Source organism: Nocardioides albidus (assembly GCF_006335005.1).
GTDB lineage: Bacteria > Actinomycetota > Actinomycetes > Propionibacteriales > Nocardioidaceae > Nocardioides > Nocardioides albidus.
Window position 1 is genome coordinate 383,946 of record NZ_VDMP01000026.1, and the last position, 54,343, is coordinate 438,288.

At 70.0% G+C, this 54,343-nt stretch carries 57 protein-coding genes and 1 tRNA gene; 33 read left to right on the forward strand and 25 right to left on the reverse strand.

Annotation, left to right across the window (positions count from 1 at the left end):
* Window positions 1-79: 79 nt before the first annotated feature.
* Entirely contained in the window at window positions 80-3,334 is a 3,255-nt protein-coding gene (locus tag FHP29_RS17670; RefSeq protein ID WP_240044573.1) for an ATP-dependent helicase, read from the forward strand.
* Between the two features lie 26 nt (window positions 3,335-3,360).
* The gene (locus FHP29_RS17675) at window positions 3,361-6,600 is read left to right on the forward strand and encodes an ATP-dependent DNA helicase (RefSeq protein WP_139624171.1); all 3,240 of its coding nucleotides are present in this window, start codon (window positions 3,361-3,363) and stop codon (window positions 6,598-6,600) included.
* 1 nt (window position 6,601) lies between these two features.
* Here FHP29_RS17675 and FHP29_RS17680 read toward each other — a convergent pair whose 3' ends face one another.
* Entirely contained in the window at window positions 6,602-7,105 is a 504-nt protein-coding gene (locus tag FHP29_RS17680) for an OsmC family protein (protein WP_139624172.1), read from the reverse strand.
* A gap of 31 nt (window positions 7,106-7,136) precedes the next feature.
* Here FHP29_RS17680 and nudC point away from each other — a divergent pair, with 31 nt between their 5' ends.
* Window positions 7,137-8,060: an NAD(+) diphosphatase gene (nudC, locus tag FHP29_RS17685; RefSeq protein ID WP_240044574.1), complete on the forward strand. Its 924-nt coding sequence runs from the start codon at window positions 7,137-7,139 to the stop codon at window positions 8,058-8,060.
* Between the two features lie 3 nt (window positions 8,061-8,063).
* Here nudC and FHP29_RS17690 read toward each other — a convergent pair whose 3' ends face one another.
* Entirely contained in the window at window positions 8,064-8,309 is a 246-nt protein-coding gene (locus FHP29_RS17690; RefSeq protein ID WP_139624173.1) for a mycoredoxin, read from the reverse strand.
* A 181-nt stretch (window positions 8,310-8,490) separates the two neighbouring features.
* Between FHP29_RS17690 and FHP29_RS17695 the strand changes: the two genes are divergently transcribed.
* The 5 genes from FHP29_RS17695 to FHP29_RS21850 all read left to right on the forward strand — a co-directional run bounded on the left by FHP29_RS17695 (window position 8,491) and on the right by FHP29_RS21850 (window position 11,972).
* Window positions 8,491-10,566 carry an ATP-dependent DNA helicase UvrD2 gene (locus FHP29_RS17695; RefSeq protein WP_139624174.1) on the forward strand — a complete coding sequence of 692 codons (2,076 nt, stop codon included), beginning with the start codon at window positions 8,491-8,493 and terminating at the stop codon, window positions 10,564-10,566.
* Between the two features lie 158 nt (window positions 10,567-10,724).
* The gene (locus FHP29_RS17700) at window positions 10,725-11,012 is read left to right on the forward strand and encodes a hypothetical protein (RefSeq protein WP_139624175.1); all 288 of its coding nucleotides are present in this window, start codon (window positions 10,725-10,727) and stop codon (window positions 11,010-11,012) included.
* Between the two features lie 151 nt (window positions 11,013-11,163).
* On the forward strand, window positions 11,164-11,430 hold the full coding sequence (locus tag FHP29_RS17705) for a WhiB family transcriptional regulator (RefSeq protein WP_139624176.1): 267 nt from the start codon (window positions 11,164-11,166) through the stop codon (window positions 11,428-11,430).
* A 63-nt stretch (window positions 11,431-11,493) separates the two neighbouring features.
* Complete coding sequence (locus tag FHP29_RS22075) at window positions 11,494-11,661, forward strand: hypothetical protein (RefSeq protein WP_192904040.1); 168 nt, start codon at window positions 11,494-11,496, stop codon at window positions 11,659-11,661.
* 140 nt (window positions 11,662-11,801) lie between these two features.
* Complete coding sequence (locus FHP29_RS21850; RefSeq protein ID WP_158296623.1) at window positions 11,802-11,972, forward strand: hypothetical protein; 171 nt, start codon at window positions 11,802-11,804, stop codon at window positions 11,970-11,972.
* A gap of 16 nt (window positions 11,973-11,988) precedes the next feature.
* On the opposite strand, the gene FHP29_RS17710 is transcribed toward FHP29_RS21850, so the two are convergent.
* Both FHP29_RS17710 and FHP29_RS21855 read right to left on the reverse strand, forming a co-directional pair.
* Entirely contained in the window at window positions 11,989-12,858 is an 870-nt protein-coding gene (locus FHP29_RS17710) for a hypothetical protein (RefSeq protein WP_139624177.1), read from the reverse strand.
* A 146-nt stretch (window positions 12,859-13,004) separates the two neighbouring features.
* A complete protein-coding gene (locus FHP29_RS21855; protein WP_238408271.1) occupies window positions 13,005-13,163 on the reverse strand; it encodes a DUF5679 domain-containing protein in 159 nt (52 codons plus the stop codon).
* Window positions 13,164-13,301: 138 nt separating this feature from the next.
* Between FHP29_RS21855 and FHP29_RS17715 the strand changes: the two genes are divergently transcribed.
* The 3 genes from FHP29_RS17715 (at window position 13,302) to FHP29_RS17725 (ending at window position 16,113) form a co-directional block, all read left to right on the forward strand.
* A complete protein-coding gene (locus FHP29_RS17715) occupies window positions 13,302-14,123 on the forward strand; it encodes an enoyl-CoA hydratase/isomerase family protein (protein WP_139624178.1) in 822 nt (273 codons plus the stop codon).
* 355 nt (window positions 14,124-14,478) lie between these two features.
* On the forward strand, window positions 14,479-15,549 hold the full coding sequence (locus FHP29_RS17720) for a PHP domain-containing protein (RefSeq protein ID WP_240044575.1): 1,071 nt from the start codon (window positions 14,479-14,481) through the stop codon (window positions 15,547-15,549).
* A gap of 9 nt (window positions 15,550-15,558) precedes the next feature.
* Window positions 15,559-16,113 carry a M48 metallopeptidase family protein gene (locus FHP29_RS17725; RefSeq protein ID WP_139624180.1) on the forward strand — a complete coding sequence of 185 codons (555 nt, stop codon included), beginning with the start codon at window positions 15,559-15,561 and terminating at the stop codon, window positions 16,111-16,113.
* Between the two features lie 3 nt (window positions 16,114-16,116).
* Here the strand turns inward: FHP29_RS17725 and FHP29_RS17730 are convergent, their stop codons facing one another.
* The gene (locus FHP29_RS17730; RefSeq protein WP_240044576.1) at window positions 16,117-16,659 is read right to left on the reverse strand and encodes an NUDIX hydrolase; all 543 of its coding nucleotides are present in this window, start codon (window positions 16,657-16,659) and stop codon (window positions 16,117-16,119) included.
* Complete coding sequence (locus FHP29_RS17735; RefSeq protein ID WP_139624181.1) at window positions 16,656-17,984, reverse strand: zinc-dependent metalloprotease; 1,329 nt, start codon at window positions 17,982-17,984, stop codon at window positions 16,656-16,658. The genes FHP29_RS17730 and FHP29_RS17735 overlap by 4 nt, the downstream gene beginning before the upstream one ends.
* An 84-nt stretch (window positions 17,985-18,068) precedes the next feature.
* Between FHP29_RS17735 and FHP29_RS17740 the strand changes: the two genes are divergently transcribed.
* From FHP29_RS17740 to FHP29_RS17790, 11 genes are all read left to right on the forward strand, one after another.
* Window positions 18,069-18,509, forward strand: coding sequence for a molybdenum cofactor biosynthesis protein MoaE (locus FHP29_RS17740; protein WP_139624182.1), 441 nt, complete (start codon window positions 18,069-18,071; stop codon window positions 18,507-18,509).
* Between the two features lie 45 nt (window positions 18,510-18,554).
* Window positions 18,555-18,872 carry a hypothetical protein gene (locus FHP29_RS17745; RefSeq protein ID WP_192904041.1) on the forward strand — a complete coding sequence of 106 codons (318 nt, stop codon included), beginning with the start codon at window positions 18,555-18,557 and terminating at the stop codon, window positions 18,870-18,872.
* A gap of 27 nt (window positions 18,873-18,899) precedes the next feature.
* Window positions 18,900-19,937, forward strand: coding sequence for a YlbL family protein (locus tag FHP29_RS17750; RefSeq protein ID WP_139624183.1), 1,038 nt, complete (start codon window positions 18,900-18,902; stop codon window positions 19,935-19,937).
* Window positions 19,938-19,955: 18 nt separating this feature from the next.
* Window positions 19,956-20,528, forward strand: coding sequence for a PPA1309 family protein (locus tag FHP29_RS17755; RefSeq protein WP_139624184.1), 573 nt, complete (start codon window positions 19,956-19,958; stop codon window positions 20,526-20,528).
* Window positions 20,521-23,457 carry a UPF0182 family membrane protein gene (locus FHP29_RS17760; RefSeq protein ID WP_240044577.1) on the forward strand — a complete coding sequence of 979 codons (2,937 nt, stop codon included), beginning with the start codon at window positions 20,521-20,523 and terminating at the stop codon, window positions 23,455-23,457. Before FHP29_RS17755 ends, FHP29_RS17760 begins: the two co-directional genes overlap by 8 nt.
* A gap of 24 nt (window positions 23,458-23,481) precedes the next feature.
* Window positions 23,482-24,099, forward strand: coding sequence for a trimeric intracellular cation channel family protein (locus FHP29_RS17765; RefSeq protein WP_139624185.1), 618 nt, complete (start codon window positions 23,482-23,484; stop codon window positions 24,097-24,099).
* 58 nt (window positions 24,100-24,157) lie between these two features.
* Window positions 24,158-24,234: transfer RNA gene (locus FHP29_RS17770), tRNA-Met, on the forward strand.
* Window positions 24,235-24,414: 180 nt separating this feature from the next.
* Window positions 24,415-24,642, forward strand: a complete 228-nt coding sequence (locus FHP29_RS17775) for a helix-turn-helix transcriptional regulator (protein ID WP_139624186.1) — start codon at window positions 24,415-24,417, stop codon at window positions 24,640-24,642.
* 6 nt (window positions 24,643-24,648) lie between these two features.
* The gene (locus FHP29_RS17780) at window positions 24,649-25,845 is read left to right on the forward strand and encodes a tyrosine-type recombinase/integrase (RefSeq protein WP_139624187.1); all 1,197 of its coding nucleotides are present in this window, start codon (window positions 24,649-24,651) and stop codon (window positions 25,843-25,845) included.
* Entirely contained in the window at window positions 25,842-26,288 is a 447-nt protein-coding gene (locus tag FHP29_RS17785; protein WP_192904042.1) for a type II toxin-antitoxin system RelE/ParE family toxin, read from the forward strand. Before FHP29_RS17780 ends, FHP29_RS17785 begins: the two co-directional genes overlap by 4 nt.
* Window positions 26,272-26,577, forward strand: coding sequence for a helix-turn-helix domain-containing protein (locus FHP29_RS17790; protein ID WP_139624188.1), 306 nt, complete (start codon window positions 26,272-26,274; stop codon window positions 26,575-26,577). The genes FHP29_RS17785 and FHP29_RS17790 overlap by 17 nt, the downstream gene beginning before the upstream one ends.
* 95 nt (window positions 26,578-26,672) lie before the next feature.
* Here FHP29_RS17790 and FHP29_RS17795 read toward each other — a convergent pair whose 3' ends face one another.
* From FHP29_RS17795 to FHP29_RS17830, 8 genes are all read right to left on the reverse strand, one after another.
* Window positions 26,673-27,974 (reverse strand): hypothetical protein, encoded by a 1,302-nt coding sequence (locus FHP29_RS17795; protein ID WP_139624189.1) that lies wholly within the window; start codon window positions 27,972-27,974, stop codon window positions 26,673-26,675.
* The gene (locus FHP29_RS17800) at window positions 27,974-28,273 is read right to left on the reverse strand and encodes a hypothetical protein (protein WP_139624190.1); all 300 of its coding nucleotides are present in this window, start codon (window positions 28,271-28,273) and stop codon (window positions 27,974-27,976) included. The genes FHP29_RS17795 and FHP29_RS17800 overlap by 1 nt, the downstream gene beginning before the upstream one ends.
* A gap of 119 nt (window positions 28,274-28,392) precedes the next feature.
* Window positions 28,393-28,929, reverse strand: coding sequence for a hypothetical protein (locus FHP29_RS17805; RefSeq protein ID WP_139624191.1), 537 nt, complete (start codon window positions 28,927-28,929; stop codon window positions 28,393-28,395).
* A 13-nt stretch (window positions 28,930-28,942) separates the two neighbouring features.
* Window positions 28,943-29,356: a single-stranded DNA-binding protein gene (locus FHP29_RS17810; protein WP_139624192.1), complete on the reverse strand. Its 414-nt coding sequence runs from the start codon at window positions 29,354-29,356 to the stop codon at window positions 28,943-28,945.
* Window positions 29,357-29,473: 117 nt separating this feature from the next.
* Window positions 29,474-31,450 (reverse strand): ATP-binding protein, encoded by a 1,977-nt coding sequence (locus FHP29_RS17815; protein WP_139624193.1) that lies wholly within the window; start codon window positions 31,448-31,450, stop codon window positions 29,474-29,476.
* Window positions 31,451-31,565: 115 nt separating this feature from the next.
* Entirely contained in the window at window positions 31,566-33,281 is a 1,716-nt protein-coding gene (locus FHP29_RS17820; RefSeq protein ID WP_139624194.1) for a type IV secretory system conjugative DNA transfer family protein, read from the reverse strand.
* Complete coding sequence (locus FHP29_RS17825) at window positions 33,278-33,742, reverse strand: hypothetical protein (RefSeq protein ID WP_139624195.1); 465 nt, start codon at window positions 33,740-33,742, stop codon at window positions 33,278-33,280. The genes FHP29_RS17820 and FHP29_RS17825 overlap by 4 nt, the downstream gene beginning before the upstream one ends.
* A complete protein-coding gene (locus tag FHP29_RS17830) occupies window positions 33,739-34,818 on the reverse strand; it encodes an ArdC-like ssDNA-binding domain-containing protein (RefSeq protein ID WP_139624196.1) in 1,080 nt (359 codons plus the stop codon). Before FHP29_RS17830 ends, FHP29_RS17825 begins: the two co-directional genes overlap by 4 nt.
* Before the next feature lie 239 nt (window positions 34,819-35,057).
* Here FHP29_RS17830 and FHP29_RS17835 point away from each other — a divergent pair, with 239 nt between their 5' ends.
* Genes FHP29_RS17835 through FHP29_RS17845 form a run of 3 tightly spaced genes read left to right on the forward strand, consistent with a single transcriptional unit; the run spans window position 35,058 to window position 38,303 of the window.
* Window positions 35,058-36,080 (forward strand): tyrosine-type recombinase/integrase, encoded by a 1,023-nt coding sequence (locus FHP29_RS17835; RefSeq protein ID WP_240044578.1) that lies wholly within the window; start codon window positions 35,058-35,060, stop codon window positions 36,078-36,080.
* A gap of 31 nt (window positions 36,081-36,111) precedes the next feature.
* Window positions 36,112-36,471, forward strand: coding sequence for a helix-turn-helix domain-containing protein (locus FHP29_RS17840; protein ID WP_139624198.1), 360 nt, complete (start codon window positions 36,112-36,114; stop codon window positions 36,469-36,471).
* A gap of 38 nt (window positions 36,472-36,509) precedes the next feature.
* Window positions 36,510-38,303 carry a hypothetical protein gene (locus FHP29_RS17845; RefSeq protein WP_139624199.1) on the forward strand — a complete coding sequence of 598 codons (1,794 nt, stop codon included), beginning with the start codon at window positions 36,510-36,512 and terminating at the stop codon, window positions 38,301-38,303.
* A gap of 427 nt (window positions 38,304-38,730) precedes the next feature.
* On the opposite strand, the gene FHP29_RS17850 is transcribed toward FHP29_RS17845, so the two are convergent.
* From FHP29_RS17850 to FHP29_RS17870, 5 genes are read right to left on the reverse strand one after another with little or no spacing between them, the layout of a single operon-like run.
* Complete coding sequence (locus FHP29_RS17850; RefSeq protein WP_109691854.1) at window positions 38,731-39,267, reverse strand: carboxymuconolactone decarboxylase family protein; 537 nt, start codon at window positions 39,265-39,267, stop codon at window positions 38,731-38,733.
* Window positions 39,264-41,594, reverse strand: a complete 2,331-nt coding sequence (locus FHP29_RS17855; RefSeq protein ID WP_139624200.1) for a heavy metal translocating P-type ATPase — start codon at window positions 41,592-41,594, stop codon at window positions 39,264-39,266. Before FHP29_RS17855 ends, FHP29_RS17850 begins: the two co-directional genes overlap by 4 nt.
* A 26-nt stretch (window positions 41,595-41,620) precedes the next feature.
* Window positions 41,621-42,622 carry a hypothetical protein gene (locus FHP29_RS17860; protein WP_139624201.1) on the reverse strand — a complete coding sequence of 334 codons (1,002 nt, stop codon included), beginning with the start codon at window positions 42,620-42,622 and terminating at the stop codon, window positions 41,621-41,623.
* Entirely contained in the window at window positions 42,619-42,825 is a 207-nt protein-coding gene (locus FHP29_RS17865) for a heavy-metal-associated domain-containing protein (protein ID WP_139624202.1), read from the reverse strand. Before FHP29_RS17865 ends, FHP29_RS17860 begins: the two co-directional genes overlap by 4 nt.
* A gap of 42 nt (window positions 42,826-42,867) precedes the next feature.
* Complete coding sequence (locus tag FHP29_RS17870) at window positions 42,868-43,179, reverse strand: metal-sensitive transcriptional regulator (RefSeq protein WP_192904043.1); 312 nt, start codon at window positions 43,177-43,179, stop codon at window positions 42,868-42,870.
* A gap of 162 nt (window positions 43,180-43,341) precedes the next feature.
* Between FHP29_RS17870 and FHP29_RS17875 the strand changes: the two genes are divergently transcribed.
* From FHP29_RS17875 to FHP29_RS21860, 4 genes are all read left to right on the forward strand, one after another.
* Window positions 43,342-44,787 (forward strand): MFS transporter, encoded by a 1,446-nt coding sequence (locus FHP29_RS17875; RefSeq protein ID WP_139624203.1) that lies wholly within the window; start codon window positions 43,342-43,344, stop codon window positions 44,785-44,787.
* A gap of 86 nt (window positions 44,788-44,873) precedes the next feature.
* Window positions 44,874-45,077, forward strand: a complete 204-nt coding sequence (locus FHP29_RS17880) for a heavy-metal-associated domain-containing protein (protein ID WP_139624204.1) — start codon at window positions 44,874-44,876, stop codon at window positions 45,075-45,077.
* A 152-nt stretch (window positions 45,078-45,229) separates the two neighbouring features.
* Window positions 45,230-45,829: a DUF4396 domain-containing protein gene (locus FHP29_RS17885; RefSeq protein ID WP_240044579.1), complete on the forward strand. Its 600-nt coding sequence runs from the start codon at window positions 45,230-45,232 to the stop codon at window positions 45,827-45,829.
* 14 nt (window positions 45,830-45,843) lie between these two features.
* Window positions 45,844-45,984, forward strand: coding sequence for a hypothetical protein (locus FHP29_RS21860; RefSeq protein WP_158296625.1), 141 nt, complete (start codon window positions 45,844-45,846; stop codon window positions 45,982-45,984).
* A gap of 219 nt (window positions 45,985-46,203) precedes the next feature.
* Here FHP29_RS21860 and FHP29_RS17890 read toward each other — a convergent pair whose 3' ends face one another.
* Window positions 46,204-46,440, reverse strand: coding sequence for an SbtR family transcriptional regulator (locus FHP29_RS17890; RefSeq protein ID WP_139624205.1), 237 nt, complete (start codon window positions 46,438-46,440; stop codon window positions 46,204-46,206).
* Window positions 46,441-46,544: 104 nt separating this feature from the next.
* On the opposite strand from FHP29_RS17890, the gene FHP29_RS17895 reads away from it, so the two are divergent.
* The 4 genes from FHP29_RS17895 to FHP29_RS17910 all read left to right on the forward strand — a co-directional run bounded on the left by FHP29_RS17895 (window position 46,545) and on the right by FHP29_RS17910 (window position 49,567).
* Entirely contained in the window at window positions 46,545-47,087 is a 543-nt protein-coding gene (locus tag FHP29_RS17895; RefSeq protein ID WP_240044580.1) for a DUF6153 family protein, read from the forward strand.
* An 83-nt stretch (window positions 47,088-47,170) separates the two neighbouring features.
* The gene (locus FHP29_RS17900; protein WP_139624207.1) at window positions 47,171-47,773 is read left to right on the forward strand and encodes a DUF305 domain-containing protein; all 603 of its coding nucleotides are present in this window, start codon (window positions 47,171-47,173) and stop codon (window positions 47,771-47,773) included.
* A 79-nt stretch (window positions 47,774-47,852) separates the two neighbouring features.
* Entirely contained in the window at window positions 47,853-48,689 is an 837-nt protein-coding gene (locus FHP29_RS17905; protein WP_338036851.1) for a F510_1955 family glycosylhydrolase, read from the forward strand.
* A 125-nt stretch (window positions 48,690-48,814) separates the two neighbouring features.
* Complete coding sequence (locus tag FHP29_RS17910) at window positions 48,815-49,567, forward strand: DUF3152 domain-containing protein (RefSeq protein ID WP_158296627.1); 753 nt, start codon at window positions 48,815-48,817, stop codon at window positions 49,565-49,567.
* 250 nt (window positions 49,568-49,817) lie between these two features.
* Here FHP29_RS17910 and FHP29_RS17915 read toward each other — a convergent pair whose 3' ends face one another.
* From FHP29_RS17915 to FHP29_RS22285, 5 genes are all read right to left on the reverse strand, one after another.
* The gene (locus FHP29_RS17915; RefSeq protein WP_338036852.1) at window positions 49,818-51,416 is read right to left on the reverse strand and encodes an ATP-binding protein; all 1,599 of its coding nucleotides are present in this window, start codon (window positions 51,414-51,416) and stop codon (window positions 49,818-49,820) included.
* On the reverse strand, window positions 51,305-51,712 hold the full coding sequence (locus FHP29_RS17920) for a hypothetical protein (protein WP_139624211.1): 408 nt from the start codon (window positions 51,710-51,712) through the stop codon (window positions 51,305-51,307). Before FHP29_RS17920 ends, FHP29_RS17915 begins: the two co-directional genes overlap by 112 nt.
* Window positions 51,713-51,804: 92 nt before the next feature.
* The gene (locus FHP29_RS17925; RefSeq protein ID WP_139624212.1) at window positions 51,805-52,857 is read right to left on the reverse strand and encodes a DUF2510 domain-containing protein; all 1,053 of its coding nucleotides are present in this window, start codon (window positions 52,855-52,857) and stop codon (window positions 51,805-51,807) included.
* Window positions 52,858-52,870: 13 nt separating this feature from the next.
* On the reverse strand, window positions 52,871-53,086 hold the full coding sequence (locus tag FHP29_RS17930; RefSeq protein ID WP_139624213.1) for a TM2 domain-containing protein: 216 nt from the start codon (window positions 53,084-53,086) through the stop codon (window positions 52,871-52,873).
* A gap of 200 nt (window positions 53,087-53,286) precedes the next feature.
* Complete coding sequence (locus FHP29_RS22285) at window positions 53,287-54,192, reverse strand: DUF2510 domain-containing protein (RefSeq protein WP_139624340.1); 906 nt, start codon at window positions 54,190-54,192, stop codon at window positions 53,287-53,289.
* Window positions 54,193-54,343: the final 151 nt, after the last annotated feature.

Here is a 54,343-nt window from a genome sequence, read left to right on the forward strand (position 1 = left end):
TTTGCTCGCCGGGCCCTGCTCTTCGGCGGTGTCCGCACCGGGGCGGGATTGTGTCGGGACGGGGTGGTTGAGTGGCGCTGTGGACTCCTCGACCGCCCCGATCACCTATCGCCTCGCGCCGGCGCCGCCGGTCGCGGCGGTGCCGGAGCTCGACGAGCACCAGCGCCGGGTCGTCGACCACGTCGGGGGGCCGCTGCTCGTCCTGGCCGGGCCCGGGACGGGCAAGACCACCACGCTGGTCGAGGCCATCGTCGACCGGATCGAGCGGCGGGGGGCACGCCCCGACCAGATCCTCGCGCTGACGTTCTCGCGCAAGGCGGCCGACCAGCTGCGGGACCGGGTCACGGCCCGGCTGGGCGGCACGACCGCCACCCAGCTCAGCTCGACCTTCCACTCCTTCGCCTACGGCCTCGTCCGGCGCTACGCGCCGACCGGGCTCTACGACGCGCCCCTGCGCCTGCTCTCCGCGCCCGAGCAGGACGTCGTGCTGCGCGAGCTGCTCGCCGACCACCCGGAGTCGGTCCGCTGGCCGGAGCGCTTCCGGCAGGCCATGGCCACCCGCGGGTTCGCCCGCGAGGTCCACGCGGTGCTGGGCCGGGCCCGGGAGAAGGGGCTCGACGGCGAGGCGCTGCGTCGCCTCGGTGAGAGCGAGGGCATCGAGGAGTTCGTCGCGGCCGGGCTCTTCCTCGAGCAGTATCTCGACTCCCTCGACTCCCTGGGCGCCACCGACTACGCCGACCTGATCCGCCGGGCGCGCATCGAGGCCGAGGACCACCGCGCCGAGCTGCGCGAGGAGTTCCGCTACGTCTTCGTCGACGAATACCAGGACACCGACCCGGGTCAGGTCGCGCTCCTGCGGGCGATCGCGGGCGACGGCCGCGACCTCGTGGCGGTCGGCGACCCGCACCAGTCGATCTACGGCTTCCGGGGCGCCGAGGTGCGCGGGATCCTCGAGTTCCCGACCGAGTTCCCTCGCGTGGACGGGGCACCCGCCGACGTCGTGGCCCTGCGCACCGTCCGCCGCTTCGGGCCGGGGATCCTGGCTCCCGCCCAGCGGGTCGCCGGCCGGATCGGACTGCGCGGGACCATTCCCGCCGAGGCCCGCGAGCTGTTCCTCGCGCCGCGCGCCGAAGGCGCGACGTACGGCCCCGGTCGCGTCCAGGTGCGCACCTTCGACACCGAGCGCGCCGAGGCCGAGCACCTCGCCGACCTGTTGCGCCGGGCCCACCTCGAGGACGGCGTGCCGTGGGACGAGATGGCCGTGCTGGTGCGGTCGGGGCGGGCCAGCATCGCCCCACTGCGCCGGGCGCTCGGCGCTGCCGGAGTGCCCGTCGAGGTCGCGCGCGACGAGGTGCCGCTCGTGCGCGACCCGGCGGTCCTGCCGCTGCTCGACGCCCTGCGCGCCGTCGTCAACCTCGACAACGACGACCCCGAGCAGGTGGAGTACGTCGATGCCGCCCGGGCGGAGTCGCTCCTGACCGGTCCGCTCGGCGGTCTCGACGCCGGCGACGTGCGCCGCCTGGCGCGCCTGCTGCGCCAGCGCGAGAAGGATCTGTGCCAGCAGACCGGCGGCACGCCGCGCAGCTCGCGGGAGCTGGTCCGGCTCGCCGTGGTCGACTCGTCCTATCTCGACCCGATCGCCGCCCCCGAGGCGGAGCGGGCGCTCGCCCTCGCCCGGCTCCTGGCCCGCGCCCGCGCCGAGCTCGACGCCGGCGCCAGCGCCGAGGAGCTGCTCTGGACGCTCTGGTCCGGCACCTCGTGGCCCCAGCGACTGCGCCGCTCGGTCGAGACCGGCGGCGGAGCAGCGCGCCGCGCCCACCGCGACCTCGACTCGATCTGCGCGCTCTTCGACGTCGCCGTCCGCGCGGGCGAGCGACGCGAGCACCTCGCCGTCGCGCCCTTCCTCGAGGGCCTCGTCCAGCAGGAGATCCCCGCCGACACGCTCGCCGACCGCGGAGCGCGGGGAGCCGCCGTACGCCTGCTGACGGCCCACCGCAGCAAGGGCCTGGAGTGGCGGCTCGTCGTGGTCGCCCACGTCCAGGCCGAGGGCTGGCCCGATCTGCGCCGCCGCTCCACGCTCCTGCAGGCCGACCGGATCGGCCCGTCCGCAGCCGGCGGACTCGTGGGGTCGGTCGTGCCGCCGCTGACGACCCGTGAGCTGCTGATGGAGGAGCGCCGCCTCTTCTACGTCGCGTGCACCCGCGCGCGCGAGCGGCTGGTCGTGACCGCGGTCCGCTCCGGGGAGGACGAGGGCGAGCAGCCGTCCCGCTTCCTCGACGAGCTGGGGTCCGGCGTCGAGCACGTCGTGGGACGACCGCCGCGCCCGCTGTCCCTGGACGGACTCGTGGCCGAGCTGCGACGCACCCTCGCCGACCCGGCGTCCGACCCCGCGCTGCGCGACGCCGCCGCTCGCCGTCTGGCCCGGCTCTCCCACGAGCGGGTGGGCCGGCGCCCCGCCGTCCCGGCCGCCGATCCCGCGACCTGGTGGGGCACGCGGGCCGTGAGCCGGTCGGCGGAGCCGATCCGCGCCGAGGAGCGGCCGGTGCCGGTGTCGGCGAGCATGCTCGACTCACTGGCGACCTGCCCGACCCAGTGGTTCCTCCCCCGGGAGGCGGGCGGAGCCGGTCGCGCCCACCAGTCCGCCAACCTCGGCGAGCTGGTGCACGCGCTCGCCGAGCGGGTGGCCGCCGGCGACGCGCCCCCGGACCCGGACGCCCTGATGGCCCACGTCGACGAGGTGTGGGACCGGCTCGACTTCCGGACGCCGTGGTCGAAGCAGCGCGAGCACGACCGGGTGCGCGCGGCGCTCGAGAGGTTCGTGGACTGGCACGAGTCCAACCCCCGGACCCTCCTGGGCCTCGAGGAGCGGTTCTCCACGGTCGTGGACGTCGACGGGGAACAGGTCCAGGTCACCGGCTATGCCGACCGGGTCGAGCTCGACACCGACGGACGGGTGGTCGTCGTCGACCTCAAGACCGGCCGCACCAAGCCGAGCGACACCTCGGTCAAGACCCATGTCCAGCTCGCGCTCTACCAGTACGCCGTCGACCACGGCGCCCTCGACACCGACTCCGAGGAGCCGGCGCGGCGGGCGGGCGGAGCCGAGCTGGTCCAGCTCGGCCTCCTCGACGGCGGCGCGGACGCCACCGTCCAGCGGCAGCCGGTGCACGCCGAGGACGGGCCCGAGCGCGAGGAGCTGCGCGCTCGCCTGTCCCACGCGGCGCTGCTCATCCGGGAGGAGCACTTCCCGGCCGTCGCGGGCCAGCAGTGCCGGACCTGCACGTTCGTGTCCCTGTGTCCCGCGAAGAGCGCAGGAGCGGTGGTGGCCCAGTGACTGCTCCCACGACAGCCTCCATCCCGATGGTCATCGAGACGCCCGCCGATCTCCAGCGGGCGATGCGGGCGAAGTTCCCGCCGAGCGAGGAGCAGTGGGCCGCCATCAGCGCCCCCCTGCGGCCCGCGGTCGTGATCGCGGGCGCCGGCTCAGGCAAGACGACGCTGATGGCCGCCCGTGTGGTCTACCTCGTGCTGACCGGCCAGGTCCGACCCGAGGAGGTCCTCGGCCTCACCTTCACCACGAAGGCAGCGGCCGAGCTGCGCCAGCGCATCCGTACCGCCCTCAGCGACGCCGGGGCGCTCGACCTGTCGGCGCCCCCGACCCCCGCGGACGGCGACGACGCCGAGGAGATCCTCGAGCCGACGGTCGCCACCTACAACGCCTATGCGTCGAGCCTGCTGACCGACCACGGCCTGCGGATCGGCCACGAGCCCGACACCCGCGTGATCACCGACGCCGCCCGCTACCAGCTCGGCGCCCGCGTCGTCGACCGCTTCACCGGCACCATCGAGCACCTCACCGACCATCCCGAGACCGCGATCCAGAACCTGCTCGCCCTCGACTCGGCGATGAGCGAGCACCTCGTCACCCCCGACCGGGTGCGTGAGCACGACGAGACCGCGCGCCGCGGGTTCGTCCGGGCGCGCGAGGAGGAGCTGGCCGGAAAGGCCCGCAAGACCTATCTCGACGTGATCGACAGGGCGCTGTCGGCGATCGACCGCCGGGCCGAGCTGCTCGAGCTCGTCGCGTCGTACCGTCGGCTGAAGGGTGACCTCGGCCTGATGGACTTCTCCGACCAGATCGAGCTGGGCGCGCGCCTGGCGGCCGAGCGGCCCGAGGTGGGTGCCGTGGAGCGGGGGCGGTTCAAGGTCGTCCTCCTCGACGAGTACCAGGACACCTCGGTGGCGCAGGCCATCATGCTCTCGCGGCTGTTCTCCGGTCCCGAGCCCGGTGCCGGGCTGGGCCACGCGGTCACGGCGGTGGGCGATCCCAACCAGGCCATCTACGGCTGGCGCGGCGCCTCGGTGGCCAACATCCTCAACTTCGCCGCGACCTTCCCAGCGCCCGACGGCACGCCAGCGACCTACGCCCTGACCGTCAACCGGCGCTCCGACCGGCGCATCCTCGACGTCGCCAGCCACCTCGCCGAGCCGTTGTACGACGCGCTCGAGGCGCGCGGCTCCGGCGTGGCGCGGCTGCGGGCCCCGGAGGGTGCGGTCGACGGCGTCGTGGAGGCGCACACCTTCGAGACCCAGCGTCACGAGCTCGCCTGGCTGGCCGAGGCGGTGCGAGGCGCCCATGGCGGCGAGCCCGGTGGCTGGGCCTCGATCGGTGTGCTGACGCGTGACAACGCGCATGCCGAGCTGGTCTTCGACGCGTTGACGGCCGCCGGGATCCCCGTCGAGATCGTGGGCCTGTCCGGCCTCCTGCGACTGCCGGAGATCGCCGAGATCGTCGCCGTGCTGCGACTACTGCACGACGTGACCGACAACGCCGCGCTGTTGACCCTGCTCGCCGGCCCGCGATGGGCGATCGGCCCGCGGGACCTGCGTCTTCTCGGCCAGCGCGCCGGCGAGCTGGCCGGGCGGCGCGGGCGCTCCGGTGAGCAGGTCTCGGTCTCCGACCAGCTCGTCGCGATCGCCGACGGCATCGATCCCGCGGAGCTGCCGTGCCTCGACGACGCGCTCGCCGACCCGGGGGAGGGCCCCTACGCACCGGAGGCCCTGGCCAGGTTCGCCCTGCTGCGCGACGAGCTGCGGCAGCTGCGCTCCGCGGTGGGAGAGCCCCTGCTCGACCTCGTCCGTCGGATCATCGACGTGACCGGCGCCGACGTCGAGCTCGCCTCGGCCGTCAGTCCGGCGGCCGCGGCCCGCCGGGACAACCTCGATCTGTTCGTCAAGGCCGTCGCCGACTTCCAGGCGGTCGACGGCGATGTCACCCTGCCCGCGCTGCTCGCGTACCTCACGGCGGAGGACGACCAGGGCAACGGACTCGACATCGCCACGCCCACCGAGGCCGACTCGGTGAAGCTGTTGACGGTGCACCGCTCCAAGGGCCTCGAGTGGGACACCGTGTTCTGTGTGGGCGTGTGCGAGTCCCGGTTCCCCTCCGCGCAGGGACGGACGCTGTGGGTCTCCTCCCCGGCGGTGCTGCCCGCTCCGTTGCGGGGGGACGCCGCCGATCTTCCCCAGCTCGAGGGCTTCGACAAGGCGGCGCTCGACGACTACCGGCAGCGGGCCAAGGCGCACGAGGCCGACGAGGAGCTCCGGCTCGGGTACGTCGCGTTCACCCGCGCCGCCCACCGGCTCGCCGTGACCTCCTACCAATGGGGTCCGCGCAAGACGCCCTACGGCCCGTCGTCCTATCAGGAGACCGTCCGCGAGGCGCTCAGTGCGTGGGGCCTGGCCCCCGAGCCCTGGCTGGTCCGCCCCGAGAAGGGGGCAGCCAACCCCTACGACGCGGAGGATCCGTCCCGACCGTGGCCGGTCGACGCGATGGGGGAGGAGGCGCGGCTCCGGCTGGTCGCGGCGGCCCGGGTCGCCGAGGCCGACCCCGGGGCTCCTGATCCCGACCTCGACATCGTGACCGCCGCGCGCGTCGCCGAGTGGGACGCCGAGATCGAGCAGCTGCTCACCGAGGCGCGTCTCGCCGCGGGGGCGGGCAACCAGATCGAGGTGCCGCTTCCGTCGTCGCTCTCGGCCACCGCGCTCGGCCGGTTGCGCGACGACCCCCAGGCCTTCGCTCGCGACCTCGCCCGCCCCATGCCGCGCCCGCCCGCTCCGGCGGCCAGGTTCGGCACCCGCTTCCACGCGTGGGTCGAAGCCCGATTCGGCCAGCAGGGGCTCTTCGACCCCGACGAGCTCTCCGGACGCGCCGACGCCGGTATCGACGACGAGGCCGACCTCAAGGAGCTCGTCGCGCGCTTCGAGGAGGGACCGTTCGGCACCCGCCCGCCGCACGCGGTCGAGGCGCCGTTCGCGCTCGTCCTCGGCGCCGGGACGGGACGCCGGCAGGTCGTGCGCGGCCGGATCGACGCCGTCTACGCCGAGCCCGACGGATCCTTCCTGGTCGTCGACTGGAAGACCAGCGCGCGCCAGGACGCCGACCCGCTCCAGCTCGCCGTCTATCGCCTGGCGTGGGCCGAGCTTCAGGGCATCGCCCCGGAGCGCGTGCGGGCGGGCTTCTTCTACGTGCGGTCCGGTGAGCTCGTGGTGCACGACGAGCTGCCCGGACGCGAGGAGGTGGAGCAGCTGCTGCAGTGAGTCAGGAGCGTGCGACCCTGATCTCGGGCGGCTGCGCGAGGCTGCGCCCGACCACGCAGTAGCGCTCGGTCGCGGCGGCGAGGCGCTCGAGGGCAGCGTCGTCGGCGTCGGTGTCGAGGAGGATCGTGACGACGACGTCCTGGACGCCGACCGGTGCTGCCCGGTCGAGGCCGAGGGTGCCGCGGGCGTCCCACCAGCCGTCGGCCCGCAGCCGCGCGGAGCGGATCTCGACGCCCATGGCGGTGGCGACCGCGCGCAGGGTCACGCCGGCGCACCCGAGCACCGCCTGGAGCAGCAGGTCGGCCGAGCACGCGTCGGTGCCGTCGCCGCCGGTGGCGGGGTGCAGTCCTGCGCGGACCGGTCCGGCGAAGCCGTCGATCGTGGCGGTGACCTCCGGATCGCGGTAGTCGCCGGTCGCGACCGTGCCGGATCGCGCTGCAGCGGGATCGGCCCGGTAGCGCTCCTTCAGCGGTGCCTGCGCGGCACGGAGGGTGCTGGCGTCCATGGCTCAGCGTAGGCCCCTCTAGGCTCGGGTTGTGACCTTCCCGCACCTGTCCCTGGTCGCCGACCCGCACGACCGAATGGGGTTGCTCCGCACGGACGAGACCTGGCTGGACGAGCGCTGGGCGGATCCGGCCGGACGGGTCCTCGTGATCGCGGGGACGCGGGTCCGGCCCGGCCCCGAGGGACTCGAGTGGGTCCCGACCGCGGACGCGCCGGACGGCGTACGACTGCTGCTCGGCGAGCGTTCCGGCACCACCTGGTGGGCCGTGATCGTGCCCGGCGAGCTCGCGAAGGCCGAGCCGGAGCGGTGGCTGCCCCTGCGTGGGCTGCTGCCCTTCCTCACCGGGGAGCGGACCGGCGAGCGGACCGGGGAGGCGCCGTTGGTGTTCCACGCGCTGGGCCTGGCCGAGTGGCACTGGGCCCATCGCTTCTGCCCGCGGTGCGGCGGCGCACTGACGTCGCGCGCCGCCGGGCACGAGCTGGTGTGCGTCGACTGCGGCAAGCCGCAGTTCCCCCGCTCGGACCCGGCGGTCATCATGCTCATCGCCGCCGGTGACCCCGGCTCTCCCGAGGAGCGCTGCCTGCTGGGGCGCAACCACAGCTGGCCGCCGGGGCGGTTCTCGACCCTGGCCGGATTCTGCGAGCCGGGGGAGTCGCTCGAGGACGCCGTACGGCGCGAGGTGCTCGAGGAGACCGGTGTCGTGGTCGGCGAGGTGCGCTACTTCGGCAACCAGCCGTGGCCGCTGCCGTCGAGCCTGATGCTCGGCTTCCACGGACGGGCGGTGACCGAGGACATCCGTCTCGAGGACCACGACGTCGAGGACGCGCGCTGGTTCACCCGTGCGGAGATGCGACGCCAGGCCGCCGACGGCACGCTCGTGCTCCCCGGCGGGGTCTCGATCAGCCGCTCGCTCGTGGAGGACTGGTACGGCGGACCGCTGCCCGGCAGTTGGTGAGGATCAGGCGCTGAGCGCCTCGAGCTTGGCCTTCACCTGGGCGACGCTGGGGTTGGTCTGCGCCGTCCCGTCGGCGTACACGAGCGTCGGGACGGTCTGGTTGCCGTTGTTGGCCGACTCCACGACCGCGGCGGCCTCGGGCTGCTGCTCGATGTCGACGATCTCGTAGGCGATGCCCTCGCGGTCCAGCTGGCTCTTGAGGCGGTGGCAGTAGCCGCACCAGGGGGTCGTGTACATCGTGAAGCTCATCGCGGGGCACTTCTTTCCGGTCGGTTCGGGCTGCGTCCACTCAACCACGGCGTCCGCGCGCTTGTTCCGCGGGACCGGTGAGCGCTGTGGCAGCGACCGACCGACCGGGGACTCGTGTCGGGGGCAGCGTCTAGGTTGGGATCCCCAGTCCGGACCAGCCCCCGAAGGAGCGCACGGCCCCATGTCCGAGTCCATCGAACGTCTCCTCTCCGCGCTCGACCCCGAGCAGCGGCAGGTCGCGGAGACGCTGCGCGGACCGGTGCGGGTGCTGGCCGGTGCGGGGACGGGCAAGACGCGGGCGATCACCCACCGCATCGCGCACGGGGTGATGGCGGGGGTCTACGCACCGACCGAGGTGCTCGCGGTCACCTTCACCACCCGGGCGGCGGGCGAGCTGAGGCAGCGGCTGCGCCAGCTCGGTGCACCCGGCGTGCAGGCGCGGACCTTCCACAGCGCGGCCCTCCGCCAGCTGCGCTACTTCTGGCCCCACGTCCACGGCACCGAGCTGCCGACGCTGACCGAGTCGAAGATCCCGATGCTCGCGCTCGCCTGCCGCAACCTGGGCCTGCGGGCCGAGCAGGCGCTGCTGCGTGACCTCGCCTCGGAGATCGAGTGGGCCAAGGTGAGCAACGTCGGCGCCGACGACTACCCGCGCGTCGCGCCCGCCAAGGGCCGATCCGTGGCCGACCAGACGCCGGAGACCATCGGGCGGGTGATCGCCGCCTACGAGCAGGTCAAGCGCGACCAGGGACGGATGGACATGGAGGACGTCCTGCTGCTGACCGCGGGCGTGCTCGCCTCCGACGAGCGGGTCGCGGCGCAGGTGCGCCGGCAGTACAAATGGTTCGTCGTCGACGAGTTCCAGGACGTCTCGCCGCTCCAGTCGGCCCTGCTCGACCTGTGGCTCGGCGGCCGTGACGAGCTGTGCGTCGTCGGCGACCCGGCGCAGACGATCTACAGCTTCGCCGGGGCCGACGCCGACTACCTGCGCACCTTCCCTCAGCGCTATGCCGGCACGACCTCGATCGAGCTGGTGCGCAACTACCGTTCGACCCCGCAGGTCGTCGCGACCGCCAACGCCCTCCTCGCCGGCACCTCCAGCGCCGGCGTCGAGCTGCGCTCCCAGCAGAAGGCGGGCGCGGCGGTCCGCTTCGTCGGGGAGGCCGACGAGGTCGCCGAGGCGCGCGCCGTCGCCGACCGGATCGTGCGCCTCCAGCGCGCCGGCACGGCGTACGGCGAGATGGCGGTGCTGTTCCGCATCAACGCCCAGTCGGAGACCTTCGAGGACGCGCTCTCCGACCGCGGCATCCCCTACATCGTGCGTGGCGCCGCGCGCTTCTTCGAGCGGCGAGAGGTGCTCGAGGCGGTGACCCGGCTCCGCGGCGCCGCCCGCTCGGGGGAGGGCGGCGACGGCCCGTGGCTCGAGGTGGTCAAGGGAGTCCTCGGCGGCATGGGCTGGAGCGCGGAGCCGCCGACCTCGCGCGGCCAGGTCCGCGACCGGTGGGAGTCCTTCCAGGCGCTGGCCGACCAGGCCGAGGAGTTCGCGACCGAGCGCGGCGCCGACGCCTCGGTCGCGGCGTTCGTGGAGGACCTCGATCGCCGCGCCGCCGAGCAGCACGCGCCGAGCGCCGACGGCGTCACGCTGGCGACCTTCCACGCCGCCAAGGGCCTGGAGTGGGACGCCGTCTTCTGCTGCGGCGTCCAGGACGGCACCGTGCCGATCGTCTACGCCGAGCAGGGCGGAGCACGGCCCGACGCCGTCGAGGAGGAGCGGCGCCTGCTCTACGTCGGGGTCACCCGGGCGCGGCGCGAGCTGATGGTCTCCTGGTCCGCCGCCCGCAACCCCGGCCAGGCGCCGCGGCGTCAGCCCTCGCGCTTCATCGTGCCGATGCTGCCCGCGAGCCAGCAGCCGCAGCAGCCTCGGGCGCGCACCAAGGTGGCCCGCTGTCGCGAGTGCCTCCAGCCGCTGTCGTCCGCGGCGGAGAAGAAGCGCGGACGCTGCTCCCACCACCCCGTGCGCTACGACGAGGCGCTGTTCGAGCGGCTCAGGGCCTGGCGCCTCGAGACCGCGCGGGAGGCGGGGGAGGACGGCAAGCCGCTGCCGGCGTACGTCGTGTTCACCGACGCCACCCTCGAGCTGATCGCCGAGCACAAGCCGACCTCGATCAAGGCGCTCGCGAAGGTCAACGGAGTCGGTCCCAACAAGATCGAGCGGTACGGCGAGGCCGTGCTCGCACTCGTCTCCGAAGGCTCCTGAGAGCGTCGAGGACCGAGGGTTCGAAAAAAAGTCGCGAAAACTCCGATAAATGATTTGCGCGGCCTGTTGAGCGGCCATTACGGTCATCAGGCAAGTTCCACTGCGCATCACAGCCCCGGCAGGGCTGGCGCCCGCACGCACCGAAGGAGGTGGCACCCATGGAGAACATCACGATGCAGCCGGTCTTCCCGGCGATGACGTCGGCTTGGCAGCTCCCGCTGTCCGCGTCCTTCGGCCACGCCACCTCTGCCCCCGCGACCCTCGAGGTCCAGGGCTTTGCCACGCGTCCGGCCATGGGCACGACCGTGTTCGGCACGTGCGCCCTCGTGGCCATCGACGCCGCAGAGCGGAAGTTCGCCATCGCCGGCGCCGTCGCCACCAAGGGACGCCTTGGCAGCAACGCCGCCTACGTCCCGGGTCCCCTCGCCTGGAGCCCACCGATCTGACACCTCTCAGCTCGGCAGCCTCCAGGCCGCGGAACCCGAACAGACCGGGATCCGCGGCCTTCGTCATTCTCCGACCGAGAAGCGCGAAGCCCCGGATCCCCACCGGAAATGACAACGCGATCAGGTCAGTGATTGAGGAGGTGAAAAGCAGATGACGACCAGTGTTCTCGAGCCGACGCTGGACGAGCTGCTGCCGTGCCGGCTGAACGATGCGGAGCTGTGGTTCGCAGAGTCCCCGTCGGACGTCGAGGCCGCGAAGGCGCTGTGCCTGGACTGCCCTGTCCAGAGCATGTGCCTCTCGGGCGCCCTCGAGCGGCGTGAGCCGTGGGGTGTCTGGGGCGGCGAGCTGTTCCTGGCCGGCGTGGTGATCCCGCGCAAGCGGCCCCGGGGTCGCCCGCGCAAGAACGCGGCGGCCTAGACCGGGCCGATCCACCCATCCATCGCAATTCCCCTTTCTGAAATCCACTCACAGGAGCCTGAGATGAACCACTTGATGAACGAAGACCTGGCGCGGGCCCACATGGCCATGCGCCTGGGAGAGGCGCAGCAGCTGCGCGCGGCCAGCAGGATGGCCCGCGCCCGCCGCTTGAGCCGCAAGGCCGAGCGTGCAGCGCAGCAGGCTCGTCTCGCCCTCGCTCGCGCACTCTGAGCAGGTCCGCAGCACGCGGACCAGCGAGACCGGAATTCGCCGAGGCCACCTCGGAGAGCACCTGATCGCGGGTGAGCAGGAAGGGCCGGACCGACCGATCGTCGGGCCGGCCCTTCCGGCATTTCCCCTACCCTGGGAGCGTGAGCACGAGCGTGACCTGCGACTTCTGCGGTCGCCGGGCCGAGGGCGAGGAGCCCCCACTGACCTGGACCACGTCGGTCGAGCGCGGCCGGGTCCGTCGCTACTGCGACGAGTGCTCCCGCGCGCACCTGCGCTCGATGGAGGCCAAGCTCGACAGCGAGTGGTGGTGACCGCGCCCGATCGGCGTCACGGCAGGTCGAGGAAGCCGTCCCACGCGCAGCCGCAGTAGGGATGGCGGCCCCACCGGGTGAGGAGGGGCGCGGCGGTCGGTCCGAGGTCGACGGTGGTCGACCAGGTGCTCGGCTCGTCACCCTCCACGAAACGGGCCAGATCGCGCACCGCCCAGGCGAGGGCGAACTGGTCGAGGACCGGATCGCGCGGCGGTGGCTGCTCGGCGCTCTGCCGCGCCGCCTGGGCCAGCAGCAGCGGGAGCCGCTCGTCGTGCAGCGACTCGTGGGCGTCCACGCAGCGCAGGCAGGCGGTCCGACCCGGTGCGACGAACGGCCCGATCCGCAGCGCAGCGGCGTCGCCGCTCACCAGCAGGTGGGGCACCGAGGCGCGCACCAGCGGGTCGAGCCGCTCGCGGGCGAGCGGACCCCCGGCGACGACGAGGCGGACGGCCGCGTCCTGGGCCGGCCCGGCCACGGTCAGCCCCGCGGCGGACAGCAGCGGCCCGAGCTGGCTCTCCATCCCGGGCGGGGCGTCGACGGCGACCAGCAGGTCGGCGCGCGCCGCGCGGCGTCGTACGGCGTCCGCGCCGGCCTGCGCCATCAGCGCGGCGAGATCGCCCGTGCCGGTCTCGGACGGGGCCGCGGCGTCCGGGGCTGGGAGCGCGAGGCCGGCGCCCACGAGACGGTCCAGCGCTCTCGCCGCTTCGGCGGGCAGCCCGGCTGCAGCAGCGCGGCCGGAGGAGCCGGCGAGGTCCTCGAGGAGGCGTCGCACCTCGGGGACGTCGGGCAGGCGAACCCGCGGACCGAGCAGGCCGATCTGGAGCACGCCCGGGGAGCGGGACAGGACCGGGGTGCCGGGACGCAGCAGGAGGGGCCGGGACGCCATGGCGGCAGCGTCGCACGCGGCGCGTTCGGCTGCGGGCGGTCATCCACAGGCGACCTCCCCAGCTGATCCGGGAACGCGCACGGGCGGCTCCACCGAAGTGGAGCCGCCCGTGAAAAGTCGGCTGTGCGCCGTGCTGAGCTGGGTGCTCAGGCCTTGCCGAGGATGCGGTTGAGGTTCGTGCCGCAGACGGGGCAGACGGCCTTGGCCATCCGGGTCCCCTTCTCGTTGACCTTGACCTCGCCCTCGGCCTCGCGCTTCTCCTTGCACTTGACGCAGTAGAACTCGCCGCTCCAGGTCTCCGCCATGACGGCCTCCTTGCTCATCTTGTTCGTTCGGTCGTCGCGACGGGGACATGGGGGGAAGCCCGTCGGGGCCCGGAGCCGAGCTCCGGACCTCCTTGACCCTACGGCACGCCCCCACGGAGTCGCAGTAGCGTGCCCCGCATGTCTGCATCCGCTGTGAACCGGCCCACGCCGCCCTCCCTGACGCACCTGCGCCTCGAGCGGCCCGCCGAGGGCGTCGCGCTCCTCGTCCTGGACCAGCCGGAGCTGCGCAACGCGATGAGCGACGAGATGACCGAGTCCTGGGTGCGGGCGGTCGACCATCTCGCCGCCGACCCGTCGGTGCGGGTCGTGGTCGTGACCGGCGAGGGCAAGGGCTTCTGCTCGGGCGGGAACCTGTCCTGGCTCGCGTCGGAGCCCGGGGCGAGCGTCGACGAGCTGCGCTCCCGGATGCTGCCGTTCTACCGCGCGTGGCTCTCGATCCGCCGCCTGGAGGTGCCGACCATCGCCGCCATCAACGGCGCGGCCGTCGGCGCGGGTCTCTGCGTCGCGCTGGCCTGCGACATCAGGTACGCCGCCCGCGGGGCGCGGATGGGCGTGCCGTTCACCAGGCTCGGGATCCACCCCGGCATGGCGGGCACCTACCTCCTGTCCGAGGTGGTCGGACCCGCCGCGGCCCGCGACCTGTTCCTCACCGGGCGCCTCGTCGACGCCGACGAGGCGCTCGGCCTCGGCCTCGTCTCCCGGGTCTGGGAGCCGGGGGAGTTCCGCGCCGGCGTCCTGAGCACGGCCGCGGAGGTCGCGGCCGCGGCGCCGGTCGCGACCCGGCTCACCAAGCGGGCGCTGCAGCGCGGGCACGCCAGCATCGAGAGCGCCCTGGAGTGGGAGGGACTGGCCCAGCCGGTGACGCTGGCGACCGAGGACCTGCTCGAGGGGATCCGGGCGGCTCAGGAGCGGCGGGCGCCGGTCTTCACCGGGCGCTGACCGGTCCGGAACGAGAAGAGACCCCCGGTGCCGCGGCGCCTCGCTTGCCTTCCCCTTGCGAGCGAGGTGCTGCGGCCCCGAGGGGCCTCGTCGGTGACGAACCTAGGCAGGTTCGCGGACGCGGTCAATCCGGACGGGGCGCGACCTGTGGACAAGGCTGTGGAGAAAGCTGTGGACGAGTCGCGTCTGCCGTGGACCGCCGGGGGAGAACCGGTGCTGTCCTGTGGAGGAGCGCCGCGGTGCGGAGGGGCCCGGCGGGCGCCGTACCGTCGGGTGACCAGGGAGGATGGTGCCCACAGGCTCATCCACCGCCTGTGGACAGACAATTCCTGGTGGTGACGCGGAGGAGGGCAGTGTGGACCAGCGGGCGGACCAGCGGGTGGACGAGGAGGGGTACGACGGCACACCGGTGGCGGCGCTGCGCCGGATCGCGTTCCTGCTGGAGCGCGGCCGGGCGGACAGCTACAAGGTCAAGGCCTACCGTCGCGCCGCCTCCTCGATCCTGGCTCTCGACCCCGACGACGTCGCAGCGCGCGCGGCGGCCGGGACGCTGACCGAGCTGTCCGGCGTCGGGGCCAGCACCGCGCGGGTGATCGCCCAGGCCGCCGCCGGCCGGATGCCGGAGAAGCTGGCCGAGGTCGAGGCGGAGTACGGCGGCCCGCAGACGGCCGACGGGGCCGGCACCGCCCTGCGCGCCCGGCTGCGCGGCGACCTCCACTCCCACTCCGACTGGTCCGACGGCGGGTCGCCGATCGAGGAGATGGCGATGACCGCGATCGAGCTGGGCCACGACTACCTCGTGCTGACCGACCACTCGCCGCGGCTCAAGGTCGCGCGCGGGCTCTCCGCCGAGCGGCTGGCCCGGCAGCTCGACGTGGTGGCCGCGGTGAACGAGCACCTCGCCGGCGCGGGCTTCCGCCTGCTGCGCGGCATCGAGGTCGACATCCTCGACGACGGCTCGCTCGACCAGACCGACGAGATGCTCGGCCGCCTCGACGTCCGCGTCGCCAGCGTCCACTCCAAGCTCGCGATGGACCCCGATCCGCTGACCCGGCGGATGATCGCCGCCGTGCGCAACCCCTTCACGAACGTGCTCGGCCACTGCACCGGCCGACTGGTCACCGGCAGCCGCGGGGTGCGCAAGGAGTCGCGGTTCGACGCGCGCGCGGTCTTCGAGGCGTGCGCCGAGGAGGGGGTGGCGGTCGAGATCAACTCCCGCCCCGAGCGCCGCGACCCGCCGACCCGGCTCCTCGAGCTGGCCCGCGACATCGGCTGCCTGTTCTCCATCGACAGCGACGCCCACGCGCCGGGCCAGCTCGACTATCCGCTGCTCGGCTGCGAGCGCGCCGAGGCGGCCGGGATCGACGCCGACCGGATCGTCAACACGTGGCCCGGGGAGCGGCTGCTGGAGTGGGCCACGCCGTAGGGTCGGGACATGCCCACCCCGCGCGTGGAGGTACGACGGTCGGAGCGCCGCCGTCGTACGGTCACGGCCTACCGCGAGGGCGAGAAGATCGTGGTGCTCGTGCCGGACAACCTGTCGGTGACCGAGGAGCGGGCCTGGGTCTCGAAGATGGTGGCGCGCGTGCAGCGCAAGGAGCTGCGCGCCGCGCCCCGTCGGTGGGACGACGACGCCCTGGCCGTGCGGGCGCGGGAGCTGAGCGACGAGTACCTCGGTGGGCTCGCCGTGCCGGAGTCGATCCGGTGGGTCGGCAACCAGCGTTCGCGTTGGGGCTCGTGCACCCCGAAGGACCGCACGATCCGGCTCTCCGAGCGGCTGCAGCGGATGCCGGACTGGGTGATCGACTACGTGATCGTGCACGAGCTCGCCCACCTCATCGAGCCGCACCACGACGAGCGGTTCTGGGGATGGGTCGCCCACTACCCGGCGGCGGAGAAGGCCAAGGGCTACCTCGCCGGCTGGTCGGACGCCGCCCGGATCGACCGGCCGCCCTCCGAGCAGGTCATGCCCGGCGAGGACGTCGACTAGAGGTCACAGGAGCGCGGCGCGGGCGCGCGCGATGAGCACGTGCATCGCGGGCTCGAGCTCGGGCAGGCCGTCGAGCGGCCACCAGCGCAGCGCGAGCGACTCGTCGCTGACCGCCTCCCGGGCGCCGGGACGGGCGCGGGCGGCGAACCGCACGTCGAGATGGCTGACCCCGCCCCGAGGGTCGCAGAAGGGCACGACGTGCACGTCCAGCTGGAGCGGCTCGGGGTGGAAGTCCAGCTCGGCCAGCCCGCTCTCCTCGTGCGCCTCGCGCAGCGCGACCGAGGCGAGGGTCGGGTCGCCGGGCTCCGCGTGGCCGCCGAAGTGGAACCAGCGGCCGGCCTTGCGGTGCAGGTTGAGCAGGACCCGGTCGCCGGTCGCGTCGAGGACCAGGGTGCCCGCGGTGAGATGGTCGGGGTACGACGAGCGCCACATCCCGTCCGGTGTCGACTCGAGGTGGGCGACGTACCGCCGGCGCATCGCCTCCTCGGCGGTGTCGGGCGCGCGCCAGCCCGTCAGGACGCCCAGGGCGTCCGCGTGGAGGCTCACTCCTCCTCGCCACCGCCCTCGAGCAGCTTGCGCAGCTCGGCGTCGAACTCGTCCTCGCTCAGGGACTCGGGGGCCGTGGCCTCCGCGCGGAAGGACAGCGGGTCGTCGAGGTCCTCGGCGGTGGGCAGCAGGTCGGGGTGCATCCACACCCCGTCGCGGGCCTCCTGGCCGGACCGGGAGCGCAGGCCGCCCCACAGTGTCGAGGCGTCGCGCAGCCGGCGGGGGCGCAGCTCGAGGCCGACCAGCGCTGCGAAGGTCTGCTCGGCGGGACCTCCGGCCGCCCTCCGGCGCCGGACCGCCTCGCGCAGCTTCGCGGCGGCGGGCATCCGCTCCGTCGTGGCCTGGCCGACGACCTCGTCGACCCAGCCCTCGACCAGCGCGAGCGCGATCTCGAGCCGGGAGAGGGCCGCGGTCTGCGCCGGGGTCTGCGGCGGGTCGAACATGCCGCCCTCCAACAGTCCCTGCATCGCGTCGAGGTTGCTCGGGTCGATCGAGCGCAGCTGCTCCTGCACCCGGTCCTGGATCTGCTGGGCGTTGACCTCCAGCCCGCGAGCGTAGTCGGTCACCGCGCCGATCAGGTGCTCGCGCAGCCACGGCACGTGGGCGAACAGGCGCTGGTGGGCCGCCTCGCGCAGCGCGAGATAGAGCACCACGTCGTCCTCGGTGACGTCGAGCCCCTCGGCGAACGCACGGACGTTGGACATCACCAGCGCCGCCTTGCCGGGCGCCCCGAGCGGGAGGCCGATGTCGGAGGCGGTGAGCACCTCGCCCGCCATCGCGCCGAGGCCCTGCCCGATCTGCATCGCCATCATCCCACCGACCGCCTGGCCGATGATCCCGACGAGCGGGCCCGCCGCCGCCTTCATCTCCTCGGGCAGACCGCTGGACAGTCCGGTCACCGAGCGGGCCGCGACGGGCTCGACGAGCACCTGCCACACCGGCTGCGTCTCGACCAGCCACTGCGCGCGACTCCACGCGGCCGTCGTACCGACGCCGCTGGGGAAGCCGGTGGCGGTGTCGAGCCAGTGGTCGGCGAGGCCGACGGCGTCGGCCACCCGGTCCTGGTCGCGCTGCGTGGGGGAGGGGTCCGGCTCCTGCGCGACGGCCTTGCGGGCGATGTCGTTGGCGGCGTTCCAGTTCAGCGGTCCGTCGTGCGGCTGCAGGAGCGATTGCAGCTGCTGGAAGAACTCCATGCCGCCGCCGGCGCCGCCCGGCAGACCGCTTCCGCCCAGCGCGCCACCGAGCGCGCCGAAGATCTGCTCGAAGGGCGTGCCCTTGAACGGGTTCGGCTGGTCGTCACCGGGGTTGCCCGGACTATCGGTCATGGGTCAAAACTACGCCCGATCCGCAACCGGCGGTGTCGGGGACAGCCCTGACCGGACCCCGGTCCCTTCCCTAGAGTGAGGACCATGACCAGCCGCGTGACCCGTCCCGCCGTGCGCCTCGTCGCGATCTCCGACCAGCCGCTCTCGGTGGGCGAGGTGCTCGACAGCCTCGACGACGCCGCGTCGGGGGGCCTGGTGCTCTTCGTCGGCCGGGTCCGCGACCACGACCACGGCCAGGGCGTCACCGGGCTGTCCTACTCCGCGCACCCCTCCGCGCTCGAGCGGCTGCAGGACGTCTGCGCGCGGATCGCCGACGAGTACGACGTCACCGGTGTCGCCGCCGTGCACCGCGTCGGCGACCTCGACATCGGCGACCTCGCCGTCGTCGTCGCCACCACCGCCGGGCATCGCGGCTCGTCGTTCGAGGCGAGCCGGGCGCTCATCGACACCCTCAAGGCGGAGGTGCCGATCTGGAAGCACCAGCGCTTCACCGACGGCTCCGAGGAGTGGGTGGGGAGTCCGTAGCGTGTCCTGTCGGGTCGGCCGCCGCGGCCGACCTACCCTCGAGGGGTGGAGATCCTGCTCTGGCTGCTGCCGGCCGCCGTGCTCACCCTCGCCTCGATGGCGTGGGTCGCGTGGTGGGGCCGGGAGGGGCGGGGCGAGGTGGACCGCGAGACGGCCGCACGGCGACTGGGCGAGGCGCTGACCCGCGAGCAGCGCTCGCGGCCCGGGTACGCCGCCCCCGGGCGGGCTCCCGAGCGGCGCACCGGCGTCGCGCTGCGGCCCTCCAAGGCCCGGCCCGTCGTGCTTCCCGGGGCCGACGAGACCGCCACCGACGCGGAGCAGGTCGGCGACCCCGACGTACCGGGCGACCGGCGCGCATCCTGATTGGACTCGTCTGACAAGGTAGGCGCCATGAGCCAGCGCCTGATCGCCGCGTGCATCGCGGCTCCGTTGGTGCTGATCCTGGGCGGCATCGCGCTCGTCGTGCCGCTGCCCTACGCCTCCTACAGCCCGGGGCCGACGTACGACATCCTCGGCAAGGACGCCGACGAGGCCGAGGTCGTCCAGGTCGACGGGCACGAGGCCCACTACGACAAGGGCGAGATCCGGTTCACGACGGTCGTCGCGTCGTCGTACGGCCAGAAGCTCTCGCTGGGCGAGGCGCTGGCGCGCTGGCTCGACCCCGACAAGGCGATCCTCCCGTACGACGTCGTCCACCCTCCCGAGATCAGCAAGGCGGACGAGAAGGCCGAGGGCGCGGTCCAGATGACGACCTCGCAGGACGTCGCCAAGGCGGTCGCCCTCACCGAGGTCGGCCTCGACGTCCCGACCGCCGTGCAGGTCGCGCTCGTCGACGACGAGGGTCCGGCCAAGGACAAGCTCCTCGTCCACGACGTCTTCAAGGAGGTCGACGGGAAGCCGGTCACCGACGCCGACCAGATCGTCGCGGCCGTGCGCAAGCACGACGACGGCTCGCTCGTCGAGTTCCGGATCCTTCGGGACAAGCGGGAGCTGACCGTGCGCCTCAAGCCGGAGGAGATCGACGGCAAGCCGCGTGTCGGCGTCTCGCTCGGCCTGGGCTACGAGTTCCCGTTCACCATCAACCTGCGGGTCGACCCCAACGTCGGTGGTCCGAGCGCCGGGCTGATGTTCTCGCTGGCCATCTACGACACGCTCACCGAGGGCTCGCTGACCGGTGGCGCCACCATCGCCGGCACCGGCGAGCTGGGCCCCGACGGGAAGGTCGGGCCGATCGGGGGCATCGAGCAGAAGATCGCGGGGGCCGAGGCCGCTGGGGCCGAGCTGTTCTTCGTGCCCAAGGACAACTGCCCCGACGTCAAGGGCCTCGACCCGGACCTGCGCCTGGTGAAGGCGACCACGATGCACGAGGCTCGCCTCGCGCTGGAGAAGTGGGTCGGCGACCATGACGCCGCCCTGCCGAGCTGCTGACGGAACGCAAGGATGCCGATGGACTACGACCTGGACGTCGACCCGGCACTGGCCGCAGCCGTGCTGGAGATCGAGGGCCACCACGCCCGCGCGGGCTGGGACCAGCCGGCGCGGCTGTACGCCCTGGTGGACACCGGCCACCTGGTGACCCAGGAGCCCGCGCTGGCCGCGCAGCTCGGTCTGGACGCCCCGGCCGAGCAGGGCTCCCTGACGCCGGTCGAGCAGGACGACCTGCCGCCCGGCCAGGAGCTCGAGCAGGTGCTCCCCGGCATCCAGTGGCCCGACGTGGTCGTCGGCTGCGCGGCCGTGGTCGAGCGCCTCGTGCTCCCGCCCAAGGTCGACGGCCAGGTGCCGGAGGACCCCGCGGCCGCCGCGGAGTTCGCGCGCGAGCACCCCGAGGCCGAGGAGGTCCGCATCGTCGCCGGCGTGACCCGGCACGGTGCGAGCTACTGCGCGCTGCGGATGCGCAGCCACGACGACGACAGTGCCGTCATGGGCGGCAACGACCTGGTGCCCGGGCTCATCGAGCTCCTGCGCGCCACCCTGCTGGACGACCTGCTCGACGACGCGGAGGACGAGACCGATGAGTGAGCTGTTCGACGAGGAGCCCGAGCGTCCCGCGCCCGAGCGGCCCGGGCGTCGTACCCGAGCGCTGGTCATCACCGGCGTGGTGCTGATCATCGGCTTCTTCCTGATCAGCGCCTTCGCGGGCATCTACACCGACCGGCTGTGGTACGCCGAGGTCGGCTTCGGCGAGGTCTTCAGCACGATGCTGTGGACCCGGGTCGGGCTGTTCCTCGCGTTCGGCGCGGTGATGGGCGGGATCGTCGCGCTCAACATGTATCTCGCGTTCCGGTTCCGCCCGATGTTCCTCATGGCCGGACCGGACGGCGTCGACCGCTACCGCGACGCCGTGACGCCCATCCGCGGCTGGCTGCTGGCCGGGGTCGGCGTCGTGGTCGGCCTGTTCGCCGGCACGTCCGCGATCGGGCACTGGCGCACCTTCCTGCTGTGGCGCAACGCCGAGGACTGGGGGAGCAAGGACGCCTATTTCAAGAAGGACATCGGCTTCTACGTCTTCGACCTGCCGTGGTGGAACTTCGTCATCGACTTCGTGATGGCGATCGCCGTCGTGTCGCTGATCGCCACCGCGATCGTCCACTATCTGTACGGCGGCATCCGCCTCCAGGTCGCCCACGACCGCCTCTCCGGGGCGGCGCAGGTGCAGCTCTCGGTCCTGCTCGGTGCGTTCGTGCTGATGAAGTCGGTCGACTACTACCTCGACCGCTACGACCTGGTCACCGACGACCACCGGCTCTTCACCGGCATGAACAACGCCGGGGAGAACGCGATGCTGCCCGCACGCAACATCCTCGTCGGGGTGGCGCTGATCTGCGCGGTGCTGTTCTTCCTCAACGTCTGGCGCCGGACCTGGCAGCTGCCGTCGGTGGGCCTCGCTCTGCTGGCACTGTCGGCGGTGCTGCTCGGCATGATCTGGCCGGCGATCGTGCAGAACTTCCAGGTGAAGCCGTCGGAGGCCGACAAGGAGAACTCCTACATCAAGGCCAACATCGACGCCACGCGCGAGGCCTACGGGCTCAGCGACGTCGAGAGCGAGCGGGACACCGGCACCCCGGGCGACGCCCCGACCGCGGACCAGGCGGCCGCCGTCCTCGGGCAGCTCGGCACGACCCCGGTGGTCGACCCGAAGCAGGTGCGCGACACCTTCCAGCAGCGCCAGCAGGTGCGGTCCTACTACTCGGTCGCCTCCGTCCTCGACGTCGACCGCTACACGATCGACGGCAAGGAGGTGCCTCTCGTCCTCGGCGTGCGCGAGCTCGACCAGTCCGGGATCAACTCCGCCGACCAGAACTGGTCCAACCTGCACACGGTCTACACCCACGGCGAGGGCCTGATCGCGGCGTACGCGAACCGGATCTCCGACAGCGAGGTCAACGGCCGCATCGTCTGGGCCGAGGGCATCAGCGGCGAGGGCACCAGCGGCGCCAGCGACCTGACCAAGAGCGAGGAGTTCGAGCAGCGGATCTACTTCGGCGAGCAGAGCCCGTCGTACTCCGTGGTGGGCAAGTCCAGCGGCAAGGCCAACGACGTGGAGCTCGGCCTCGCCGACACCGACAGCGACGAGGGCGACCAGCGCACGACGTACGACGGCAAGGGCGGTGTGTCGATCGGCAGCACCTTCAACCAGCTGATGTACGCGATCAAGTTCGGTGAGCCGAACTTCCTGCTCTCGGGCCGCGTGAACGGCAACTCCAAGGTGCTCTACAACCGCACGCCCACCGAGCGGGTGGAGAAGGTCGCGCCGTGGCTGACCGTCGACGCCGACCCCTATCCGGCAGTGGTCGACGGCAAGATCGTGTGGATCATTGACGGCTACACCACCACCGACCGCTACCCGAACTCCCAGCGCGAGTCGTTCGACGCGATGATCGACGACTCGCTGCAGCAGGACACCGGCCTGCAGACCATCCCGACCGACGAGATCAACTACATGCGCTCGGCGGTCAAGGCGACGGTGGACGCGTACGACGGCACGGTGACGCTCTACCAGTGGGACGAGGGCGACCCGATCCTGAAGACCTGGATGAAGGCGTTCCCGGGCACCGTGACGCCGAGCAGCGAGATCCCCGCGGAGCTCAAGAGTCACCTGCGCTATCCCGAGGACCTGTTCAAGGTGCAGCGCTACCAGCTGGCGAAGTACCACGTCACCGACGCTGGCGAGTTCTACAACGCCAACAACCGGTGGGAGGTGCCCGAGGACCCGAACGCCGCGCGCCCGGTCTTCCAGCCGCCGTACCGGCTGTTCTCGACCGGCGTGGACGGCACCAACGACTGGTCCCTGACCTCGGTCTTCGTGCCTCGCGGCAAGGGCACCCTGGCGTCGTACCTCCAGGTCAACTCGGACGCGAACTCGCCGAACTTCGGCAAGCTGCGGCTGCTGGAGATGACCGACGCCAACACGCCGGGACCGGGCCAGGTCGCCAACCAGATGCAGCAGGAGAAGGCCGTCCTCGACGCGCTGCGCGACTACCGCGTGCAGGGCGCGACCCCGCCGCGGTTCGGCAACCTGCTGACGCTGCCGGTGTCGGGCGGGCTGATCTACATCCAGCCGGTGTACGCCGTGCGCACGTCGGGTGCCTCCACCTTCCCGATCCTGCAGTTCGTGATCGTCAAGTACGGCGAGAGGGTGGGCATCGCCCAGGACCTGCCGACCGCGCTGGGCGACGCGCTCGAGGTCGACCTCGGCGACGGTGCGACGCCCGAGACGCCGGGCGAGCCGGAGACCCCCGGCGAGCCGGAGGAGCCGGCGGGGACGCTCGACGAGCAGATCGCCGAGGCGCTGCGCGATGCGGACGCGGCCTTCGACGCGGCGAACGCCGCCCAGAAGAAGAACGACACGGTGGAGTGGGCCCGCCAGCTCGACCTCGCCCGGGAGGCCGTCGAGAAGGCGATCGAGCTCGCCGACGAGCGCGACAAGAAGCAGGACAAGCAGGAATAGCGCCGACTGCGGGATCATCGCCGCATGCTGCTCACCCTCGACCTCGTCGGCATCTTCGTCTTCGCGGTCTCCGGCGGCCTGGTGGCGGTGCGCAACCAGCTCGACATCTTCGGGGTGGTGTCACTGGCGATGGCGACCGGCCTGGGCGGCGGCGTCATCCGCGACGTCGTGATCGGCGCGGTGCCGCCGCCCGCGATCGCCGACTGGCGCTACCTGCTCGTCCCCGTCATCGGGGGACTGGTCACCTTCTGGCTGCACCCCGCTGTGGGCCGGCTCGAGCGCGAGATCAACGTCTTCGACGCCTTCGGCCTCGGCCTGTTCTGCGTCGCCGGCGCCCTCAAGGCCCAGGAGTACGGCCTCGGTCCCGCGCCCTCCGCCGCCCTCGGCATGGTGACCGGTGTCGGCGGCGGCATCATCCGCGACCTCCTCGCCGGCCGGATCCCCGTGATCTTCCGCCACGGCGAGCTCTACGCCATCCCCGCCCTCGCCGGAGCAGCGATCGCCGCCACCGGCGCCGAGCTCGGCCTGGCCCCCGGCGTCATCCTCGCCCCGGCAGCCCTCGTCACGATCGGCTGGCGCCTGCTCGCCGTACGCCGTGGCTGGCGGGTCCCCGCCGCGCGGCAAGAACCCCCTGCCCGCTGAGTCGGACGGCCCCGATTTGGAGGCCTTTGGAGGCGTGCCCTAATGTTGTTCTCACCGACGCGGGGTGGAGCAGCTCGGTAGCTCGCTGGGCTCATAACCCAGAGGTCGCAGGTTCAAATCCTGCCCCCGCTACCAGATCAGGCCCGGGATTCAGCGTGAATCCCGGGCCTGAAAGTTTTTGAGAATTGATCTATCCACCACAAACCCTCCACTTTGGGGTGTCGGACGGCGTGACCGCTGGCCAGTCGTCCGGACGTGTCGTAGCCGTTCCGAACATCACCGGAGCGCCCGGTCGGATGGCCCTACCTAGTGGGCATGAAGACCGAGACCAATCCGCTGGGCGGGCTCGACCCGCTCGTGTCGATCACCGAGCTCGCCGAGTACCTCGGCGTCCCGGTCAAGACGATCTACGAGTGGCGACAGTCGGGCCGCGGCCCTGCCTGCATCCACATTGGTCGCCACCTCAAGTTCGCGCTGTCGGATGTCCAGGCGTGGCTGGACGAGCAACGCGAGCTGCCCAAGCGCCGGGTTGCCGAGGAGTGATCCGGCATGGCTAGGCCCCGCACTCCGATCGGGACATTCGGCGAGCTCGAGTTCACGACGCTTCCCAACGGCACGGTGCGAGCGAGGACGCGCTTCAGGGATCATGACGGGCGGCTGCGACGGGTCGAAGCCAGCGGCGACACTCGCAAGAGCGCCGAACACCGCCTCAAGGAGAAGCTCGCGCTCCGCGGCGGCTATTCGGCCGGGTTCGGCGAGCTGACGCCCGACAGCACATTTAGCCACCTGGTCGACGTATGGCTAGAGGACCTCGACCTCCAGGGCAAGCTCGCGGAGAGCACGAGGGCGCTGTACGAGCGAAACATGCGCCAGCTCGTCATGCCGGCGTTCGAGAACTACCTCTTGCGCGAAATCAGCGTGCGCAAGGTGGACCAGTTCATCAAGCGCCTGGCGTCGGCCAAGAGCTACAGCACCGCCAAGCAGGCACGCACAGTCCTCAGCCTCGCGCTCGGCCTGGCCGTCCGCTATGACGCACTCCGAGAGAACCCCGTCCGCGACACAGCCCGCCTCCACAAGCCGCCCTCGGAGACGATGGCCCTGACACTGGAGCAGGTTGAGGCGATCCGCGCGGCGGTACGCAGTTGGCGCCGCGCACCAGGGACGCCGGGTCCGCCGCCTGACGGTCAGTTGGAGCAGATCATCGAGGTCATGCTCGGGACCTCCGCGCGGATCGGCGAGGTGCTCGCGATCCGAAAGTGCGATGTCGACGTCACGGTAACCCCGGCGACAGTCCGCATCTGCGGCACGATCGTGTCCCCCGCGGGGAAGCCGACCTATCGGCAGTCCCATCCGAAAACGGCCAAGTCGACTCGGGTGGTGTCGGTGCCGACCTTCGCTGCGGAGGTGATCCGTCAGCGGCTGGCTGTGGTCAGTCACGAGCCGGCCGAGAATCTGCTCTTCCACACCCGGAACGGGACTCCGTTGACGACCAACAACATCCGGCGCAGGCTGCGATCCGTGCTGTCGGATGCCGGGATCGAAGGGGTGACTCCCCATGCCTTCCGCCGCACCGTGGCGACGGTCCTCGACCGGGCCAGCGGCCCGGACCTGGCTGCCGAGCTGCTCGGACACACCTCCTCGAAGATCACCAAGGAGCACTACATCGAGCCCGACGAGGCCGTTGATCCTGTGACGGCCGAGATCCTCGAGGCGCTGGCTCCGAAACGGGCGAAGGAGACGTCGTGAACGAGGAGGAGCCCGATCGTCATACCCTTTCCCACGTAGAGGGGAAAGGGTATACTGCTGGAGTCTGGGAGGTCGACGTCGAGCTGATCGAGGGCTGGCTCGACGAGGCGGATCCAGACACCTTCGACCAAGTGATCGCTGCGATCCGTCTGCTCGCAGATCACGGCCCGGGACTTGGTCGACCACTGGTGGACTCGATCGTCGGGTCTCGACACAAGAACATGAAGGAGCTGCGACCCGGGTCCGCAGGTCGCAGTGAGGTGAGGATCCTGTTCGCGTTCGATCCGAAGCGCAGAGGGATCATGCTCCTTGCCGGCGACAAGCACGGGGCGTGGCAGAAGTGGTATCGCACGAACATCCCGATCGCTGACGATCGGTACGACGAGCACCTGAAGAAGCTCAAGGAACAGAAGGGCGGGGAACGAGATGGCAAAGACGCTTGAGGAGTACATGGCCAAGCGCCCCGGCCGTCCCGACGTCCAGGCGCGCCACATGGAGCGCATGCTCGCCGAGGTGCGCGCCTACCGCCTCCGTGAGCTGCGCGAGATGATGGCCATGACCCAGACCGACGTCGCGGAGACGCTGGAGATCAGCCAGAAGCGGGTCTCCGAGATCGAGCGCGGAGACGTCGAGCGGACCAAGGTCGACACCCTTCGTCGCTACGCCGATGCGCTCGGCGGGACGCTGCGGGTGGAGGTCCAGGTCGGCGACGAGACGTATCAAATCGCCTGAGCGGGTCGACTTCTGCGGATCCTCGCTTGCGTCGCGCCGCAGGGCCTTGTTGCGTCGGTGTCCCCAAGGCGCGCGACTGCTGGCCTCGAGCAGCCTCAGATTCCTAGTTCGGGCGGACGATGTGCCGGACGGTGGATAAGGGCGGCGTGGAGGTCCGCCCGGCTCGTACCCGCGGACGAGATGGTGGGCTCGTCCGGTGGTCTCAGGTGCTTGCGTGCTGTCCGGATGACCTCAAGGTCAGTTGCTTGCGCGACGGGCACAAAGCGCTCACGGACCGGGTGAACCAGACGTCCGTCTCCGCTCACCAGCCGTGGGACGGTCACGCGCTGGACGAAGGCTCCGCGCTCCACACCGGCTTCGAGGATGTCGGCGATGCGCGTGTCGACTCTTCGGAACAAGGACTGGAAGCCGCCGAGCATCCTCGGCTCGATCACCGTCTCCGGACGCAGGGCCTTCAGTCGGCCGACGGCGTTCGCCGCCTCGCCCGCCGCGGCCGTGCCGTTGCCAAGCCGCCCTCCGATGTTGCGGAGCTCGCGCTGGATGCGCGAGTAGGTCTCTGCACGTGCGCCCCATTGCCCAGCGAGGTCGGGATCGATCCGTTGGGCGTATGGCACCAGGCCGGCACTGAGCAGGCGCTGCGAGTCGACGACCAGGCGCAGATTCATCGCATCGGGGAAGGACGCCAGCCTCACGAGCAGGTTGTGCTCGGCTTGGAGGACACCGAGCACGCCCGGCTTCGCTGGTCCTCCGATGGGCTTCGTCCGCGGCCGCCAGCCGGTCTGGTCGACGCTGTAATCGGGCTGCCCGAGGCTCACGTCCAATGCCGTGGCGAGCGCAGCCCACCCGAGACGGTCGCAGCCGGCGATGGGCTCCCATCCGGGTGTGTTGCGATACCGGCGGTCGAGTACGACGAGGGCCTGGCTGATGGCCGCGACGTCGCCTGCGATCGTTCGCGACTGCGCCGCGGTGAGGTGGATCGCCTGGTCGGGCGCCGTGTCGTGCTCGGCGAGCGCTGCAGCGCGTGCCGCGAGACGCCAATGTTCGACGACGCCGTTTGAGCTGGGGGTCGTGAGGTCCTGGCTCGACGCCGGCCGCGTCGCCGCCCGATCGCGAGCCCCCTCCAAGCCTCGAGCGAGTTCGGCCACTGCGGCGCCGTGATCGCTCGCCGCGCGGAACGGGTCGGCCGGCTTCTGCGGAACGTTGGGGAACGTGAGCGGCCGAGCCACGCCGATGGCCTGCGCGCACCAGACGAGAACGGACTGTCGGTATCGCAGGATCTGTTGTCCCGCCGCGGCGCGCTCCGCCGGTGAATCTGCGGCGAGGCGACGCATGATCCGGTGCTGGCGAAGGAGTGCAGCCAGCTCCGCGCGCATCTGGGCGCCGTTCTCGCCGTACATCAGCCGATGTCCAGGTCGTGTGCGTCGACGAGCATCGCCAGAATCAGCTCGACCGACAAGGCGTCGACGCCGTAGTCCTCGAGTTCCTGAATGGCGCTGCGCGCGCACGCGAGAAGGATGGCGCGGTCGTCAGTGAGGTCCTCGGTGTCCAGTGCCGGGCACTCGTCGCCGTGCACCCGGTCGAGTTCGAGGAGGACGCGCTCGTATGCGGAGGAGGCGTCGAGTTTCAGCGCCTGGTCGGCGAGGGCCGCGATGTAGGACCTCGCTTGAGCGAGTGTTTGTGCGTGGGGGAGAAGCATCGTCCCTCCTTCAGGTGGTCGGATATCGACCCTGTGCCGGCAGTCGTCGTCCGGGGGTTCGCCGTTCGGTCTTCTGTGGACGAGCCCGCGCTCGGGCTGGCCATGGCGCGCTCCTGGAGTCAGCCGATGAGCTGCTGGTCGACCATCGCCGCGATCCGGCGCCGGCGGAGCACGTCCTCGCGCACGAACTGCGCGAAGTCCTCGTCCCGGTTCGGGATCTCGATCTCGGTGCCTGTCTGGGGCGCTGACTCGCCGGGCCACGTCGTCTGCCGGGTGGGTCGGTCGCGATCGAGCCGCGTACCGCAGATCGAGACCCAGTCCCGCAGGCGGTAACGAGCGTCCGAGAAGTCGCGCATCCATGCGATGGGAGCCGACGGTGATGCTGACTCGTGGTAGCAGCTCAGCCAGTGACAGTGCAGCGCCGAGAGTTCCCAGACAAGCTCGTCGTGGCGGTGCCAGTACGGCGGCACGATGTTGGGCGGGAGGCCGAACGTGACCTTGAGCCACTTCACCCAGTGGTCGAGGTCCCGCCACTCGATCTCGGCCTGCTCGGCGTCGAGGAGGTTCCAATTGATCGGGGCCGGTGGGCGCTCGAGCAGGTCGCTCACGCTGCGCCACGCATCAACGTCGTCGGGCTCGTCCGGAAACGGACTCATCACAACGCCTCGGTCAGAGGCCGACGGCGGGCGGCTGCGGCACAGCGGTCAGGGGCGGGTCGGCGGCGTGACGTCCGCGCTGAACGACGTAGTCGGTCTTGTTGGCGTTGTGGCCGATCTTGCGGGCAACGAACTCCTCCCTGACGACGCTGCCCTCGCGGCCGTCCACGTCGTACTCGTGGACGTAGCCACTGGCCACGAAAGAGTCACCCTTGCGGAAACGGGCGTACGTCTCGCGGGCGGTGCTCTCGAAGGCCACCATGTCGTGGAAGGTCGGGTCGAGCTTCGTGAAGCTGCCGTCGACCTCCTTGCGCCACTGCTCGATGCCGACACGCAGACGGCAGCACTCGGCGCCCTGCTTGGTGAAGTGGAGCTCCGGCGCGGAGGCGACGAAGCCGACTAGGCTCATCTGAGTGGGAATGGACATCATGACTCCTGGGATCTGGCGGCGCCTCGATGAACACCGCGCTCAGGAGTGAGGTGCACTGGCTACGCCACCAGCCGGAAGTCCGAGCTACTCGAGCCGGAAGCGTGCACAGCCCTGTCAGCCGGCCTCAGTGCCTTGGTCGATCTCTTCTTCGAATACCTCATCGGGGAGATACGGCGCGTACCTCTCGCGCATCAGACTGAGCCCTGTGTCGCGATCAGACTCGTACTGAAGTGACTGTTCAACAAACTTGATTCGATGGCGCGCGGACGACAGAACCTCGGCCCAGGTATGGACCCAGATGCTGTACTTCTCGCCCTGATGAGCGCACCCGAACGGGCGACCGATCTGTCGACGCATCTCGTCGACGTCCTTGCGGGTGTCGTTGCCGATCAACCAGAAGTCCCATGTCACGTTGGGTTGGTTGAACCGCTCGTCGTTCACGATTGCACTGGCGTAGCTCCGCAGTTGGTCCACGTCAGCCGCCTCAAGACGGTGGTTCGGGCGCTTAAGCTCCACGACCAGGTGGGTCATGCGGTCCTCGTTGGATGGCATGGAGCGACCAAGCACCAGATCTGGAATCGCCTCCTTGCCGTCGTCGCGGACGATCTTCGAGCTCGCCAACTCCACGTCTTGGCCGAGCTTCTGCAGAAACTTCTTAAGCACGGCGTTGAGCGGCTTGTCGTCGCCAGTGATCGACCACTGCTCGCCGAACAGCCACGTCTCGTTCGCGAGGATGCGGTGCAACTGCCGGCGTTCCAGCATCCGCCGGCGGGTCTGACGATCGAACAGCAACGCATCAAGCCCGTTCAGGAAGTCGACGCGCCCTCCGATCTCCTTACCCACCTGGATCAGGTGGGTCAGCGACGTGCGTTCCAAGATCTCCTTTAATTCGTCCAGTCGCTGCCCCGGGAGCTTCACCACCTCGTGGAGTATTGGCAGCAAGGATTCCGGATCGTTTTCCAACGCCTCGCGCATCAGGCGCAATGCCAGCGCCTTGACGCGACGCGACTTGGTCTCCTCGATGGTGCGCGCCGTGGTCATCGCCACGACATTGAAGATCTCGCGAGTTGCGCTCTCGACGGCATTTTGCGGTTCGCCGTCCTCAAACGGGTAGACCCCTTCAGCCTTCCACCCCCGGACCGTGTCAGCCTCCCGCTTGCGTGCTGAGTCGGCGAGAGCCGCTCGGAGCGCTGCCTTGGCTGTCGTGATCACCTGCCCAGGCAGCGAGTCGAGGTCGTCCAGAAGGAGCATGGGGGCGTCGTGACTGAATCCATCCCACCGCAAGTAGGCGGTGAACTCCGACCCGGGACTCCGAATGCCGGGCGGAATGTCGTCGATAATCGAGCCGTCTGCAGTGCACAGGTAGAGCCGACGGTCGACGTTCGACAGATTCCACTCGATGAGAGTGAGGCTCGCAGTCCCATCGACGCCGTCTGGCAGTTCGAGCTCGATCTCCCGCTGCGTCTCGATAACGGAGACCGGGGTAAGAGCCTCGTCTAGGAACTCGATGTTGAAGTCTTCGTAGCGCTCCAGATGGAGCGCGAACTCTCCCAGGAGCTGGTTTCGTAGGTCGTCAGTCCGGTCAAAAGCGCTCTGCGCGGCAGCGGTGACCATGCCGACAACGACTCGCGTGCCTGACGTCGTCGATTCGCAGGCGCCCTCGCTGATCTCCATGTGCTGAAGGTCGTCGGCATTGCCACGTACCGTGACGGTCGACGGCGCCCCTCCCTCTACCTGGGGTGCCGTCGAGACCCATTGCACGGAGCGTCCCAGGCCGAAAGCGGCGTACCTGCCCCGGCCGAGTTTTCCGTGCACTGGCCGCTTCCCCTCAGTGAGTGCGCCCGGCTTGCGCTTCCAACTGTCGCCAACAGTCTCGAAGGCCAACTGCGCACGCTGGAGATTCATCCCGTGCCCGTCGTCCTCGACTTGGATCTGGTCGATGGCCCCGAGGGCGTTGGTTGTCACGCGAACGCGCACCAATGTGGCGTCCTCGTCGAAGGCGTTCCAGATCAGCTCGCACAGCCCTGCGCCGGGCCGTTTGACATAGCTCTCGAGGATGGACTTGCCCGCGTGCACGGTGATCCTCGTCATGTCGTCATGCTGCCACAGAGGTCCGACACGTCCGGGGGCTCGGAGTGGCGTGCACGAGACTCCAGGAGGGCGCCCGGGCGGCCTGGTGCGATTCGGTGTCGAAAACGGTGCTGGCTCATCGATTCGTCCAAGATCGAAGGCCAGCCACGATGGGCGGCACCGAGCGAAGCAGCACGAGGCCGGTGCCGAAGGGAAGCGTTCGGATCCGCTCTGGCGGCATTACCGCGACGCGGCGAGTCGACCGCTGAAGGGAGCGCTGGCCGTAGTCGCCGATGCTCACGGTGTCGGTGCGCTCGTCGCGCTCGCCGATGAGAACCGAGAGTTCCTGCAGGTCCTTCGAGGCCGATGCGCCGCCGAGGATGACCTTGACGATGCTCGCGTCCCAGATCGTGCTGGCCGCATGGTCGCCCCACTTGTTGCGCGCCTGAGCCAGCGACTGGAGGACGGGCATTGTCGTGATCCCGGTCCCGCCGCCCTCGGCCATCAGGACCGGGAGGGAGGGGAGCGGCGCGAGGTTGCCGATCTCGTCGAGCGCCATGAGGACGGGAGGGTCCAGGCGTGAGCCTGGTGACGCCGCAGCGAGGTGACGGGCGACCTCGGTGAGGTCTTCCATGAACGCGGCGACGAGCGGCCACGAGGCACCTGCGCCGGCTCCGGTGGCCAGCAGGTAGAGAGTGCCGCATTTGGTAAGGAAGTCGCGCGGGTCGAACGCCTCGCCCGGCTCCGGGCTGACGGCCTCCAGCACGGCAGGATCGGCGAGGCAGGAGAGAGCTTGGGCGACGGCCATCCAGATGGAGTCACGGGTGCGCGGATCTGAGCTGATCATGCCCTCGAGCGAGTCCGACCATCCCGCAGCTGCTTGCGGGTGGCTGGCGAGGATGCCGACGGCGTCAGCTGCGGCAGATGCGGACAGAGACCATTCGAAGAGTGCGCGAGTCGGTAGTTGCTCGAGGGCGGCTGCATGGAGGAGCGCTTGGAGCGCGGAGCGGGCCTTGCCTTCCCAGAAGCCGCCGGACTCTGTGCCGCCGGAGGAGAGTCCGGTCGACGACGCCAGCCCTGAAGCGCGGATCATCGCAGTTAGGGGCTGTTCGCAGCCGCGGATCGGCGACCATCGAACGCCGCAACCGTCGACGGCTGGCACTCCCTCGGTGAGGTGCTGAGGGTCGAACACGGCGACCGGCCCGTGTTCCTTGCGGGCTGTGATCGTGGAGGCGATGTTGTCCGGCCGTGTGGAGGTGGTGACGACGGTCCCGGGCGCGTCGAGGATGGCATTGATGACGAGGTGGAGTCCCTTGCCGGAACGTGGCGGACCGATCACGAGGATCGAGTCCTCGACCGATGCCCAGATCTCGCGGCCACAGCTGCGTCCGATCAGGTAGCCGACGTCGCTCGCGCGGGGGTGGCGGATCGAGGGCCGAAGGGTGGCGGCACGTCGTACGAGGGCCTTCTTCGATGCGGTCGTGTCGATGTCCCGGGCGGTTGCGGTGCCCTTGATGCGGTGGGGATCTCGAGCAGCCCGGTGCCGCAGACGAGCGACCAATCTCCACACGCACCAGGCGATTGTCGCGAGGACGCCGAGCAGCAGCACAACGACGCTCCAATACGCGATCGCTGACAACCCGGGCGCCTCGAATGCTTGTGCTGGCCGGCGAGGCTCGGTCAGGACCCGCAGTCCGCTCGCGATCCCGCCTTCGGGCGCGGCCGCACCCGTTGCGACCGCAGCGGCCGTGGCTGCGGCGCGGAGCACCAGCGCCAGAGTGAGCGCCGCGACTATCCCGATGAGTGCCAGGTTCACGAGCTCGTCGTTCCCACCGCGTGCTGCGGGGTTCATGCGGGCGCCTCGAATGGGGTGACTGTCCGTGACCTCGTCCCGAGCAGTACGAGCCCACCGCGGGTTGCGGCGATCAGCGCGGGCGGGAGGTTCAGTGACGCGTTGCCTTCCGCGTCGGCGTTCTGGCGTACGACGACGTAGGCCAGGGCGACTTCCTCGCCGGGCTGGAATCCGGCACCAGCGAGCGCCGGAGGTCGCGAGCTGGGAGACGGTTCCGCGGCGGCTGCAGCCGAGGACTCTCGAGGAGTCGCGACGTCAGTGAACGTCGAGCCGTCGGCCTCGCGTACCTCGACGCGTACAGGGGCGCCGAGGTCTGAGGTGATCTCGTCGATGACAGCGCGAAGGTCGCCGCGTGTCCTGGTCTGTTCGGAATAGTGCGGGACACCGTCGACGTCGACCGCGAGTACGCCGTCGGCGTCGATGGCGACGTGAACGGTGCTGAGGACGACGGGGATCTTCATAGCCCGAGCACCGCCCCATCACGGCGTTCTGTGGTGGTGACTGCAGCTGTCCCCGTGCGGTGGCTGAGGGCTTCGCGGTCGAGCCCCGGCGGGTTGCCGTCGCCGACCTGCTGGGTGTCTACCTTGTCGAGGATGCCGAGCGCGGTTGTGCGGACGCGTTCGGCGGTTGACTGGACGACCTCGACAGGGTTCTTGCCGGGGACGCTCGCTGCCCAGGTCGACACGTACGGCACCGTGTAGGAGGAGGTGTCGAGCCCGTGGGCGGCGCCGACCATGAGCGCGACGGATTCGGCCTCCACCTCGGCGATCCCACGGTGCAAGGTCGCGTCGGCGGCGGACTCGGTCGACGGGGCGGTCTCCGGTGGCGCGTGGAGGAGAACATGGCCGAGTTCGTGGGCGAGCGTCTTCACCTGGGCCGCATCGTCCATGTCCATGCGGACCGAGACCGCGCGGGAGAGGAAGTCGGTCAGGCCGTTGGCGCCGCCGATCGCCGCAGCCGAGGAGACGAGTCGGAGCTCGAAGCCGGCGGCCGTGATCTGGTCGGCGAGCCCGTCCCACAGCCCGTCCGGCGCTTGACCTTGAAGTAGGGAGGGGCGGGGGAGTTCGGGCACCGGGTCGCCGGTGGTCTGGGAGATGTCCCAGACGTAGGTCGGCTTGACCCCGATCATCCGGGTGCGGGCGTACTCACCGGACATCGGCTTCTCGTTGCGCGCCAAGCGTCGCCAGGAGTTCGGGTCGTCGGGCGTGAACGAGGCGAACCGACCTGTGACGGGGGCGAGGATGCCGTAGCCGCGCTGGCCTTTCGCGACGCTGCGGCCGAGCGAGAGCCACTGGTGGAAGCCGGCGACGTACGTCGGCGTCGGCTCGGGCACTCTGCCCTCCTCGTACGCCGCGAAGTGCTGCGCCGCGATCAGCATCGAGTTCCCGAAGCTGCGCCCGCGGAACTGCGCGGCGAAGGTCAGGGCGCGCTTCCAATCCTCGCCGGTCATCAGCGCAGCAACGGACTCGGACAATTGCTCCTGGAGCGCCTCGAGCTTCGCTTCGCGGGCTGCTCGACCGCGTACCTGAGTGGTCATGACGCTGCAATCTCTAGGAACTCAGGTTCGATCGGACCCAGATGAGTCCCGATCTGCGTCTGTGCAGGTGGCGTCGGTTCGACCGCTGGCCGGACCTGAATTGACACTTGGTCACTCTGGCTGACGGTTTTGCTGTAGCATCGATGCATGATCGCCTCGCTTGAAGTCGGTGACTGATGGGCTTGGTGGCGCTGCCGGGTGGCAGCGCTGCTGATCCGGCACTGATAGGTGCGCAGGCGGTGCTGGACTTCGAGCAGGAGGTCGTCGACCAGTACGCGCTGGCGATGTCGGCAGCAGGTCTGACTGACCGCCACATCGGCGGGACCCGGGCGATCGTCATTGAGTTCGCGCGCTCGCTGTCCACCCCGCTGTGGGAGGCCACCTGCGCGGACGCGGACGCCTTCTTGGCCCAGCAGCGACGGATGGGGCTCAGCGTGTCGACCCGGGCGGGCAAGGCAGGGGCGCTGTCGGGGTTCTATGAGTTCGTGATCGCCCGCTACGAGGGCACGATTCGACGCGCGACTGGCGTATTGGTTGAGCAGCCGATCGATGAGTTCAATCGCCAGTCCGGGGCATCGCTGGGCAAGATCCGGGTGCCGCCATCGGATGACGAGGTCGACTCGCTGTTCACTGCCTGGCGCGGATCGGTCCCGCAGGCACGCAAGTATCGGCCGGCGGCCCGCGACTACTTCGCCGCCTCGCTGTGGCGCCGGCTCGGGCTGCGGATCAACGAGACCGTCATGCTCGACATCCGCGACTGGCGCCCCGATCTGGGCGAGTTCGGCAAGCTCCACGTTCGCCACGGCAAGGGCTCCGGCGGCCGCGGACCCAAGCCCCGGCTGGTGCCGGCCATCAACGGCGCGAACCAGTTGATCGACTGGTGGCTGGGAGAGGTCCGCCCGCAGTACGGCGAGGATTGGGCTGACCCGGATGCGCCGATGCTGCCGTCCGAGCGGTTCGACCGCGAGCTGGACCGCTGTGGCCGCGTCGGCGCGAACGCGCTGCGCCGCGCCCTGGGGATCCAGGTCGATCAGTGGCTTCCGGCGTGGTCGGGGCGGATGACGCCACACGTGCTGCGGCACTACTGCGCATCGTCTCTGTACGCGGCCGGCATGGACATCAAGGCCCTCCAAGAGCTCCTTGGCCACCAGTGGCTGGCCACCACCTCGGGCTACCTTCACGTCCGCAGCGACCACATCGAACGTGCGTGGAACAACGCGAGCGACCGTGTTGAAGCCCGCCTTGGCATTCGTACCGACTGACCCGATCGACGAACCGAAGGAGAGGATCCAGATGCAGTGGAGCCTGCGGCTGCGAGCCGCCGAGAGAGGGATCTGGAAGTCCGCGGAGCTGCGCCGGATGCTGGCTGAGGCCGGGCTTGAGATCAGCGCCGGGAAGATGTCGTCGTGGTGGGCTGGCGCCCCGCCGACAATGCGGCTCGAAGAGCTCGACGTGCTGTGCGCCGTGCTCGAGTGCAGCCCGAACGACCTGATGACACCGGAGCCGGACAAGGTCGCCGCCCGCCGTCCCCGCAACACGGACGCAGCCAACGGCAACGGCGGCAACGGGAACGGCGATCCGAACGACAGCGCCGGTATGCCCCCGGCGGTCACCCCGCGGCTCGGCAAGCCGCGGTCGACCCCGCCGCTGTAACCCTCGCCCACATCGGCCACGGCGACGAGGAGCATTGCATGCCAGCGCCCGGCCCGAACGCGCCCCTGCGGGTGCCGCCCAAGTGCAACGCCTGCCAGGACAACCGGGTTGCCTGGACCAACCCCCGAGTCGACCTCTGCTATCGCTGCCTGCCCGGTGGCCCGTTCGCATCGCCACCGTGCGACCACTGCGGCTCCCGAGCCGACTACTTCAGTCAGGGATTGTGCAGTCGATGTCATCCCCGCAGCCCCGAGCACATCGGGTCCTGCAAAGGCTGCCTGGCCTGGGGCGTCTACCCCCGCCACAACTGGACCTGCTGGTCGTGCCGCTGGTGGCAGACCCACTACCCGAAGGGCACCTGCGGCTTCTGCGGCCGCACCAGCCACGTCAGCGACAGGCGGGCATGTCGCCTCTGCCTTGAGAATGCCCGACTCGAGCAGGTGCCCGGGCGCGCCCCGGACCTCGCCGGCACGAACAAGAACAGCCAGCAGTTGTTCTTCGCCAACATGGTCTTCAAACGTCGGGTGACGCCGCTGCCGGACTACGTCAGCTGGGATGCCCGTTGGTCGAAGAAGAACAAGAACCAGCTGAGCTACCACCCCGGCACCAGCTTCGACGAGCACGCGCGCGAACAGTTGACCCTGTTCGATATGGACCCCGACCCCGAGGTCCTGCGCCAACGAATCCTGCTCGAAGACAGTGAGCTGACGCGCTACTGTGCGGCCATCGTTGCCGATCACGCCCGGCGCTACGGCTGGAGCGTGAGGCAACGCAATGCGGTGATTCAGACCTTGCGGATGCTGCAGACCGTCCGGCCGACGCCCACTGCGAAGGTCCGCGCTAGCGACGTCGTCGCCGTTCGCCGCTACGACGGCACCATCACCTCCACCCTCGACGTCCTCGCGGAAGCCGAGTTGCTCATCGAAGACGTTCCGACACGGGTGGAGCGGTACTTCAACGCCAAGTTCATCGAATCCGGAGGCCTCCCCGACGCGATGCGGGAGCACCTCCAGTTGTGGCTTCAGGTCATGCTCGGTGGATCCCGACAAGCACCTCGCCAACTGCCCCGCGAACCCGAGACCGTCGAGATCCACATCCAAGGGCTGGCACCCGTGGTCCAGCGGTGGGTCGAAGCCGGCCGCCGGTCGTTCGCAGAGATCACCAAGGACGACATCCTGGCCGCCCTCGCGACCCTGCCTACCGGCACCAGCCACCGCCACTTCGCGGAGAACGGGCTGAAGTCGTTGTTCAAGATCCTCAAGGGCCGCCGACTCGTCTTCGCCAACCCCATGCGGGGCATCGATCTGACCCGCGTCCACACCAACATTCCGATGCCGTTGGACCCCGCGCTGATCCGGGCCGAGCTGGACTCGCCGAACCCGGCCGTCGCGCTCGCAGTGGCCCTGGTGGCCTTCCACGGCCTGACCGGCAAGCAGGTGCGCGAGCTCGGGTTGACCGACATCGTCGACGGCCGGCTCCACCTCGACGGCCGCGACATCCCGCTTGCAGCACCCGTTCGGACCCGGCTGAGCGCCTGGCTCGACTACCGCAACCGAACCTGGCCCAGCACCGCGAACCCACATCTGCTCATCAACCGAAGAACCGCGCCGCGGCTCGTGCCGGGCGGCCACTCCTTTCCCTGGAAGGACAGCCGCATTCGTCCGCGGGCCCTGCGCGAGGACCGCATCCTGCACGAGATCCACGCCACCGGCGGCGACGTACGCCGCATCTACGACCTGTTCGGACTCAGCGTCGAAGGCGCCACCCGCTACCTGGCGACCGTCGATCACTCCGATCTCGGCGACCCCACCGGACTGGCCAACCGGTCGTGAGCACAGGCCTAGGGAACATCCGCCCTCCGGGCACAGCCGTTTGAAAGCCATCACGACCCGATAGGCAACGGCGGCCGCCACGGATCGGACACTTTCGGGGAACTCGTTTTGAGTCACGGCCTGAGCGTGGCGTCCTCGCGTCCCCGCATCCGTCCCCCCGCGCTTGCGGTAGGCGGGGGGACGCAGTGCGTGTCAACGCATTCGTGCAGGTCAGGAGGCGTCCCCCCGAAAGTTCGAGAAGACTCGGGCCCATCCCTGGTGAGCCCCGGCTCTTGTCGAGATGCAGCGCCCCTGCGACAACTCGCTGTCATGTTCAAAATCCATTGAAAGAGTCGACTTAGGGGTCCGGGCCGACGGGGCTTTCAGGGCCGCGCGGGTCCAGCGGCGTCGGCCACCGGCTGTCGGCTGCGCGGGCTGGGATCCTGCTTCAGGGGGTGGTCTCTGGCGTGAGTCCGGCGAGCAGGTTGAACGCTCCGGTGAGCACGTTGAGCGCTACCACCCCGACGACGTCGGCTATCTCCCGGTCGCTGTAGCCATGGTCGCGCAACTCTTGGACCTGGGCGTCCGTGATGCCCGTGGGCTCCCGGTACACCCTCATGGCCACCGCGATCATGGCCGCTACCCGGGGATCCGCGGACGTGCTGCGCCGGGCCGCCTCGATCTCCTCCTCGGTGACACCGAGCGATCGGGCGGCGCTCTCGTGCGCCTCCAGGCACAGTTCGCAGCCTTGGTGGACCTGCAGTGCGATCGAGACGAGCTCGCTGATGCGCCGGTCGAGCTTGGCGCGCTTCATCGCCCGGCTCAGCTGCAGGTAGCCACCCAGGACCGCGGGCGAGTGGGCCATGGTGCGGACCATCGCACCGACCTGGCCGTGCCGCTCGACCAGGTCGCCGAGGAGGTCGCGCGAGGCACCGACCGCGCTCTCCGGAGTCAGCGCCGCCAACCGAGCCGTGGGCGCGCTCATGACACGGTCCCCGGTGCTTCGGTCGCGGCGGCGGAGTGGGCCTTGAACCCGCGCAGGCGCAGGCTGTTGGAGACCACGAACACCGAGGAGAACGCCATGGCGGCGCCGGCGAGCATCGGGTTGAGCAGGCCGGCGGCGGCCAGTGGCAGGGCGGCGACGTTGTAGGCGAAGGCCCAGAACAGGTTGCCCTTGATCGTGCCGAGAGTGCGGCGCGAGAGCCGGATCGCGTCGACCGCCACCCGCAGGTCGCCGCGGACGAGGGTGAGGTCGCTGGCCTCGATCGCCACGTCGGTGCCGGTGCCCATCGCCAGGCCGAGGTCGGCCTGGGCCAGCGCGGCTGCGTCGTTGACGCCGTCGCCGACCATGGCGACGACATTCCCCTCGGCCTGGAGCCGCTTGACGACGTCGACCTTGTCTGCGGGGAGTACGTCGGCGATGACGTCGGCCTCGTCGATACCGACCTCCGCGGCGACCTGCCGGGCGACGACCGCGTTGTCGCCGGTGAGCAGCACGGGCCGCAGTCCGAGCTCGCGCAGCTCGCGAATCGCGGCTGCCGATGTCGGCTTGATCGCGTCCGCGACCACCACGACGCCGCGTGCCTTGCCGTCCCACCCGACTGCGACGGCGGTGCCGCCCGTGGACTGGGCCTCCTCCAGCGCCTGCTGCAGCGCGGGCGTCAGGTGCTGGGACCACTCGGCCAGCAGTTGGGGACGGCCGACGAGCACGGCGTGGCTGGCTGCCCCGTCGGCGAGGACTCCCTGGATGCCGAGGCCTTCGATGTTGGCGAAGTCCTCGACCTCGGGGAGGGGACTCTGCTGGTCCCGGGCGGCGTCGGCGATTGCCCGGGCGATGGGGTGCTCGGAGGCGTTCTCGAGGGCACCGGCGTAGCGCAGGACCACGGTTGCGTCCTCGCCGTCGGCGGCGATGACGTCGCGCAGGGTCATCTTGCCGGTGGTGACGGTGCCGGTCTTGTCCAGGACGACGGTGTCGACGCTGCGGGTCGACTCCAGGACCTCGGGGCCTTTGATCAGGATGCCGAGCTGGGCGCCGCGGCCGGTGCCGACCATGAGGGCGGTCGGCGTGGCCAGCCCGAGGGCGCAGGGGCAGGCGATGATCAGGACCGCGACCGCGGCGGTGAAGGCGGCGGCGAGGCCGTTGCCGGTGCCGAGCCAGAAGCCGAGGGTGCCGGCGGCGAGGAGGATGACGATCGGGACGAAGATGCCCGAGATCCGGTCGGCCAGGCGCTGGACCTGGGCCTTGCCGTTCTGGGCGTCCTCGACCAGGCGCGCCATCTGCGCCAGCTGGGTGTCGCCGCCGACTCTCGTCGCGCGCACGACGAGGCGCCCGCCGGCGTTGACGGTGGCGCCGACGACGGCGTCACCCTCGCCGACCTCGACCGGCACGGACTCGCCGGTCAGCATCGAGGCGTCCACGGCCGACGTACCGCGCTCGATGACGCCGTCGGTGGCGATCTTCTCGCCGGGGCGTACGACGAACCGGTTGCCGACCGCGAGCTGGTCGACCGGGATCTTGGTCTCGGTGACGCCGTCGGGTCCGAGGACGGCGACCTCCTTCGCGCCGAGCTCGAGCAGAGCACGGAGAGCTGCGCCGGCGCGGCGCTTGGAGCGCTGCTCGAAGTAGCGACCGGCGAGGATGAAGGTGGTGACGCCGGCCGCGGCTTCGAGGTAGATGTTGCCGCTGCCGTCGCTGCGCTGGATCGTGAGCTCGAACGGGTGGGTCATGCCGGGGATGCCGGCCGTGCCCCAGAACAAGGCGTAGAGCGACCAGCCCAGTGCGGCCAGGGTGCCGAGCGAGATCAGCGTGTCCATGGTCGAGGTGCCGTGGCGAAGGTTGGTCCAGGCCGCCTTGTGGAAGGGCCAGGCGCCCCAGGCCACGACGGGTGCGGCGAGTGTCAGGGAGAGCCACTGCCAGTTGGTGAACTGCAGGGCGGGGATCATCGCCATCGCGATCACCGGGACGGTGAGGACCGCCGAGATCAGGAGCCGCTGCCGCAGAGTGCGGAGCGGGTCGGCTTCCTCTGCCGCGCCGTTGTTGCCGTCTGTGCCGGCGTTGTCGGTCTTCGGCGGTCGGGGCAGGGAGGCGCCGTACCCGGCCTGCTCGACGGCCGCGACCAGGGCCTCGGGCGCCACGTCGGGATCGAAGGTGACCTTTGCCTTCTCCGTGGCGTAGTTGACCGTGGCGCTGACGCCGTCGAGCTTGTTGAGCTTGCGCTCGATCCGGTTGGCGCAGGAGGCGCAGGTCATCCCGGTGATCGCCAGCTCGATCGAACCGGCGGCTGGGGTGCCTGACTGACTCTGCGTTGTCATCGTTGTCTCCTGGTGGAATTGGCCGGTCAGTGACCGGAGTGGTCGCCGTGCTCGGCGGGTGTGCTGTCGTCGGTCGAATCGGAGCCGGACTCGGTGTCCATGACCCCGCGGGCGGTGACGGTGAACGCCGCGGTGCGGACCACGCCGTCGTGCTGGAAGTCCAGGTAGAGGTGGTAGGTCCCGGCGCTGGGAACGGCGGCGTAGAAGACCACCTCGGGTCCGGGCTTCGTGGTGCCGTCGCCGGGCTCCCCGTCGGGGTGGACGTGTAGATAAGCAAGGTCTCCGCCGCGGAGCGCGACGAGGTGGCCGTAGGCGCCGAGGTAGGGCTGGAGGTCGGTGACCGGCTCGCCTGCCTTGGTGACGTTCAGGGTGAGCTTCGCGTCCTTGCCGGCGGTGAGGTCGCCGTCGAGGGTGACCTGGTAGTCGCCGACGGTCGCGGTGCGGTTCTCCTGGGGCGGCGCGGCGGGCCGGTAGTTGCCGTCGACGGCCAGGTCGGTACCCAGGGTGAGCGCGTCGGCGCCGGTGGCCTTGAAGTCGGCGAAGAGTCGCCACGTGCCGGGGGTGAGGTCGAGGTCGATCGACCAGACCCCGCTGTCCTCGTCGAGGACGGGGTGGACGTGCTGGAAGCCGGCGAAGTCACGGCGCACCGCGATCAGGTGCAGGTCCTTCTCGTGCTCGACGTCGTAGGCGGTGACCGGGGCGCCGTCGGGGCCGGTAATGGTGAACGCCACGGGTCGGTCCTGCCCGGCCTGGCTGCGGGGTTCGGCCAGGGTCAGGGTGTAGCCGTTCTGGGAGACCATGAGTCCTCCTGGGACCTCTTGTACTGGGGATGAGGCCTGCGACTCGTCGCCGTGGCCGCCGGCGTGCTCGCCTTCTTCTGCCGCGCGTTGGTCGCCGTCGTGGGCGGTGTCGTGGGCCGCGGCCGGCTCGTCATCGACCGGACCGACGACTCGGCCGACGACGAGCGCGAGGCCGAAGATCGCGGCGATCGCGGCCAGGAACCCGATGAGCTTGACCGGGGTGCTCATGCGAGGTGGTAGCCGGCTTCCTCGACGGCGGCCTTAACGGCGGCGTCATCGAGGGGCTCGGTGCTGGTGATGGTGACGGCTCCGGTGGGCAGGTCGACCGCGACGTCCTCGACGCCGGGGATCTCCTGGACCTCTTCGGTGACCGAGGCGACGCAGTGGCCGCAGGTCATGCCGGTGACGGTGTAGGTGCTGGTCTGGCTCATGGCTGTTTCCTTCCGGGTTTCAGGTGGTGGATCGAGGGGTGTTCAGGAGCGGACGAGCCGCGCGATGGCGTCGGAGGCTTCCTTGAGCTTGATCTGCGCGTCCTCGCCGCCGGCAGCGACCGCGTTCACGACGCAGTGCGCCATGTGCTCGTCGAGGAGCCCCAGGGCGACGGCCTCGAGGGCCTTCGTCATCGCCGAGATCTGGGTGAGGATGTCGATGCAGTACTGCTCCTCCTCGACCATCCGCTGCAGGCCGCGGGCCTGGCCCTCGATGCGCCGCAGCCGCTTCAGGTAGGCGTCCTTGTTGTTGTTGGCGATGTAGCTGTGCTGGTGCGCCTCGTGTGTCTCTGCCATCGGGCTGTCCTTCGCGGTGAGCGTGTGGGTCATTCCCATGGTACCCCCCTCCGGTATTTCGTGGTAGCGTCCGCTCTTGTTGGAATACATTACCCCCCTACGGTATTCCACACAACCACGAAGTCCCGCCACCGAGCCGGGCACCCGTCGAAGGAGAATCAGATGTCAGCCACAACCTCGCCAGCGGCAAACCGCCGCTGGCTCGGGCTCGCGGTCATCGCCGCCGCCCAGTTCATGGTCATCATGGACACCTCGATCATCGGGGTCGCCCTGCCGAAGATGCAGGCCGAGCTCGGCTTCACCCAGGAGAACCTGTCCTGGGTCTTCAACGCCTACGTCGTCGCCCTCGGCGGGCTGCTGCTGCTCGGCGGCAAGCTCTCCGACGTCCTCGGCGCCCGTCGCGTCTTCTCGACCGGATGGGTCGTCCTGCTGGGCGGCTCCCTGGTCGCAGGCCTTGCCGGTAACGTCGAGGTCGAGCTGCTCGGCCGCGCCATCCAGGGCGCCGGATCGGCACTGATCGCGCCGGCCGCCCTCACGCTGCTCTTCATGCTGTTCGGGGCGAACCCGAAGGAGCTGCCGAAGGCCCTCGCCCTGTACGGCGCCGCCGCACCTGCCGGCGGAACTGCCGGGGTTTTCCTCGGCGGCGTGATCACCGAGTACCTCTCCTGGCCGTGGGTGTTCTTCATCAACATCCCGATCGCCGTGGCCATCCTCGCCCTCGTCCCCAGCGTGATGCCGGCCGGTGGCGCCGCCTCGGGCCGTCGCGTCGACCTTCTCGGCGCCCTCACCGTCACCGCCGGCCTCGGCGCCGCGGTGTACGCCGTGGTCCAGGCGCCCGAGGTGGGCTGGGACTCCGGCCAGACCTGGGGCGTCCTCGCCGTCGCCGCGGTCCTGCTCGCCGGATTCGTCATCGGCCAGGCCAAGGGACGCGACCCTCTCGTGCGGCTCGGCATCTTCCGTGCCCCCAACCTCGCCGCCGCCAACCTCGCCCAGCTTCTGCTGGGCGCGGCCTGGATCCCGATGTGGTTCTTCCTGAACCTCTACCTGCAGCAGGTCCTCGGCTACACCGCGTTCCCCAGCGGCGCGGCCCTGCTCCCGATGACCCTGCTGATCATGATCGGGATGATCGCCCTCGCACCGCGGGTGCTGGCCGCCATCGGCCCCAAGGCCGCGACCGTGACCGGCCTCGTCCTGCTCGCTGCCGGGCTGTCGTGGCTCGCACTCATCGACCCCGACGGCTCGTACGCGGTCGACGTACTCCCGGCCTCCCTCGTGGCCGCACTGGGCATGTCACTGGCATTCATCCCCACCCTGGGCACCGCGATCGGCGCCGCCCGGCCCGAGGAGGGGGGCCTGGCCTCCGGCATCGTCAACACCAGCTACCAGATCGGCTCCGCGCTCGGCCTGGCCGTGATGACCGCCATCGCCGCAGCCAACGGCGCCGACCAGCTCGGCGACAAGGCCGCCCTTACCGACGGCTTCTCCGCCGCCTTCATCGGCGCCGCCATCGTCGCGGGCGTCGGCGCCCTGGCCACCCTCGCTCTCTTCCGCAGCGCCACGGGGGGACAGGCAGGAGCCGAGGACCAGGCCCAGCAGCTCGCCGCCTGACGGCACCACCTCCGGCTCCGCCCGCGGCGCCGGACCACACCGAGCCGACCCTCGGCTCACCACACCACCGAAAGGAACGTCCTCCCATGAGCGACATCAACGAGTACACCGTCCAGGGCATGACCTGCTCCAGCTGCGCGACCAAGGTCAGTGCCGCCGTCACCCAGGTTCCCGGCGTCGTCGCCACCGACGTCGACCTCGCTACCGGGACGTTGAAGGTCACCGGCCCGGACGTCGAGGACACCGCGGTCCGCACCGCGATCACCGACGCCGGCTACCAGGTCAGCTGACCAGCTGACCGGCTGGCCCTCCGGCCGACAGCGTCGCCACCGAAACCCGGTGGCGACGCTGTCGCACTTCCGAGGAAGATCACTGCGCGGCTTGCGTTCGCCTCCTCGGCCGTATACGGTGGGGGGGTATCCACCACGAGAGGCACACCGCGATGAACTCCCGCAACGCCATGGCCGCCAGCGCCACCCTGCATTGCCTCACCGGCTGCGCGATCGGCGAGATCCTCGGCCTGATGATCGGAACAGCCCTTGGCCTGAGCACCGGCGCCACAATCGCGCTCGCCGTCGGACTGGCCTTCCTGTTCGGCTACGCCCTGTCCACGCTGCCACTGATCAAGGCCGGCCTCGGCTTCGGCGCCGCGCTCAGCGTCGTCTTCGCCGCCGACACTCTGTCGATCGCCGTCATGGAGCTCGTCGACAACGTCGTCATGGCCCTCATTCCCGGAGCGATGGACTCCGGCCTGGTCAACCCGATCTTCTGGATCGGCATGATGATCGCACTCTCCGTGGCCTTCCTTGCCGCCTTCCCGGTCAACCGGTACCTCATCGACAAGGGGAAGGGCCACGCCCTCACCCACCAGTACCACCACGGCACTGAGCACGAGAACCACGCGAGCGCCGGTTCGCACGCAGATCACACCAGTCACACCTCCCCTGGGTCGCAAGCAGGCCATGGAGCCCACGCGCCGGCCGATCCGCACACTGGCGACCACTCGCCGGGCACCTCGGACGACCACACCCATCACCACTGATCTGGAGCACGTCCATGAACACGAACACCCTCGCCGCCGCCGTGATCGGATTCCTCCTCGGCGGACTCACCGTCTCGATCGCCGCCGAGCTCGAGAACGACGACAACCCTGCCCCCAGCCACGGATCCGGCATCCATCAGTCCCTCCGGGACTGACCACAAACCCATGACGACAGTTCTCAGGGCAACAGCGCAGAGCCCGACTGCTCGAGCCATCGCAACCTGCCTGCTTCGCTGCACCGTCGCAGCGATCACCAGGACGGGCGAATCCCCTGCGGTCGCCACCAGCACTTCACCTACCTGCTCGTACCAGCGCCGCGGATAGATCAAGAACTTCTCCCGGCCGTCTCCTCCCGGGCCGGGTTCTAGCAGCCTCTATTCGGACTGGAGCGACCGCAAGCACAGCTCGACCAGGCGCGTTGTCGCCGCCTCGTCTGGTGCCTTCGCTGCCGCACTGAGTGCGTGGAGGCAGTAGGCGGCGAGCTCGCCCGCCGCGATGTCGGTGCGCACCTGGCCGGCGGCTGAAACCTCGTCGAGCAGGTGTGTGAACAGCTCGTGGATGCGTTCTTCAGCGTCGACGACGTCGGCGCTCTTATGCAGCAGCGCTGACAAGTCGCGGGATCCGTGCCTGGCGCGGTAGTGGCAGATCCGGGCGTAATGGGAGAGCACGGCGTGGAGACGCTCGTCAGCCGTGCCCGAGCCGCCGGCGAACTTGGGTGACCCCCTGCCCGTCATCAGGCGACGACGCCAACAATGAGGCGGTAGCGGCATTGCCTAGTATCGAGTTCGTGAAGGACCTCCGAAGCATCGCCGGGAGCTCCCGGGCGCGCTACGCGCTCGTGGTTGCCGCACTGGCGCTCTTCGGGCTGCTCTCCATGCACGGGTGGGGCACCCATGCGGGCATGCACGCCGAATCTCGCCACTCGCCGGCCCACGTCGCGCTGCTGCACGGCGACGATCATGTGTCTGTGCTCGCGACCTCTCACTCGGGCCAGGTTCCGGGCGACGCTGCCGCGATGGACGCCGACGCGGTCACTTGCGACGACGGCTGTGACGGTTCCGGGTCGGGCGGCGGCATGGGCATGATCGGGCTGTGCATGGCGGTCCTCGGCGGACTCGTCCTGGGCCTTGCGCTGCTGCTCCTCCGTCGCTGCATCCCGCTGATGCGAACAATGCTGCCGGCCCTCCAACATCCGATCCTGCTGAGCCGCGAGCGCGACCCACCCGACCTTCTCCGCCTCTGCGTGATCCGCTGCTGACAGTCGCCGACGACGAGACACCCCGTGGTGTCTCGCGTACGCCCCTGTCCGCAACCAGATCACCAGTCCAAGGAGAACCTCCCATGCGCAAGACCCTGACTGCCGCCTTACTCGCGGCCTCACTGCTGACCCTCGCCGCCTGTGGCAACGACGGCGGGCACGATGGCCACAACGGTTCCAACATCCCCGTGAGCGAGGAGTTCAACCAAGCCGACGTCGACTTTGCAACCGACATGATCCAGCATCATGCCCAGGCACTGTCGATGGTCGACCTCACCGACGGCCGCGACCTCTCGCCCGAACTGGCCGCCCTCGCCGAGCAGATCCGGATGGCCCAAGGCCCCGAGATCGAGACCATGGTCGACTGGCTCAACGAGTGGGACCAGCCGGTCCCCGAGACGATGCGCGACCATGCCAACGCTCACGGCGACGGCGAGATGGAGATGGACTCCGACATGCCCGGCATGATGAGCCAGGAGCAGATGGACGACCTCGAAGCCGCGTCCGGCACTGAGTTCGAGCAGATGTTCCTCACCATGATGATCGAGCACCACGAGGGCGCGATCGAGATGGCCAAGACCGAGCAGGCAGACGGCGAACATCCCGACGCCATCGCCCTGGCCGAAGAGATCGAAAAATCGCAGACTGCCGAGATCACCACGATGAACGAGCTCCTCGGCTCCTGACCCCTTCACGACCCGTTGGGTTGCGGGCAGACCCCGGTCTGCCCGCAACGGATCTGGAGCCAAGGAAGCGTGAAAACCAGTGCGACGAAACCTCCCCATCAGTCTGCTGGCCACTGCTCTACTTCTCGCTGGTTGTAGAGCCGAGGAGCCGGACAGTCCGGTCCCCTCGACCAGCGACGACCGCTCCGTCGGTCACATCCACGGTCTGGGAGTTGACCCAGCGGACGGCACCCTCTACGTGGCCACCCACCACGGCCTATTCCACGTCGACCGATCCGGCGAACCGCGTCGCGTCGCCGACCGCTGGCAGGACACCATGGCCTTCACCGTCGCGGGGCCCGGCCGCTTCCTCGCCAGCGGACACCCCGATCTCCGCGAGGACCTGCCGCCTCACCTCGGGCTGATCGAATCCACCGACGCCGGCGAAACCTGGCGACCGCTCGCACTGCAAGGTGAAGCGGACTTCCACATCCTCGAGAAGGTCGGCGACGACCTCTACGCCTACGACGCCACCAGCGGCCGCCTCCTCGTCACACAGGACCAGAAGTCGTTCACAGAGGTGGCGCAACTTCCCCTGCTCAGCATCAGCGCGGATCCCGAGGATTCGAACGGCCTGCTCGGCACAATGAACCAGGGCCAGCTCATAGAGATCGACGCGACCACGGGTGCCACGGCAGAACGCCCCGGGCCGCCCCTCGTCCTCATCGAAACCACGTCCGAAGGTGACGTTGTCGGCATCGACCCGGCGGGAACCATCCACGTCAGTGACGACTCCGGCGAGACGTGGACGCGACACGGCTCGATCGGTGGCCAACCAGCGGCGTTCAGCATCACCGGCACGGAGTGGTACGCCGCGACCCAGGACCAGGTCATCCGCTCCGTCGACGACGGCGACACCTGGACGAAGGTCCTATAGGCGGATCCATGTCCAAACACCGACTCGACTCGCGTGCCGCTGCGCGCCACGCAGCGCCTCGCGGGAGCCGCCGACTTGCCCACCGAGCCCCTCATCCGACAAGGGTCTTCGGGCTCGTCGCGCTGATGACAGCAACCCTGATCGGCGTACCCACCGCATTCATCGTCGATCTCGACACTCCCGGATCGAGCTCCGCGCCGACCGCGGAGAGATCGCCGCAGACCACCCAGGCGCTTCCAACGCCGTCGCCCACTGCAGCGGCTGAGGCGCCCCCCTCGCTGACTCCTCGCAATGGATCACCACGCCACGCAAAAGGCGCCGTCCCCGTACCCGACCCCATCCCCGAGTCAGGCCCCGGCACCTTTCGGGTCGCACCCGCAGATCCCCAGGAAGCCGGGACCGCCACCACCTACCGCGTGGAAGTCGAAGACGGCCTGCCCTTCGCGCCCACCGAGGTAGCAACCTTCGTGGAGGAGACGCTCTCCGACACGCGCGGCTGGAGTAGTACCGGCGAACACCGATTGGTGCGCGTCGACCACGAAGCGGACCTCAGGGTCATCCTTGCAAGTCCCGAGACAGCCGACGAACTCTGCGCGCCACTGGAAACCGAGGGCAGACTCTCCTGCCGCAACGGAGCCAACGTCGTCATCAACGCGTGGCGCTGGCGCCACGGCGCCGAGAGCTACAACAACGCGCTCACCGCCTACCGGCGCTATGTCGTCAACCACGAAACCGGCCACGCACTGGGCTATCCACACGCTGACTGCCCAGAAGCCAACGAGCCTGCGCCCGTCATGCTCCAACAGACGATCGGGCTCGACGGCTGCCAGCCGAACCCCTGGCCAAGCCGTGTGGACCTGCGCCCGCCATCCCACTGACCGCCGCCCCAAAGCCTGTGTGCCATGGGGCGAATTGGCACCTTCGCGGACCTCGCAACCTCCAGACCGGACGGGCTTCATTCGGGGCGACGGCCAACCGCCACTGCATCTCGACAGGAGGCGACCAGTTGAGGCATCGTCCGGGGCATCGCAGGTGAGCGTGGGTTCCGTGAACGTGAGCGTCCGCAACGGCTGACACGCCGACGGATGCTCAGGTTCCGCGCAGAAGCGTCAATATTCGCGCGAACTTCTAAAGGGCTCCTGTCATGCGTCCGGTGGTGTCGAAGAGTTCGAGCTCGGCGGGATGCATCTGGTGCTGGACGACGAAGGAGCGGTTCTTGATCCGCCACAATCCCTGGCCGGTGCCGAGCGTGGGGATCAGTGACTGCTCGGTGCCAGTGAGCCCCAGTGCCGCCGACGTTGCACCGAGCTGGTCGGCTTCCTGGCGGTAGACGATGCGGGTCTCGGCGTTCGCTAGGAGCGACGAGGCGAGCGCGCGCATGGCGGAGCCGGAGTCGCCGACGTTGTCGAGGTCGGTGAGCTTGTGGAAGATCAGCATGTTCGCGATCCCGTAGTGCCGCGCGAGGCGCCAGTGAGCGTCCATCCGGCGCAGCAGGGCGGGGTGAGACATGAGGCGCCAGGCCTCGTCGTACACGACCCAGCGCTGGCCGCCGTTCGGATCGAGCAACGCGGATTCCATCCACGCCGATGCGCAGGTCATCAACACCGAGATGAGGGTGGCGTTCTCGGTGACGCGGGATAGGTCGAGGGAGATCATCGGGAGGCTCGGGTCGAACGCCACCGTGGAGGGGCCGTCGAAGAGCCCGGCGAGGTCGCCCGCGACGAGGCGCCGGAGTGCGTGACCGACGAGTCGTCCGTCTTCCGTGAGTCGTCCATCGGGGTCGTCGGTCGGATCGGGTGTGAGCAGTCGGTCGACGACCATCGGGAGGACGGGTATGTCGGCGCCGCGCACGGTGCGGTCGATGGCGATGTCGACGGCCGTGTGCTCGAGTGGGGTGAGCCGGCGTTCGAGCACGGTTTCCGCCAGGGCGCCGACGAGGTCGCGGCGACGGGATGCGACCTGGCTGGCCCACTGGGCGTCGTCGTATCCGGACGGACGGTGGCCTTCGTCGAGCGGGTTCAGGCGGTTGGCCATGCCATGGCCGAGCGCGATGGCCCGTCCGCCGACGGCTTCTGCGACGGCGGTGTGCTCGCCCTTGGGGTCGCCGGGGACGTAGACGTGGCGGCCGAACGGGATCGCCCTTGTGTAGAGGCTCTTGGCGAGGCAGGACTTGCCGGAGCCGACGATCCCGGCGAGGACGAGGTTCGGTGCGGTGATGAGGCCGCGCGCGTAGAGGATCCAGGGGTCGTAGACGAATGAACTACCGGAGTAGAGGTCTTGGCCGACGAACACTCCTTCGCTGCCGAGTCCGCCTTCGGCGAGGAAGGGGTACCCGCCCGCCAGGGTCGCCGAGGTGTCCTGGTGGCGTGGCACGCGGAATCGTCCGGGAGTCCGCAGTGCGGCGGGGCCGGATTCGCCGGCGCGGGGGAGCGTCACGGTCGCACGCTTCTCCGCTGACAGTTCTTCGGCCTTGCGCTTGGCGTCGGCGCGCCGGGCTTCGCGGTCGGCGGACAGGAGCTCTCGCGCCGCGGCCTTGCGGAGCCTGCGGTCGTGCCGCCGTTCTCGTCTCGGTGAGACGAGAACGGCGGAGTGGAGGCGCCCGTCCCGCCACCCGGTCACAGCGACATCCCCGGCTGGTGTGTGGAGCGCTGAACTGAAGCGAATGCGGCGTAGTCGCGGATGTCGTAGGCGATCGTCGCCTCGATCTCGTGCGCCCGATCCACGCATTCGGCGACCTGGTGGATCATCTCGGCGGCGCGATGCAGCTCCCAGGACTCCCTGTACGACGCGGCGCGCCCGGCGTTGGCATCGCCGTTCATCCAGGCCTGCTTGCGAGTCGGCCCGTCGTGGAACTCGCCGAGTTGGTGCAGCGACTGGCTCAGGGATGCGAGGGCGGAACTGATGGAACCCAGAACCGCGTAGATCGCGGTCGGATCGTCGATCGTTCGCGTCGCGTGAGCAAGGCCGCGGACTGCTTCCCGGAGTTCGTCGGCGTCGGCGACCGGGTCGTTGAAGGTAGGCATCGGTGGCTCCTCTGATCGATGATCTTTCGTCGATCAGGTGCGCACGTCCTGCCGTGCCGTGCTGACCCTCATCGGTCAGCCGGGGACGCCTGCTACTCGCGGAATCTCTCGACCATCAGCGGGGCACCCGGCTGACCGCCGAACATCGCCATGAAATTGGCGAACGCGGACGGGTCGCGAAGGCCGGGGTTGGCCTCGAGCATCTGATGAATGCGGCGGGCACCCTCTTCGGGGCTGAGTTCCTCCATGCGCCGCTGAGCCGCCAGTGTCGATTGGTCCGCGTCCTGGATGTGTGCGTTCGACAGGCGGCGCCATAGTTCCTGTTGGATCGCGCCCGCTTGAAGCCAGGCTCGCACGTGTGCTTGCCACTCGGCGTTGCTCATTCTGATCTGCTCGTCTCGCGAGAGTTGCCGAGAAGCGTCGGGCGCGCTTGTGTACACGCCCACTGACGTGCTTGGACCAGACGTCACATGGCCCGTCCACGCTCTGCCGTCCCAGTAGCGAAGTTGCGCTGGATTCGATGGGTCTGGGTACCAATCAGCGGGAGTTGTCGGCGTACCCGGTACGGGTGCGACGTGGTGGGTCCAGGCCGCTCCGTCCCAGTAGCGAAGTTGCGCCGAATTGGAAGGATCCGGATACCAATCCGCGGCGATCGCCGTGGCTCCAGCTCGCTGCGCGTAATCGTTGGTCCAGCCGTATCCGTTCCAGTACCTCAGGCGCGTTGGATCACCGGTGACGTCGTACCAGCCTGGCGGTGCGGTCGTGGGCTGGGCGACTGCCTGCCGTCCAGCGTCACGCTGCCGCTTGCGGTTCTTTGCAAGCGCGACGCCGGCCGCGCCAGCCGCGATACCGGCTACGGCGACGAGCGCCAACGGAACAAGCTGGGAGATGTCCGGCTCGGGTTCTGTGGTCGTCCACGCGTCAACCTTCGACGGCGAGCGGGGACTCGGGCTCCGGCGTGACCTCGGCTCTGGATCCTTGGCCTTCTTCTGGAGCAAGATCTCCGCTTGCCCCGCCAGGTTTCCGTCTGAGTCGCGCGCGAGCGCACGGTGTGCGCCAGTGGTCTTGCGTGACTTGTCGAGTTTCGTGCCCTTCGGAACTCGGACCTTGGCGTCGTATTCCTCGTAATCCTTGCCCCACGCCATCAAGTCCCCCGCTTCATCGCCGACCCATACTGCGGGCAAGATTCACCTGGCGCACCTGTGCCGGAAGCGTGAACAGGTCGATCCACCAGCCGATGGTGCACCACGCGAATGTCAGGAGGTAACCCACGCCACGGCCGACCTTGCTGAGGTAGAAGTGGTGGACGCCGAAGATGCCGAGGAATAACCACAGCAGGTACGCAATCGCGAGTGACTTGGCCGGTGCCGCCATGTACCCGTAAGGCTGCACTCCCAGTTGCACTGGTGTCTGCAGGGGCGGCTGGTGCGCTCTTGCGAACCGCGCGCTAGCGCCCGTGCCCGGCACCGGCGGCGGCATCGCGGGTGGCGGCGTTCCGCCCGCGCCAGGCGCCGGCCCTGCGCCACCAGGCGGCGGCATGTCTGAAGGGACTCCCCAGTTCGCGCTGTTTGACATCACAAGCCGCCGAGAAGGGTGGCCTTCGCTGCCGCGAACTCGTCGTCCGAGAGAATCCCGTCCTTATGCAGCGCAGCCAACTCCCGGAGTCGGTCTCCGATCGTCGGTGCGGCGGCCGTCGGTGCGGCGGCAGATTCTGCTGGCGGCGCCTGGGCCGCCGGAACGTGGTGTGGCACATCTGCGACGGGCCCGGGCTCGGAGGATGAGATGCCGAGGATCGCGTTTCCTGCCTCTTGCAGCGCGATGCCGACCTCGTTGTGTCCCTTGTTGCTGGTCTTCAGGCCGACGCTGTTCGTGCTCTGGTTGTCGAGCGTGTGGATCCGCTGGTCGGTGGCGATTGTGAGAAATGACTTTCGCGCGGCATTGGAAGCGAGGTGTCCGATCCCGGCGGCTGCCATGCCAGGGGCGCTGGCCTTCATGAGCCCCTTGCCTCCCTTCAGCAGCTTCGCCACGGCTGGCCCCACCGCGCCCTCCAGAGCGGACGGTCCACCGGATGACTCATCGCTTGGTCCCGTGTACTTGATCGAGCGCAGACGCTCGTAGGGTGTCTTCTTGTCGATCGGACAGGGGCCATTTCCGTTGACGCGCTCAGGCCACGAGGCGACACGGACGAATCCGCCTTCGTAGATCTCGACGGTCGAGGTTCCGAACACGCCGCTTGTCACCAAGGAGCCGGCGGCCTGAGCGTTCTCAGCGTGCCGCCGTGCTGCCTCCTCCTTGGACGCCTTCTTCTCGGCTGCCTTGGCCTTCACTGCAGACCCGAGCTTCGAGAAGGCGCCAGGCTTCTTGTCGGCTGCATCGCCGACGCTCAGTGCTCGAACCTGCTCGGTCCACGCCGCACCGTCCCAGAACCGCTCGTTCCCGTGTCCGTCCGGGTACCAGCCCTCGGGCGCCTGCTCGCTCATGCTCGATATCCTTCCAAATCCTCGCCGGCGCGACTGCAAATTCGTCGGACGAGGTCTCTCGGCCGTCTTCCGGGACGGTAGCCCTCCCGTCCGACGGAACCCCTGCTACGGCCCGCGTATGCAAACGGGGCGCCGCGTCGGAATGCTCGGT

What these genes read in the sequence shown, in the direction of transcription:
- FHP29_RS17740 (WP_139624182.1), top strand. Translation starts at nt 18,069, where the DNA reads ATGACCAGCCGCGTGACCCGTCCCGCCGTGCGCCTCGTCGCGATCTCC.
- FHP29_RS17820 (WP_139624194.1), bottom strand. Translation starts at nt 33,281, where the DNA reads ATGAACCCCGCAGCACGCGGTGGGAACGACGAGCTCGTGAACCTGGCA.
- FHP29_RS17815 (WP_139624193.1), bottom strand. Translation starts at nt 31,450, where the DNA reads ATGACGAGGATCACCGTGCACGCGGGCAAGTCCATCCTCGAGAGCTAT.
- FHP29_RS17755 (WP_139624184.1), top strand. Translation starts at nt 19,956, where the DNA reads ATGGACTACGACCTGGACGTCGACCCGGCACTGGCCGCAGCCGTGCTG.
- FHP29_RS17680 (WP_139624172.1), bottom strand. Translation starts at nt 7,105, where the DNA reads ATGGACGCCAGCACCCTCCGTGCCGCGCAGGCACCGCTGAAGGAGCGC.
- FHP29_RS22285 (WP_139624340.1), bottom strand. Translation starts at nt 54,192, where the DNA reads ATGAGCGAGCAGGCGCCCGAGGGCTGGTACCCGGACGGACACGGGAAC.
- FHP29_RS17885 (WP_240044579.1), top strand. Translation starts at nt 45,230, where the DNA reads ATGAACTCCCGCAACGCCATGGCCGCCAGCGCCACCCTGCATTGCCTC.
- FHP29_RS17695 (WP_139624174.1), top strand. Translation starts at nt 8,491, where the DNA reads ATGTCCGAGTCCATCGAACGTCTCCTCTCCGCGCTCGACCCCGAGCAG.
- FHP29_RS17925 (WP_139624212.1), bottom strand. Translation starts at nt 52,857, where the DNA reads ATGGCGTGGGGCAAGGATTACGAGGAATACGACGCCAAGGTCCGAGTT.
- FHP29_RS22075 (WP_192904040.1), top strand. Translation starts at nt 11,494, where the DNA reads ATGAACCACTTGATGAACGAAGACCTGGCGCGGGCCCACATGGCCATG.
- FHP29_RS17845 (WP_139624199.1), top strand. Translation starts at nt 36,510, where the DNA reads ATGCCAGCGCCCGGCCCGAACGCGCCCCTGCGGGTGCCGCCCAAGTGC.
- FHP29_RS17750 (WP_139624183.1), top strand. Translation starts at nt 18,900, where the DNA reads ATGAGCCAGCGCCTGATCGCCGCGTGCATCGCGGCTCCGTTGGTGCTG.
- FHP29_RS17690 (WP_139624173.1), bottom strand. Translation starts at nt 8,309, where the DNA reads ATGAGCTTCACGATGTACACGACCCCCTGGTGCGGCTACTGCCACCGC.
- FHP29_RS17780 (WP_139624187.1), top strand. Translation starts at nt 24,649, where the DNA reads ATGGCTAGGCCCCGCACTCCGATCGGGACATTCGGCGAGCTCGAGTTC.
- FHP29_RS17830 (WP_139624196.1), bottom strand. Translation starts at nt 34,818, where the DNA reads ATGACCACTCAGGTACGCGGTCGAGCAGCCCGCGAAGCGAAGCTCGAG.
- FHP29_RS17710 (WP_139624177.1), bottom strand. Translation starts at nt 12,858, where the DNA reads ATGGCGTCCCGGCCCCTCCTGCTGCGTCCCGGCACCCCGGTCCTGTCC.
- FHP29_RS17880 (WP_139624204.1), top strand. Translation starts at nt 44,874, where the DNA reads ATGAGCGACATCAACGAGTACACCGTCCAGGGCATGACCTGCTCCAGC.
- FHP29_RS17855 (WP_139624200.1), bottom strand. Translation starts at nt 41,594, where the DNA reads ATGACAACGCAGAGTCAGTCAGGCACCCCAGCCGCCGGTTCGATCGAG.
- FHP29_RS17900 (WP_139624207.1), top strand. Translation starts at nt 47,171, where the DNA reads ATGCGCAAGACCCTGACTGCCGCCTTACTCGCGGCCTCACTGCTGACC.
- FHP29_RS17920 (WP_139624211.1), bottom strand. Translation starts at nt 51,712, where the DNA reads ATGCCTACCTTCAACGACCCGGTCGCCGACGCCGACGAACTCCGGGAA.
- FHP29_RS17840 (WP_139624198.1), top strand. Translation starts at nt 36,112, where the DNA reads ATGCAGTGGAGCCTGCGGCTGCGAGCCGCCGAGAGAGGGATCTGGAAG.
- FHP29_RS17725 (WP_139624180.1), top strand. Translation starts at nt 15,559, where the DNA reads ATGCCCACCCCGCGCGTGGAGGTACGACGGTCGGAGCGCCGCCGTCGT.
- FHP29_RS17765 (WP_139624185.1), top strand. Translation starts at nt 23,482, where the DNA reads ATGCTGCTCACCCTCGACCTCGTCGGCATCTTCGTCTTCGCGGTCTCC.
- FHP29_RS17810 (WP_139624192.1), bottom strand. Translation starts at nt 29,356, where the DNA reads ATGTCCATTCCCACTCAGATGAGCCTAGTCGGCTTCGTCGCCTCCGCG.
- FHP29_RS17860 (WP_139624201.1), bottom strand. Translation starts at nt 42,622, where the DNA reads ATGAGCACCCCGGTCAAGCTCATCGGGTTCCTGGCCGCGATCGCCGCG.
- FHP29_RS17700 (WP_139624175.1), top strand. Translation starts at nt 10,725, where the DNA reads ATGGAGAACATCACGATGCAGCCGGTCTTCCCGGCGATGACGTCGGCT.
- FHP29_RS17735 (WP_139624181.1), bottom strand. Translation starts at nt 17,984, where the DNA reads ATGACCGATAGTCCGGGCAACCCCGGTGACGACCAGCCGAACCCGTTC.
- FHP29_RS17675 (WP_139624171.1), top strand. Translation starts at nt 3,361, where the DNA reads ATGGTCATCGAGACGCCCGCCGATCTCCAGCGGGCGATGCGGGCGAAG.
- FHP29_RS21855 (WP_238408271.1), bottom strand. Translation starts at nt 13,163, where the DNA reads ATGGCGGAGACCTGGAGCGGCGAGTTCTACTGCGTCAAGTGCAAGGAG.
- FHP29_RS17930 (WP_139624213.1), bottom strand. Translation starts at nt 53,086, where the DNA reads ATGGCGGCACCGGCCAAGTCACTCGCGATTGCGTACCTGCTGTGGTTA.
- FHP29_RS17760 (WP_240044577.1), top strand. Translation starts at nt 20,521, where the DNA reads ATGAGTGAGCTGTTCGACGAGGAGCCCGAGCGTCCCGCGCCCGAGCGG.
- FHP29_RS17875 (WP_139624203.1), top strand. Translation starts at nt 43,342, where the DNA reads ATGTCAGCCACAACCTCGCCAGCGGCAAACCGCCGCTGGCTCGGGCTC.
- FHP29_RS17850 (WP_109691854.1), bottom strand. Translation starts at nt 39,267, where the DNA reads ATGAGCGCGCCCACGGCTCGGTTGGCGGCGCTGACTCCGGAGAGCGCG.
- FHP29_RS17795 (WP_139624189.1), bottom strand. Translation starts at nt 27,974, where the DNA reads ATGTACGGCGAGAACGGCGCCCAGATGCGCGCGGAGCTGGCTGCACTC.
- FHP29_RS17715 (WP_139624178.1), top strand. Translation starts at nt 13,302, where the DNA reads ATGTCTGCATCCGCTGTGAACCGGCCCACGCCGCCCTCCCTGACGCAC.
- FHP29_RS17910 (WP_158296627.1), top strand. Translation starts at nt 48,815, where the DNA reads ATGACAGCAACCCTGATCGGCGTACCCACCGCATTCATCGTCGATCTC.
- FHP29_RS21860 (WP_158296625.1), top strand. Translation starts at nt 45,844, where the DNA reads ATGAACACGAACACCCTCGCCGCCGCCGTGATCGGATTCCTCCTCGGC.
- FHP29_RS17870 (WP_192904043.1), bottom strand. Translation starts at nt 43,179, where the DNA reads ATGGCAGAGACACACGAGGCGCACCAGCACAGCTACATCGCCAACAAC.
- FHP29_RS17805 (WP_139624191.1), bottom strand. Translation starts at nt 28,929, where the DNA reads ATGAGTCCGTTTCCGGACGAGCCCGACGACGTTGATGCGTGGCGCAGC.
- FHP29_RS17800 (WP_139624190.1), bottom strand. Translation starts at nt 28,273, where the DNA reads ATGCTTCTCCCCCACGCACAAACACTCGCTCAAGCGAGGTCCTACATC.
- FHP29_RS17775 (WP_139624186.1), top strand. Translation starts at nt 24,415, where the DNA reads ATGAAGACCGAGACCAATCCGCTGGGCGGGCTCGACCCGCTCGTGTCG.
- FHP29_RS17865 (WP_139624202.1), bottom strand. Translation starts at nt 42,825, where the DNA reads ATGAGCCAGACCAGCACCTACACCGTCACCGGCATGACCTGCGGCCAC.
- FHP29_RS17825 (WP_139624195.1), bottom strand. Translation starts at nt 33,742, where the DNA reads ATGAAGATCCCCGTCGTCCTCAGCACCGTTCACGTCGCCATCGACGCC.
- FHP29_RS17915 (WP_338036852.1), bottom strand. Translation starts at nt 51,416, where the DNA reads ATGCGTGGATCGGGCGCACGAGATCGAGGCGACGATCGCCTACGACAT.
- FHP29_RS17790 (WP_139624188.1), top strand. Translation starts at nt 26,272, where the DNA reads ATGGCAAAGACGCTTGAGGAGTACATGGCCAAGCGCCCCGGCCGTCCC.
- FHP29_RS17705 (WP_139624176.1), top strand. Translation starts at nt 11,164, where the DNA reads ATGACGACCAGTGTTCTCGAGCCGACGCTGGACGAGCTGCTGCCGTGC.